Origin of the sequence: Nonomuraea typhae (assembly GCF_009760925.1) — a bacterium.
Lineage (GTDB): Bacteria > Actinomycetota > Actinomycetes > Streptosporangiales > Streptosporangiaceae > Nonomuraea > Nonomuraea typhae.
Window position 1 is genome coordinate 287,027 of the sequence record NZ_VRLV01000011.1, and the last position, 55,590, is coordinate 342,616.

General features: G+C 70.2%; 55 protein-coding genes and 1 riboswitch. Of the genes, 26 read left to right on the forward strand and 29 right to left on the reverse strand.

The genetic code is table 11. The features are described 5' to 3' along the window. Positions 1–24 precede the first annotated feature (24 nt). The 3 genes from FVE25_RS54505 to FVE25_RS36010 form a co-directional block, all read right to left on the reverse strand. Positions 25–996 (reverse strand): RICIN domain-containing protein, encoded by a 972-nt coding sequence (locus FVE25_RS54505; RefSeq protein ID WP_219825784.1) that lies wholly within the window; start codon positions 994–996, stop codon positions 25–27. Between the two features lie 76 nt (positions 997–1,072). Continuing rightward, positions 1,073–1,519: a MarR family winged helix-turn-helix transcriptional regulator gene (locus FVE25_RS36005; protein WP_157251809.1), complete on the reverse strand. Its 447-nt coding sequence runs from the start codon at positions 1,517–1,519 to the stop codon at positions 1,073–1,075. Beyond that, entirely contained in the window at positions 1,519–2,145 is a 627-nt protein-coding gene (locus FVE25_RS36010; protein WP_157251811.1) for a type 1 glutamine amidotransferase family protein, read from the reverse strand. The genes FVE25_RS36005 and FVE25_RS36010 overlap by 1 nt, the downstream gene beginning before the upstream one ends. 70 nt (positions 2,146–2,215) lie before the next feature. Between FVE25_RS36010 and mads6 the strand changes: the two genes are divergently transcribed. Together mads6 and FVE25_RS36020 are read left to right on the forward strand one after the other, a co-directional pair. Further along, a complete protein-coding gene (gene mads6 / locus FVE25_RS56510) occupies positions 2,216–3,550 on the forward strand; it encodes a methylation-associated defense system protein kinase MAD6 (protein ID WP_157251813.1) in 1,335 nt (444 codons plus the stop codon). A gap of 2 nt (positions 3,551–3,552) precedes the next feature. Beyond that, positions 3,553–4,062 carry a GNAT family N-acetyltransferase gene (locus FVE25_RS36020; RefSeq protein WP_157251815.1) on the forward strand — a complete coding sequence of 170 codons (510 nt, stop codon included), beginning with the start codon at positions 3,553–3,555 and terminating at the stop codon, positions 4,060–4,062. Here FVE25_RS36020 and FVE25_RS36025 read toward each other — a convergent pair. Next, the gene (locus tag FVE25_RS36025) at positions 4,059–6,728 is read right to left on the reverse strand and encodes an AfsR/SARP family transcriptional regulator (protein WP_246267941.1); all 2,670 of its coding nucleotides are present in this window, start codon (positions 6,726–6,728) and stop codon (positions 4,059–4,061) included. The two genes, FVE25_RS36020 and FVE25_RS36025, sit on opposite strands and share 4 nt — an antisense overlap. A 148-nt stretch (positions 6,729–6,876) precedes the next feature. Here FVE25_RS36025 and FVE25_RS36030 point away from each other — a divergent pair, with 148 nt between their 5' ends. From FVE25_RS36030 to FVE25_RS36040, 3 genes are read left to right on the forward strand one after another with little or no spacing between them, the layout of a single operon-like run. Then, positions 6,877–7,800: a M23 family metallopeptidase gene (locus tag FVE25_RS36030; protein ID WP_157251819.1), complete on the forward strand. Its 924-nt coding sequence runs from the start codon at positions 6,877–6,879 to the stop codon at positions 7,798–7,800. Further along, on the forward strand, positions 7,797–9,158 hold the full coding sequence (locus FVE25_RS36035; protein ID WP_157251821.1) for an N-acetylmuramoyl-L-alanine amidase: 1,362 nt from the start codon (positions 7,797–7,799) through the stop codon (positions 9,156–9,158). The genes FVE25_RS36030 and FVE25_RS36035 overlap by 4 nt, the downstream gene beginning before the upstream one ends. A 31-nt stretch (positions 9,159–9,189) precedes the next feature. After that, positions 9,190–9,756 carry a TetR/AcrR family transcriptional regulator gene (locus FVE25_RS36040; protein WP_157251823.1) on the forward strand — a complete coding sequence of 189 codons (567 nt, stop codon included), beginning with the start codon at positions 9,190–9,192 and terminating at the stop codon, positions 9,754–9,756. A gap of 4 nt (positions 9,757–9,760) precedes the next feature. Here the strand turns inward: FVE25_RS36040 and FVE25_RS36045 are convergent, their stop codons facing one another. Next, positions 9,761–10,525 carry an FKBP-type peptidyl-prolyl cis-trans isomerase gene (locus FVE25_RS36045; protein ID WP_181019824.1) on the reverse strand — a complete coding sequence of 255 codons (765 nt, stop codon included), beginning with the start codon at positions 10,523–10,525 and terminating at the stop codon, positions 9,761–9,763. 141 nt (positions 10,526–10,666) lie between these two features. On the opposite strand from FVE25_RS36045, the gene FVE25_RS36050 reads away from it, so the two are divergent. After that, positions 10,667–11,710, forward strand: coding sequence for a DUF2293 domain-containing protein (locus FVE25_RS36050; protein ID WP_246267943.1), 1,044 nt, complete (start codon positions 10,667–10,669; stop codon positions 11,708–11,710). On the opposite strand, the gene FVE25_RS36055 is transcribed toward FVE25_RS36050, so the two are convergent. The 3 genes from FVE25_RS36055 to FVE25_RS36065 all read right to left on the reverse strand — a co-directional run bounded on the left by FVE25_RS36055 (position 11,707) and on the right by FVE25_RS36065 (position 14,483). Next, positions 11,707–12,294: a LysE family translocator gene (locus FVE25_RS36055; protein ID WP_157251830.1), complete on the reverse strand. Its 588-nt coding sequence runs from the start codon at positions 12,292–12,294 to the stop codon at positions 11,707–11,709. The two genes, FVE25_RS36050 and FVE25_RS36055, sit on opposite strands and share 4 nt — an antisense overlap. A 143-nt stretch (positions 12,295–12,437) precedes the next feature. Beyond that, a complete protein-coding gene (locus tag FVE25_RS36060; protein ID WP_157251832.1) occupies positions 12,438–13,556 on the reverse strand; it encodes an ABC transporter substrate-binding protein in 1,119 nt (372 codons plus the stop codon). A 156-nt stretch (positions 13,557–13,712) separates the two neighbouring features. Continuing rightward, the gene (locus FVE25_RS36065) at positions 13,713–14,483 is read right to left on the reverse strand and encodes a 2-keto-4-pentenoate hydratase (protein WP_246267951.1); all 771 of its coding nucleotides are present in this window, start codon (positions 14,481–14,483) and stop codon (positions 13,713–13,715) included. A 104-nt stretch (positions 14,484–14,587) separates the two neighbouring features. Here FVE25_RS36065 and FVE25_RS36070 point away from each other — a divergent pair, with 104 nt between their 5' ends. The 5 genes from FVE25_RS36070 to FVE25_RS36090 all read left to right on the forward strand — a co-directional run bounded on the left by FVE25_RS36070 (position 14,588) and on the right by FVE25_RS36090 (position 17,902). Further along, on the forward strand, positions 14,588–15,295 hold the full coding sequence (locus FVE25_RS36070; RefSeq protein ID WP_157251836.1) for a dienelactone hydrolase family protein: 708 nt from the start codon (positions 14,588–14,590) through the stop codon (positions 15,293–15,295). A gap of 126 nt (positions 15,296–15,421) precedes the next feature. Next, the gene (locus FVE25_RS36075) at positions 15,422–15,916 is read left to right on the forward strand and encodes a VanZ family protein (RefSeq protein ID WP_157251838.1); all 495 of its coding nucleotides are present in this window, start codon (positions 15,422–15,424) and stop codon (positions 15,914–15,916) included. Between the two features lie 150 nt (positions 15,917–16,066). After that, a complete protein-coding gene (locus FVE25_RS36080) occupies positions 16,067–16,819 on the forward strand; it encodes a GntR family transcriptional regulator (RefSeq protein WP_157251840.1) in 753 nt (250 codons plus the stop codon). A 124-nt stretch (positions 16,820–16,943) separates the two neighbouring features. Then, positions 16,944–17,171: a hypothetical protein gene (locus FVE25_RS36085; RefSeq protein WP_157251842.1), complete on the forward strand. Its 228-nt coding sequence runs from the start codon at positions 16,944–16,946 to the stop codon at positions 17,169–17,171. A gap of 161 nt (positions 17,172–17,332) precedes the next feature. After that, on the forward strand, positions 17,333–17,902 hold the full coding sequence (locus tag FVE25_RS36090) for an ASCH domain-containing protein (RefSeq protein WP_157251844.1): 570 nt from the start codon (positions 17,333–17,335) through the stop codon (positions 17,900–17,902). A 22-nt stretch (positions 17,903–17,924) separates the two neighbouring features. Here FVE25_RS36090 and FVE25_RS36095 read toward each other — a convergent pair whose 3' ends face one another. Continuing rightward, entirely contained in the window at positions 17,925–19,049 is a 1,125-nt protein-coding gene (locus FVE25_RS36095) for a hypothetical protein (RefSeq protein WP_157251846.1), read from the reverse strand. Between the two features lie 135 nt (positions 19,050–19,184). On the opposite strand from FVE25_RS36095, the gene FVE25_RS36100 reads away from it, so the two are divergent. The 3 genes from FVE25_RS36100 (at position 19,185) to FVE25_RS54030 (ending at position 21,503) form a co-directional block, all read left to right on the forward strand. Next, a complete protein-coding gene (locus tag FVE25_RS36100; RefSeq protein WP_157251848.1) occupies positions 19,185–19,724 on the forward strand; it encodes a gamma carbonic anhydrase family protein in 540 nt (179 codons plus the stop codon). A gap of 51 nt (positions 19,725–19,775) precedes the next feature. Beyond that, positions 19,776–21,137, forward strand: coding sequence for a hypothetical protein (locus tag FVE25_RS36105; protein WP_157251850.1), 1,362 nt, complete (start codon positions 19,776–19,778; stop codon positions 21,135–21,137). Between the two features lie 204 nt (positions 21,138–21,341). Then, a complete protein-coding gene (locus FVE25_RS54030) occupies positions 21,342–21,503 on the forward strand; it encodes a hypothetical protein (protein WP_181019825.1) in 162 nt (53 codons plus the stop codon). Between the two features lie 74 nt (positions 21,504–21,577). Here the strand turns inward: FVE25_RS54030 and FVE25_RS36110 are convergent, their stop codons facing one another. From FVE25_RS36110 to FVE25_RS36140, 7 genes are all read right to left on the reverse strand, one after another. Further along, positions 21,578–21,859, reverse strand: coding sequence for a metal-sensitive transcriptional regulator (locus FVE25_RS36110; RefSeq protein ID WP_157251851.1), 282 nt, complete (start codon positions 21,857–21,859; stop codon positions 21,578–21,580). 30 nt (positions 21,860–21,889) lie between these two features. Beyond that, positions 21,890–22,951, reverse strand: a complete 1,062-nt coding sequence (locus tag FVE25_RS36115; protein WP_157251853.1) for a glycosyltransferase — start codon at positions 22,949–22,951, stop codon at positions 21,890–21,892. Then, positions 22,948–23,712: a hypothetical protein gene (locus FVE25_RS36120; protein ID WP_246267953.1), complete on the reverse strand. Its 765-nt coding sequence runs from the start codon at positions 23,710–23,712 to the stop codon at positions 22,948–22,950. The genes FVE25_RS36115 and FVE25_RS36120 overlap by 4 nt, the downstream gene beginning before the upstream one ends. Before the next feature lie 189 nt (positions 23,713–23,901). Further along, positions 23,902–25,998, reverse strand: a complete 2,097-nt coding sequence (locus FVE25_RS36125) for a (Fe-S)-binding protein (protein ID WP_157251858.1) — start codon at positions 25,996–25,998, stop codon at positions 23,902–23,904. Positions 25,999–26,147: 149 nt separating this feature from the next. Continuing rightward, a complete protein-coding gene (locus FVE25_RS36130) occupies positions 26,148–26,729 on the reverse strand; it encodes a TetR/AcrR family transcriptional regulator (protein WP_157251859.1) in 582 nt (193 codons plus the stop codon). Then, on the reverse strand, positions 26,726–27,484 hold the full coding sequence (locus tag FVE25_RS36135) for a class I SAM-dependent methyltransferase (RefSeq protein ID WP_157251861.1): 759 nt from the start codon (positions 27,482–27,484) through the stop codon (positions 26,726–26,728). The genes FVE25_RS36130 and FVE25_RS36135 overlap by 4 nt, the downstream gene beginning before the upstream one ends. After that, positions 27,481–28,290 (reverse strand): sugar phosphate isomerase/epimerase family protein, encoded by an 810-nt coding sequence (locus tag FVE25_RS36140; RefSeq protein ID WP_157251863.1) that lies wholly within the window; start codon positions 28,288–28,290, stop codon positions 27,481–27,483. Before FVE25_RS36140 ends, FVE25_RS36135 begins: the two co-directional genes overlap by 4 nt. Positions 28,291–28,344: 54 nt before the next feature. Between FVE25_RS36140 and FVE25_RS36145 the strand changes: the two genes are divergently transcribed. From FVE25_RS36145 to disA, 6 genes are all read left to right on the forward strand, one after another. Further along, complete coding sequence (locus FVE25_RS36145; protein WP_157251865.1) at positions 28,345–29,043, forward strand: class I SAM-dependent methyltransferase; 699 nt, start codon at positions 28,345–28,347, stop codon at positions 29,041–29,043. 34 nt (positions 29,044–29,077) lie between these two features. After that, the gene (locus FVE25_RS36150) at positions 29,078–29,443 is read left to right on the forward strand and encodes a MerR family transcriptional regulator (protein ID WP_157251867.1); all 366 of its coding nucleotides are present in this window, start codon (positions 29,078–29,080) and stop codon (positions 29,441–29,443) included. After that, positions 29,440–29,745 carry a thioredoxin gene (gene trxA, locus FVE25_RS36155; RefSeq protein ID WP_157251869.1) on the forward strand — a complete coding sequence of 102 codons (306 nt, stop codon included), beginning with the start codon at positions 29,440–29,442 and terminating at the stop codon, positions 29,743–29,745. The genes FVE25_RS36150 and trxA overlap by 4 nt, the downstream gene beginning before the upstream one ends. Before the next feature lie 74 nt (positions 29,746–29,819). Continuing rightward, positions 29,820–32,072: a M20/M25/M40 family metallo-hydrolase gene (locus tag FVE25_RS36160; protein WP_157251871.1), complete on the forward strand. Its 2,253-nt coding sequence runs from the start codon at positions 29,820–29,822 to the stop codon at positions 32,070–32,072. 10 nt (positions 32,073–32,082) lie between these two features. Continuing rightward, the gene (radA, locus tag FVE25_RS36165) at positions 32,083–33,480 is read left to right on the forward strand and encodes a DNA repair protein RadA (protein ID WP_157251873.1); all 1,398 of its coding nucleotides are present in this window, start codon (positions 32,083–32,085) and stop codon (positions 33,478–33,480) included. A gap of 38 nt (positions 33,481–33,518) precedes the next feature. After that, on the forward strand, positions 33,519–34,604 hold the full coding sequence (gene disA / locus FVE25_RS36170; protein WP_157251875.1) for a DNA integrity scanning diadenylate cyclase DisA: 1,086 nt from the start codon (positions 33,519–33,521) through the stop codon (positions 34,602–34,604). 526 nt (positions 34,605–35,130) lie between these two features. Here the strand turns inward: disA and FVE25_RS36175 are convergent. Further along, positions 35,131–35,799 (reverse strand): hypothetical protein, encoded by a 669-nt coding sequence (locus FVE25_RS36175; RefSeq protein ID WP_157251877.1) that lies wholly within the window; start codon positions 35,797–35,799, stop codon positions 35,131–35,133. Between the two features lie 78 nt (positions 35,800–35,877). Here FVE25_RS36175 and FVE25_RS36180 point away from each other — a divergent pair, with 78 nt between their 5' ends. After that, positions 35,878–36,750 (forward strand): HhH-GPD family protein, encoded by an 873-nt coding sequence (locus FVE25_RS36180; RefSeq protein ID WP_425489518.1) that lies wholly within the window; start codon positions 35,878–35,880, stop codon positions 36,748–36,750. On the opposite strand, the gene FVE25_RS36185 is transcribed toward FVE25_RS36180, so the two are convergent. Continuing rightward, positions 36,747–37,124: a cupin domain-containing protein gene (locus FVE25_RS36185; protein WP_157251879.1), complete on the reverse strand. Its 378-nt coding sequence runs from the start codon at positions 37,122–37,124 to the stop codon at positions 36,747–36,749. The two genes, FVE25_RS36180 and FVE25_RS36185, sit on opposite strands and share 4 nt — an antisense overlap. 63 nt (positions 37,125–37,187) lie before the next feature. Here FVE25_RS36185 and FVE25_RS36190 point away from each other — a divergent pair, with 63 nt between their 5' ends. Further along, the gene (locus tag FVE25_RS36190; RefSeq protein ID WP_157251881.1) at positions 37,188–37,658 is read left to right on the forward strand and encodes a MarR family winged helix-turn-helix transcriptional regulator; all 471 of its coding nucleotides are present in this window, start codon (positions 37,188–37,190) and stop codon (positions 37,656–37,658) included. Between the two features lie 11 nt (positions 37,659–37,669). On the opposite strand, the gene FVE25_RS36195 is transcribed toward FVE25_RS36190, so the two are convergent. From FVE25_RS36195 to FVE25_RS36220, 6 genes are all read right to left on the reverse strand, one after another. Next, complete coding sequence (locus FVE25_RS36195; protein WP_157251883.1) at positions 37,670–38,608, reverse strand: TIM barrel protein; 939 nt, start codon at positions 38,606–38,608, stop codon at positions 37,670–37,672. 321 nt (positions 38,609–38,929) lie between these two features. Beyond that, positions 38,930–41,434 (reverse strand): ATP-dependent Clp protease ATP-binding subunit, encoded by a 2,505-nt coding sequence (locus FVE25_RS36200; RefSeq protein WP_157251885.1) that lies wholly within the window; start codon positions 41,432–41,434, stop codon positions 38,930–38,932. A gap of 620 nt (positions 41,435–42,054) precedes the next feature. Next, positions 42,055–42,387 carry a histone-like nucleoid-structuring protein Lsr2 gene (locus FVE25_RS36205; RefSeq protein WP_157251887.1) on the reverse strand — a complete coding sequence of 111 codons (333 nt, stop codon included), beginning with the start codon at positions 42,385–42,387 and terminating at the stop codon, positions 42,055–42,057. 480 nt (positions 42,388–42,867) lie between these two features. After that, positions 42,868–43,380: an RDD family protein gene (locus FVE25_RS36210; RefSeq protein ID WP_157251888.1), complete on the reverse strand. Its 513-nt coding sequence runs from the start codon at positions 43,378–43,380 to the stop codon at positions 42,868–42,870. Positions 43,381–43,494: 114 nt separating this feature from the next. After that, entirely contained in the window at positions 43,495–44,742 is a 1,248-nt protein-coding gene (locus tag FVE25_RS36215) for an RDD family protein (RefSeq protein ID WP_157251890.1), read from the reverse strand. Positions 44,743–44,947: 205 nt separating this feature from the next. Further along, entirely contained in the window at positions 44,948–45,517 is a 570-nt protein-coding gene (locus tag FVE25_RS36220) for an amino-acid N-acetyltransferase (RefSeq protein WP_157251893.1), read from the reverse strand. A 336-nt stretch (positions 45,518–45,853) separates the two neighbouring features. Further along, positions 45,854–46,003: riboswitch (cyclic di-AMP (ydaO/yuaA leader) on the forward strand. A gap of 5 nt (positions 46,004–46,008) precedes the next feature. Here FVE25_RS36220 and FVE25_RS56515 point away from each other — a divergent pair. Beyond that, entirely contained in the window at positions 46,009–47,052 is a 1,044-nt protein-coding gene (locus FVE25_RS56515) for a C40 family peptidase (protein WP_157251895.1), read from the forward strand. Positions 47,053–47,118: 66 nt separating this feature from the next. Here FVE25_RS56515 and FVE25_RS36230 read toward each other — a convergent pair whose 3' ends face one another. Next, positions 47,119–47,331, reverse strand: coding sequence for a LuxR C-terminal-related transcriptional regulator (locus FVE25_RS36230; protein ID WP_157251897.1), 213 nt, complete (start codon positions 47,329–47,331; stop codon positions 47,119–47,121). Between the two features lie 351 nt (positions 47,332–47,682). Here FVE25_RS36230 and FVE25_RS36235 point away from each other — a divergent pair, with 351 nt between their 5' ends. After that, complete coding sequence (locus FVE25_RS36235; RefSeq protein ID WP_246267954.1) at positions 47,683–48,705, forward strand: cytochrome P450; 1,023 nt, start codon at positions 47,683–47,685, stop codon at positions 48,703–48,705. Positions 48,706–48,756: 51 nt separating this feature from the next. On the opposite strand, the gene FVE25_RS36240 is transcribed toward FVE25_RS36235, so the two are convergent. Then, complete coding sequence (locus FVE25_RS36240; RefSeq protein ID WP_157251899.1) at positions 48,757–49,155, reverse strand: winged helix-turn-helix transcriptional regulator; 399 nt, start codon at positions 49,153–49,155, stop codon at positions 48,757–48,759. A 78-nt stretch (positions 49,156–49,233) separates the two neighbouring features. Between FVE25_RS36240 and FVE25_RS36245 the strand changes: the two genes are divergently transcribed. Further along, positions 49,234–50,166 carry an NADP-dependent oxidoreductase gene (locus FVE25_RS36245; RefSeq protein ID WP_246267960.1) on the forward strand — a complete coding sequence of 311 codons (933 nt, stop codon included), beginning with the start codon at positions 49,234–49,236 and terminating at the stop codon, positions 50,164–50,166. A gap of 1 nt (position 50,167) precedes the next feature. On the opposite strand, the gene lysX is transcribed toward FVE25_RS36245, so the two are convergent. Beyond that, the gene (gene lysX / locus FVE25_RS36250; RefSeq protein ID WP_157251901.1) at positions 50,168–51,649 is read right to left on the reverse strand and encodes a bifunctional lysylphosphatidylglycerol synthetase/lysine--tRNA ligase LysX; all 1,482 of its coding nucleotides are present in this window, start codon (positions 51,647–51,649) and stop codon (positions 50,168–50,170) included. 127 nt (positions 51,650–51,776) lie between these two features. On the opposite strand from lysX, the gene FVE25_RS36255 reads away from it, so the two are divergent. Beyond that, positions 51,777–52,262, forward strand: coding sequence for a hypothetical protein (locus FVE25_RS36255; protein ID WP_157251903.1), 486 nt, complete (start codon positions 51,777–51,779; stop codon positions 52,260–52,262). Positions 52,263–52,322: 60 nt separating this feature from the next. Here the strand turns inward: FVE25_RS36255 and FVE25_RS36260 are convergent, their stop codons facing one another. Then, positions 52,323–53,105: a type III pantothenate kinase gene (locus tag FVE25_RS36260; RefSeq protein ID WP_157251904.1), complete on the reverse strand. Its 783-nt coding sequence runs from the start codon at positions 53,103–53,105 to the stop codon at positions 52,323–52,325. A gap of 3 nt (positions 53,106–53,108) precedes the next feature. After that, on the reverse strand, positions 53,109–55,586 hold the full coding sequence (locus FVE25_RS36265; protein ID WP_157251906.1) for an L-aspartate oxidase: 2,478 nt from the start codon (positions 55,584–55,586) through the stop codon (positions 53,109–53,111). Positions 55,587–55,590 lie beyond the last annotated feature (4 nt).

Consider the following 55,590-nt stretch of genomic DNA (forward strand, 5'->3'; position numbering starts at 1 on the left):
CCGGTCAATCACTTGATGGAGGCCCTAGTTCAGCGTCCAGAGCTGACCGTTGGGCTTGTTGCAGTCGATCGCCCAGAGGTTGCCGTTGTCCCAGGTCAGGCAGCCGCCCTTGGAGAAGCCCGCGTCCCGGTTGTACCGGTTGACGATACTGTAGCGGCCGTCGCCGTCACCGTCCTGGAACATCCACAGCTGCTTGGTCCCGTGGTCGGCCTTGGCCGTCTGGACGGTCCACTTGTTCGGCACGACCTCGTAGAGCGTGCCGGTGGCCGTGGGCTCGATCTCCCAGTTGCCGTTGCCCTTGTCCCACAGCGTGACCGGGCCGAGCGTCTTGCCGTTGTCGGACTTGAGCGTCACCTTCTTCCCGTGCGCGGGTTTGTCACCGGGCTCCGGCTTGGGGTCGGGCTTGGGCTCCGGCTTGGGGTCGTCCTTGGGCAGGTCGGCGTCGTCGGAGTCCCAGTCGGCGCCCTGCGCCTTGTCGGCCAGGTCGTGCTTGCCGTCCTGGGGAGACTCGCTGAACCTGACCGTCGGGCCCTTCGGGTCGGGCTGGCCGTCCTTGTTCAGCCGGGTGAACCCGCCGGGCGCGAAGAAGCGCCAGTTGAGGTAGCCCCCGTCGCCCTTGTTGGTGAACGTGCCGTCCTCGTCGAAGATCCAGACGCCATAGCGCGTCGAGCCGATCGTGACCTGCTTGAACAGGTAGTCGGGGTCGGTCGAGGCCGTGGGCAGGCCGCTGTAGTCCGCCGTGCTGAAGTTGGCGATCATGATGTTGAACTCGTCGCGGGTGTCGGAGCGCATCTCCTCCATGAGCGCCTCGACGCCCTCCGAACGCTCCTTCTGGTCGCCGGCCAGCTTGATCAGCTTGTCGATCAGCTCGGCGGCCTTGAACACCCCGCCGATGAGCGCCGCCGGGCCCGCCGCCTGCGCCGGTGCGGCGGCAGGCACCATGAGCGCCAGGCCGGTGATCGCCCCGGCCGCGGTGGTCAGGATTCGCTTCTTCACGTGTCGCCCTCCTGAGGGTCGCTTGTGCGATCTCCGGAGCCTCACGTCCCGGCATTGACGAATGGTCGACAGATCCTTACTGCCGCTGGTCATCCAACGTGTCGAGGGCGCGCGAGAGCCGTTCCAGCGCCTCGAGACAGGCCGGCCAGTCGTCGCCGACCGCGGCGGCGATGCGCTCGGCCATCGCCTGGTGGGCGGGCCCGATCTTCTCCACGGCGGCAAATCCCTCGGCCGTGGGCCGCAGCAGCTTCGCCCGCCGGTGCGCCGGGTTGGGCAGATACTCGGCCAGGCCCTTGTCCACCAGCAGGTCGGCGATGCGCTGCACGCTCTGCCGGGTGATCCCCATGGCCCGGGCGATGCCGGCGACGGGCAGCGGCTCGCGCAGCACCGCGCCGAGCACCTGCCACCAGGCCGCGGTCAGCCCGGCCGGGCGGGCCAGTTCCTCGGCGATGGCGAGGAACTGGCCGTTGAGCCGGAACGAGGTGATCGCGCTGCCGGACAGCAGATCGGCCTCCTCGCTCATCAGTGCCCCGCCGCCTCGAGGACCATGAAGGCCGAGGCGTCGCTGTCGTGGAAGAGGCGGAACCACGCGTCGAGCACCTCGGGCTCGTAGACGCCGAGCTTGGCGAAGATCTCGCGGGCGAACGCCTCGGGCTCGGTCGCGCCCGCGGTGATCACTTCGCCGTCGGTGACCGCGTCGGCTTCGACGTAGCGCTCGGCGCCCTTGTAGCCCGGCGTCGTCATCGTGAGGAACTCCAGCACGTTGCTGGTGTGCGCGCGCTCGTCGAGCAGCCCCTGCCGGGCCAGCCCGACCGTCGCCCCGCAGATTCCCGCGACCGGGACGCCCGCCTCGACAAACTCCTTGGCCTTGGCGCCGAAGGCGTCGAGCTCGCCGGTCACCCAGGTGTCGGCGCCGGGCAGGATCAGCATCGCGCTGTCCTCGGGGGAGAGCCGGTCGAGCGTGATGTCGGGCACGATGCGCAGCCCGCCCGCGGTGACGATCGGATCGAGGGTGGCGCCGACCGTGACGATCTCGAAGCCGCCCGGCTCGCGGTGCCATGCGCCGTTGCGGAGGTGGGCGATGGCGTGCCCGGTCTCCCAGTCGGCGAGCGTGCTGTACAGGGCCTGGTGAACTGTGCGCTTCGTCATGACAGTATTCTGTCATGACGACAGGATGCTGTCAACACTGTGGGAGGGCAACCGTGCGAGGATGGCCCTTATGGCAGAGATCGTCGGCGGCGGCATTCCGGTCAACGACGCCGAGCGACGCGTGATCGCGCACCTCCGCGACCACGCTCCGGCCGACTGGCTGCTCCTGCACAACGTCGAGATCCCCCGCCGCGACGACCTGTTCGAAGTCGACCTCATCGTCCTGACCCCCCACTCCCTCGTCGTCGTGGACGTCAAAGGCACCCGCGGCCGCATCGAAGTCTCGGGCGCCCGATGGTTCCCCCAGCGCGGCGGCGCCGTCGGCTCTCCCGTCACCAAGCTCAGAGGCACCGCCCGCGCCCTGAAGGGCCTGCTCGTCGACGCCCACCGCCGCCTCGAACGCGTCTACGTGGACAGCCTCGTCGTCCTCACCTCCCCCGACGCCGAACTCGCCGACCCCGCCGGCCGCGACGCCGCCAACACCACCCACCTCGACGCCCTCATCGACACCCTCGCCGACGTCACCCGCGTGCGCCGCGGCGGCAGCCCCGACGTGCGCCCCTACGCCGACGCCATCCTCGACGCCCTCCACCAGTCGGTACGGCGCAGCACCGCCCCGCCCAGGTTCGGCAACTGGGAGGTCGAAGAACAACTCGGCGGCGACGCCAAGGTCACCGAGTACCGCGCCTTCAACGCCACCCTCCCCGGCAGCGAGACGGTCCTGCTCCGCGTCTACCAGGCCGACCCGCTGGCCGACCAGACCGCCCGCGCCGCCGAACGCCAGCGCATCGCCAACGCCTACCAGACGCTGGCCCGCATCCCGCCCCACCTCAACGTCGTCCGCTCCCGCGACTTCTTCGCCATCGACGACGAAAGCCGCTTCGTGCTCGTCCTCGACGACGTCCACGGCCAGTCCCTGCACGTACGGCCGGCCGCCCGCCTCACCGTCATCCAGGACATGCTGCGCGGCCTGGCCCACGCCCACGCCAACGGCGTCATCCACCGGGCCCTGACCCCGGCCAGCGTCCTGGTCACCGACGACGGCCACGCCGTACTGACCGGATTCGACTACGCCAAGCCCGGGGCCAGGAACTTCACCGTCGCCCACGAGCTGGGCAACGTGCTGGACATGCACTACGTGGCCCCGGAATGCCACGAACGCCCCGACCGCATGACCCCGGCCTCCGACGTCTACGCCGCCGGGGTGATCGCCTACCAGCTCCTCACCGGCGAGCTGCCGAGCGGCCCCGACGCCCATGGCGGGCCGGAGGTGCCCGAGGTGGTGACCAGGATGCTCGACCACTCCGCGGCCAAACGACCTACCGCCGCGGATAGCCTGGCGTCCCTCGAGGGCATTCGTCAGGAATCCCGTCTCAGGCGCCTCTTCCGCCGCGTACTGTCTTGATCATGGATGTTTCACTGCGTCCTGTGCGCGAAGATGACCTGCCCTTCCTCAATCACCTGACCAACGACGAAAAGGGCACGGGGGCCCACCAGTGGTACGGCTGGCACAATCCGCACCGTCACCGCAAACGCTGGGAGGAGAACGGCTACATCAGCGACGACGGAGGCTATCTGATCATCGCAAGGGGCGATGACCGGATCGGCTTCATGTCCTGGACGAAGCAGATGACCAGCAGGGTCTCCTACTGCTTCGAGATGGGCCTGATCGTGGCCCCTGAATTCAGGGGGCAGGGCTACGGCACACAGGCGCAGCAACTGCTGGCCAGATACCTGTTCGACCACTCGACGGTCAACCGGGTCCAGGCCAGCACCGAGGTGACGAACGTGGCCGAGCAGCGGGCGCTGGAGAAGGCCGGGTTCACCAAGGAGGGCATCCTGCGGGGCATCGGCTTCCGCGCCGGCCACTGGCAGGACGGAGTCCTCTACAGCATGCTGCGCGCCGACCTCAACTAGAGGCTGCGGCGTAGCGTGCTCGCGTGCTCCAGGTAGTCGCGGGCCAGGTGCGGGCGTCCGGCCGAGTGGTGCAGCTCGCCGAGCATCTGCGTGGTCTGCGCCTCTCCGCTGCGGTCGCCGAGCTCCTGGAAGACCTCCAGCGAGCGTTCGAGACCGGCGGAGGCCGGCGCCCACTCGCCGCGTGCTACCTGGAGTCCGGCCAGGCCCTGCATCGCGTAGGCCCCGCAGTGCCGGTCGCCGAGCGAGTCGAAGATGTCCAGCGCGTGCCGGTGAAAGGAGACGGCCTGCTGGAGTTTGCCGATCTGCAGGCTGACGCAGGCTTCCCGGTGGCTGTCGCCGAGTTCCTGCGCCAGCCGCATGGCCTGGTCGAGCCACTGGCCCGCCCGGGCCAGGTCGCCGTTGCCGAGGCAGAGCCGGCCGATGGCCTGGCGCACGAACGCCTCGCCGTTCTGGTCGCCGGCGGCCAGGAACATGGCCAGGGCCCGCCGGTAGTGGCCCAGCGCGCGGACCTGGTCGCCGCGGAACAGGGCGACCGCGGCCAGGCCGCACAGGGTCGTGGCCTCGGCCCGCGGCTCGCCCAGCGCCTGGAAGATCCGCCGGGCGCGGGCGAACTGGGCCGCGGCCTCCTCGTAGCGGTCCTGGTAGAGGCTGACCTGGGCGAGTCCCCTGAGCATGGCGGCCTCGCCGTACCGGTCGCCGTTCGCACGGGCGGCGGCCAGCGCGAGCGTGTGCGTGCGCTGCCAGGCGTCGAAGTGGCAGCGCAGATCGAAGTAGGGGACCAGCGCGGCGGCCAGCCCCCACGCGGACGCGGACGGACCGGCCTCGGCGGCCACGCCCACGGCGGCGACCAGTGTGTCGTGCTCGGCCGCGAACCATCCCGCCGGGTCGGCGGTGAGGCGGTCGAGCGTGCGGGCGGGCAGCTCCCAGCGCGGCGCCCTGGCCGAGGTCAGGCTGAAGACGACGGTCGGCAGGCGGGTCATGGCGTGCTCGGTGGCGGCGGTCCAGGCGGCCAGGACGCGGCCGACGGCGCTCGGGTCGGCGTGGCGCTCCAGGGCGTGGGCGCCGATCAGGCCGGGCACGACGTAGCGGGGCTGGCCGACCTGGTCGGTGCCGACGAGCCTGAGGAGGTTGGCGTCGACCAGCAGATCGGTCACGTCCTCCGCGCGCGGGCGGTCGAGCACGGCGCCGATCACCCAGCCCGGCTGCGCCTGGCCGCCGAGCCTGCCGAGCGCGCCCAGCGCGCGGGCCGCCTCCTCGGGCAGCGCCGCGTAGCTGCGGTCCAGGCTGGCGCGCACCTCCTTGAGCTCGCCGAGCAGGTCGTCCTCCAGCCGGTCGCGCAACACCGCCAGCGACCAGCCCGGGCGGGCGGCCAGCCGGGCGCCGGCGCTGCGCACGGCCAGCGGCAGCCCGCCGCAGGCGGCCACGATCGCCTTCGCGGCCTCGGGCTCCCTGGCCAGGCGGTCGGTCCCGGCGATCCGGCCCAGCAGGCGGAGCGCGTCGGCCGCCGGCAGCTCACCGACGTCGACCTGCAGCGCGCCGGGCAGGTCGGTGATCTTCTTGCGGCTGGTGACCAGGACCACGCTGCCGTTGCCCGGCAGCAGCGGCCGGATCTGCTCGGCGTCCCCGGCGTCGTCAAGCAGCACCAGCATCGGCCGCTCGGCCAGCAGCGTGCGCAGCAGCGCCGACCGCTCGTGCGCCGTGGGCGGCGGCGTCTCGACCCCCAGCGCCCGTAATGCCTCGGCGAGCACGTCGCCGGCCTCGCGACCGGCCAGGTCCAGATAGAGCTGCCCCTCGGGATACCGCTCGCGCAGCGCGTGCGCAGCGTGTACGGCCAGCGCGCTCTTGCCGGCGCCCGGCGGCCCGGAGACGATCGCCACCCGGAACGGCCCGGCCAGGGCGGCGAGCTGCTCGCCCCGCCCGGTGAAGTCCGGCAGGTCGGGCGGGAGCTGGCGGGGCACGCTCGGCGCCTCGTCGGCCGGGAGCCGGCGAGGGCCGCCCGGCGCCGACTCGTCGGCCAGGATCGTCTCATAGGCCCGGCGCAGGTCCGTGCCGGGTTCGACGCCGAGCTCGTCGACGAGCTGGGCGCGGATCTGGCCGTAGGTCTTCAGCGCCTCGGCCTTCCTGCCGGCCCGGTGCAGGGCCAGAAGGAGCTGACGCCACAGGTCCTCGCGGTAGGGGTGCTCGGCCAGCAGGGTCCTGAGCTGGGTGATGGCGCCTGTCTGGTCGCCGCGCTCCAGCAGATCGGCTATCAGGCGTTCGGCGGCGCGCAGCCGTACCTCCAGGAGGGGGTCGAGGCGGCGGTCCCACAGCGGGCTGCCGGGCAGGTCGGCCAGCGGGGCGCCGCGCCAGAGGGCCAGGGCCTCGGCGAAGCCGCCACGGGCCACCAGGTCCTCGAAGCGCAGGAGGTCGAGGTCGGTTCCGGACACGTCGATGGCGTAACCCGTGCCGTCGCCGCGCAGGTGCCCGCCGCCGAGGTCGGAGCGGAGCGAGCTGACATAGGTGCGGACGTTGGCCTGGGCCGAGCGGGGCGGCCGCTGCGACCACAACACCTCGACGAGCTGGTCGGTGCCCACCACGTGCCCCGCGTTGAGCAGGAGCGTGGCGAGCAGCATGCGGGGCTTCTTGCCGGAGACCCGGACGGGCTCACCGCCGGACCGGACTTCCAACGGTCCGAGCACAGCAAAAGTGACAGACATGACCGCATCCCGTCCCTTTTGGAGACTGACAGCCTCTTTGTATCTGTTCTGGACGCTTCTTATGCGGCTTATGCACACCCTGGTCGGAGAAGATCCCAGAAACCCCGAGAGGATCGTCATGAAGCTCAGAGCAGCACTGGTCGCAGGCGTCTCCCTGTTACTCGGCATCGGCGCCGCGCTGACCAGCGCGTCCGCGGCGTCGGCCGACCCCCAGCCGCTCTCCCCCGAGGCCGAGGTGCTCGCCACCAACTTCCAGCTGCCCTTCCCCTGCGGGCAAAGCTGGTACGGCAACTCCGACCAGAGCAGCGCGCACCGCTCCCATGAGATCGACTTCAACCGCGGCAGCACCCCCGACGCCGACCTGGGCGACCCGGTCGTCGCCGCCGCGGCGGGCACCGTGGTGATCTCCTCCCACCAGGGCTCGGTCAACCGCTTCGGCAACCTCGTCAAGATCGACCACGGTAGCGGCTGGGCCACCTACTACGCCCACCTGAACGTCCGCAACGTCACCGTGGGCCAGAGCGTCTCCCAGGGCCAGCAGATCGGCACCGTCGGCAAGACCAGCGCCCCGGGCAACAACATCAGCGCCCACCTGCACTACGAGGTACGGCAGGGCGACGGCTACCCGGGCAACATCCGCCAGGCGGTCTTCAACGGCACCACCTTCGGCTACCCGGCCCAGACGATCACCTCGCGCAACTGCGGCGGCTCCACCAACCCGTACACCCCGCAGGAGGCGTGCGGCGCCGGCTACGACGTCATCGACTCCGCCGCCCTCGGCTCCTCCGGCACCGTCTACCTGCTCTACAACAACGACAACGGCAACAACTGCGTGGTCACGATGAAGCACACCTCCCTCGGCACGCCCACCGCCGTCACCGCCTACCTGGAAGTCCAGGGAAGCACGAGAAAGACCGACTCCGGCAACTACAGCTACTACGCCGGTCCCGTCTACGCCAACGCCCCCGGCAAATGCGTCAGATGGGGCGGCAAGGCCGGCTCGTCCACCTACGACTCCCCCTTCGAGCACTGCGGATCATGAAAACCAGAACCCTCTTGCTGGCCGGACTCCTCGTCGTCTCCGGCCAGCAGGCCGCCGCGGCGGCCGCCTCCGCCGACCCCCTCGCCGCCGCGTTCGACCGGGCCGCGAGCGGCTATGACATCCCCCGCGACCTCCTGGCCTCGCTCGCCTACGCCGAGAGCCGGCTCGACGGGCACCAGGGGCGTCCCAGCGCCTCCGGCGGCTACGGCATGATGCACCTGCGGCCGAAGGCGCTGGAAGAAGCGGCCAGGCTCACCTCCACCCCGGCCGGCGAACTCAGGACCGACGACGCGGCCAACGTGCTCGGCGGCGCCGCCGTACTGCGTTCGAAGGCCGACGCGCTCGGCATGGACGCCGGCGCGCGCAAGGACCCCGCCAAGTGGTACGCGGCGATCGGCGCGTACGGCGGCTCGCCGAGCACCGCCACGATCTACGCCGACGCCGTCTACGAGGCGTTGTCCGCCGGCTTCGACACCAGAGGCGTGCGGGTCAAGCCGCAGGCGGTGGAGCCGGAGCGGCCCGGCGACTACGCCCCGTTCGCCGCCGCGGCGGTCGACTACCCGGGCGCGTTGTGGTCGCCCGCCCTCAGCTCCAACTACACGGTCGCCAACCGGCCCTCCAGCGCGGCCATCAACAAGATCATCATCCATGTCGCGCAGGGCACCTACGCCGGCACGATCGGGTGGTTCAAGGACCCCAGGGCCAAGGTCTCGGCCCACTACGTGGTCCGCTCCTCCGACGGCCAGATCACGCAGACGGTGCGGGAGAAGGACATCGCCTGGCACGTCAGGGGCGCCAACACCAACACCGTCGGCATCGAGCACGAGGGCTGGGTCGACAACGCCGCGTGGTTCACCGACCAGATGTACCGGGCCTCGGCGGCGCTGACCCGCAACATCGCCGACCGGTACGGCATCCCGAAGACCAGGGCGAACATCCTGGCCCACTCCGAGATGCCCGGCAACGACCACACCGACCCCGGCCCCCACTGGGACTGGGCCAAGTACATGAGCTACGTGACCGGCGGCAGCGGCAACCCGCACACGCCCGAGTCGGTCTGCGAGAGCGGCTACAAGGTGATCGACTCGCAGGCCCTGGGCAGCGCGGCGACGGTCTACCTGCTCTACAACGCCGCGAACGGCGGCAACTGCGTGGCCACGATCAAGCACACCTCGCTCGGCGCGGCCACGCCGGTCAGCGCTTTCCTGGAGGTTCAGGGCAGCACGCGGATCACCGACTCGGGCAGCTTCTCCTACTACGCCGGCCCGGTGCGCGCCACCGCCCCGGACAAGTGCGTCAAGTGGGGAGGCTCCGCGGGCGGCTCCACCTACACCAGCCCGTTCGAGCACTGCGGGTAGCGGCCGGTCACCGGCGGCCTACGCTGGTCATATGACCGCAGCCCGGCGCACGCAGGAGGAGCGCAGCACGGCCACCCGGGCGCTCCTCCTCGACGCCACGATCGACTGCCTGGTGGCCTACGGTTACTCCGGCACGACCACGATGCGCGTGGCCGGGCTGGCGGGTGTCTCCAGGGGTGCGATGGTGCACCACTACGCCACGAAGGCCGACCTGGTCCTCGCCGCCGTGGAACACCTGGCGGAAAGGCAGCTCGACGCCGCCAGGACCGGTTTCGCGCGGCTGCGCGAGGCCGACGACTGGGCCGAGACCGCCCTGGAGCTGATTTGGGAGGCGCACCAGGGGCCGCTGTTCGAGGCCGGTGTCGAGTTGCTGGTGGCCGCCCGTACCGATCCCCTGATCCGCGCCCGGCTCGCCGAGTGCGACCGGACCCTGACCGCCGGGCTGACCGCCGCGCTCGACGACAGGGTGCGCGAGGAGTCCCTGCTCACCGTCCTCGACGCGGTCCGCGGCCTGCGGATGCGCACCTTTCTCCAGCCGGGCCAGACCTCCGGCTGGCAGCGTCTGCGTGGCACGCTCCACGGCACGCTCACCCACTGAAGCCTCACAGGGCGTCGATGATGTCCACCACGTAGACGAGCGCGTTTCCCGCGGGCACGCCGATGCCTCCGGTGGTGGCGGAGAAGCCGCGCGTGGCGGCGGCGGGTACGGCGATGGCCACCCGGCTGCCCACGGCTTTGCCGGTCAGCGCCTCGACCCAGCCGGGCGGGACGGCTCCCGGCCTGAGCGTGAAGCCGCCGGGGCCGCCGCGCCGGTGGGAGGAGTCGAAGACGGCGCCCGAGGGCCATCGGGCGCCCACGTACTGGACCACGATCTTGGCGCCGGGCCGGACCATCGGGCCGGAGCCGTCGATCAGGGTGCGGGAACGTTCCGACGGGCGCAGGTTCGCGGGCAGCGCGGGCAGGCTCCGGCCGGGCTGGCGGGCGTCGGGCGGGTAGCCGCCGAGGATGTCGAAGACGATCACCAGTGTGTCGGCGGGCCCGGCCCCGGCGGGCCGCCCGTCGGGGCCGAACCCCTCGGCGGCCGGGGTGACGAGCAGCACCCGGCTGCCCGCGGCACGGCCGGTCAGCGCCTGCTGCCAGGCGCGGGAGGCGGGCCGGCCGTCGAGGACCACGGTGGCGGGCTGCCCGGTGTCGTAGGTGTTCAGGTACGACTCGTTCCCCGCCCACCCGCGGATCTCGACGTCGGTGACCACCACGTCGCCGAGCTGCGTCACCCGGCCCCGCCCCTCCGAGAGGACGACGGCCCGCGGCTCGGGCCGCCCGCTGGGCAGGGTGATCACCGGCCGGGTGCCGAACGCCCCGGTCACCTCGGGTACCGCCGCACCGGAACCGCAGGAAGCCACAATCAGCAACAGAAGCAGGCACAGGTGGCGCATGTTCACATTCGTTGCCCGGATCGCCCCAAGGGATTGGCATGCCAGGGCCAACGGATGCGGCATGCTGAGGGGGTGAGCAGGCCCAACCTCGCGCGACGGGTGGCGGAAGCGGCCGAGATCGCCCTGACCCACCGCAAGTACGTCACCTTCGTGGACATCGTCACCGGTCTGCGCTGGCTGCACACGCGTCACGTCGACACCTGGCGCCAGGGCCGGGCCACGACCCTGGCGGAGCTGGCCGCGGTGGACGACGCGCGCATGCTCACCGCCGCCGCCCTCCTGCGCGAGTGGGCAGAGGGCAAAGGGCTGCGCCCGGTGGCCACGCCGTACGTCTCCAGCAGCCGCGACCGGCGCGAGCTGCGCTTCACCGGCGGTGGCGACCAGGAGCCCTACAAGACCCACTGGCTCTCGCCCGGCCTCAGCGACGCCCGGGTCAAGCAGATCACCGAGCGGCAGGCCAAGGCCCCCGACCTGGTCGCCGTGCGGTCCGAGCGGCCCTGGGCGTGCGCGGAGTGCGGCGGCACCGGCGAGTTCCTGATCATGGAGGACGACCGGCCGCACTGCCTGACCTGCGCGGACCTGGACCACCTGGTCCTGCTGCCCGCGGGCAACGCCACGCTCAGCCGCCGGGCCAAGAAGGAGAGCGGGCTGTCGGCGGTCGTGGTGGAGTTCAACCGCCGCCGCAAGCTCTACCAGCGGGTGGGCGTGCTGGTGGAGGAGGCCGCGCTGGCGCTGGCCGAGGAGTCGTGCCTGGCCGACGAGGAGGTACGGCTGCGCCGCCGCGACCGCGACCGGGTACGGCGGGCCGCGGAAGACCTCGGCTTCCAGGCGCGGATGGCGGCGGAGATCGCCCGGTTGTTCCCGGGCTGTCCCGAGGACCGGGCCAGGGAGATCGCCGAGCACGCCGGGCAGCGGGGCAGTGGCCGGGTGGGCCGGTCGGCGGCGGCCCGCGCGCTGGACGAGAACGCGATCACGCTGGCCGTGGTGGCCTCGATCCGCCACCTGGACACCGGCTACGACCGGATGCTGATGTCCGGCGTCCCGCGCCAGGAGGCCCGTGAGCGCATCCGGGGCGCGATCGAGGCCAAGCTCGCCGAGTTCCGCGCCGCCGGCTAGGGGACGGCCAGCCGTAGCGCGAATCCGACCAGCACCACGCCGGTCACCCGCTCCACCCGGGCCCGTACCCTGGGCCGGCGCAGGAGGGCGCCCAGCTTGTCCACGACCAGGTTGTAGAAGGTGAACCACGCCGCGTAGAGCGCCGCGAAGATCGCCGACAGCAGTAGGGGCGCCACCCCGTGCATGAACTGCGGCAGGAACGTCACGAAGAACAGCAGCACCTTGGGGTTGAGCAGGTTCGACAGGAAGCCGTTGCGCACATGCCGGAGGGGGGATCCGGCGGGCGGGCGGTCGCCGTCGGCGGGAGCCGTACCCCTGGCGCGCAGCCCTTGGATCCCCAGCCAGAACAAGTAGGCGACGCCCAGCCAGCGCAGGACCGAGAAGGCCGACGGCGAGGCGGCCAGCAGCGCGGACAGTCCGATGGCGGCGGCGACGGCGTGCACTCCGAGCCCCAGCAGCCCACCGGTCATGGTGAGGAGCCCGGCGGTGCGGCCGTGGGCGAGCGAGCTGCGCATGATGAGCGCGGCGTCCGGCCCCGGAATCATGATCATGATCAGGGCGGTGACCGTGAAGGTCAGCAGCATGGCGGGGGTCTCCCTGGAAACTGAGGACGCGCTCCCGCCAACCCGCTGGTGTGCAGGCCGCACGAGAACGCGGGTTAACACAAATGTGCCTTGTGGGCGGACCCAATCCTAGGCGACGCGATCACCTGTCATGACACGGGGGGTCAGAAGGCGGATGGCGCGATCGTGGCGATCACCTTGTTGACGCCGTCGGTGTATTCGCGCACGTACCAGCTCTGCACGGGGTTGTGGCGGCGGTCCAGGGTGAAGGCGCCGCGCGGGCTGCGGATCTCCCCGGCACGCTCCAGCGCGTCGGCGAGCCTGCCGCCCCGGGCCGCCGCCTGGTCGATGAGGCTCATGGCGTCCCAGCTCTGCACCGCGACCACCGAGGGATTCTTGCCGGTCCTGGCCCGCCACTTGGCGGTGAACGCCTGGTTCTCCGGGTTGTCCAGCGCGGGCGAGTACAACCCGACGCTCACGATGCCCTCGGCGTCCTGGCCGATCGCCTGCAGCACGTCCTCGTCGGTGATGTTCTGGCAGGCCAGCAGCTTGACCTTCGCTCCGGAACGGCTGAAGTCCCGTGCGAACGTGATCGCCTCGCCGCCGGCGTAGAAGACGTAGAGGAAGGCGGCCTCCTCCGGGATCTGGCTCAGGTACGGCCGGAAGTCCCGCGTCTTGCCGAACGGGGTGAGGATCCGCTTGATCGGCTTGGCGCCCCCGCCCTTGGCGTACCCCTCGGCGAAGCCGTTCAGGGTCTCGGCGCCGGCCGAGTAGTCGGCGCCCATCAGCACCGCGCCGTCCTTGCCGTACGTGCGCGCGGCGTAGAGACCGGCCGCGAAGCCGTGGGCGTAGTTGGTGTAGGAGACGCGGAACACGCCGGGGCCGCCCAGGGCGTCGGCGCCGGCGTTGGCGATGACCACCGGCACCTGCTGGGCCGTCGCCTCCTTGGCCACCGCGACCGCGACCGGCGAGGCGACCAGGCCGGTGATCACGGCGACCTGGTGCTCGGCGGTGAGCTGCCTGGCCTTCTGCTGGCCGGTCTCCGGGGCGCCCGCGTCGTCGGCCACCACCAGCCTGGCCGCCCTGCCGCCCAGCTTGCCGCCGTGCTCGTCCAGGTAGAGGCGCATCGCCGCCTCCATGTCGTCGCCGAGTGCGGCGTAGACGCCGGTCTGGGAGATGATCGCGCCGACCGTCAGCACGGACTCGTCGGCCGCCCGGGGCGTGGCCGCGCCACCGCACCCGGCGGCCAGAACGGCGGCCAGAGCGAGCAAGGCGTACTTCATGGAGCCTCCCGCCACCGCTACGCGTTTCCGAGATACTCGCGCGTGCGGCGGCGGAAGGGAAGGGCGCCGACCCTCCATCAGGCGAACGCGGCGTCCGTCAGGCGAGCACGATCACCGTCAGGCGAACCGGCGTCCGTCAGGCGAGCACGATCTCCGTCAGGCGAACGCGGCCCGTACGGAGCCGAGCCCGTCGATGCGGGCCTCGAACACGTCCCCGCTCGCCGGCACGACGATCGGGCCCAGCGCCCCGGTGAGCACCACCTCACCGGCCCGCAGCGGATACTCCCCCTGCCCGGCCGCGTTCGCCAGCCAGACCAGGGCGTTGAGCGGATGCCCCATGCACCGCGCGCCCGAGCCCGACGAGACGTCCTCGCCGTTGCGGGTCATGGTCATGGCCGCGTCGCGCAGGCTCAGGTCACGCAGGTTCCTCGGGTCGTTGCCGAGGACGAAGGCGCCGCCGGAGGCGTTGTCGGCGATCGTGTCGGGCAGCGTGATGTCCCAGTCCTCGATGCGGGAGTCGGCCACCTCGATCGCCGGCAGCGCGAAGTCCACCGCCCTGATCACCTCGGCCGCGTTGAACGGCCCGCCCACCAGGTCCCGGGCGAGCACGAACGCCACCTCGGCCTCGACCTTCGGCTGCAGGAGGGACTCCAGGCGGATCGGCCGCCCGTCCAGGTGCGCCCGGTCGTGGTACAGCATCCCGAAGTCGGGCTGGTCGATGCCGAACTTCCGCTGCGTCTCGGCGTTGGTGAGCCCGACCTTGCGCCCGGCGATCCTGCGTCCTTCCTGGAGCGCGCGCCGCGTGTTGATCGCCTGTACGGCGTAGCCGTCGCCGGCGGTGCTGATGAGATCCCGGACCGGCGGGCACGGCTTGCCGGACTTGGCCGCCTCCAGCAGCCGGTCGGCCGCCTGGGTGCGCACGTCCACTGCCTCTGACCATTCATCGTGCATATGGCTTCACTCCGGCGAGGTCGCTTCTTTCTCGCCATACTCCCCCCGGCGGGCGATCTGCGCCAATTACGCTGCCGGGCATGGAGACACGTACTGATCTTGTGAGCACTTCCGACGGCGCCTTCGACGTCCACGTCTGGCTGCCGGAAGGGGGCCGGGGTCCCGGCATCCTGCTGCTGCAGGAGGTGTGGGGCGTCGGCCCGTACATCAAGAAGGTCGCCGAGGACCTCGCCTCGCTCGGCTACGTCGTGGCCGCCCCCGACCTGTTCTGGCGGGTGCGCCGCAACTGGGAGGGCGCCCACGACGCGGCGGGGCTGCAGGCGTCCTTCGAGGTGCTCGGGCAGTTCGATCCCGAGCAGGGCGTGAAGGACTGCGCCACCACGCTGGCCCACCTGCGCGCGCTGCCCGAGGTCACCGGGAGTGTCGGCGCGTTCGGCATCTGCTTGGGCGGCTCGCAGGCGTTCGCGCTGGCCGGTGGGGAGCCCATGGACGCGGTGATCGCCTACTACGGCTCGGCCGTACCGGACGCGCTGGAGCTCCTGGACTCGATCGAGGCGCCTTTGCTGCTGACCTTCGGCGGCCGGGACCCCTACATCCCGCGTGAGCGGGTGGCTGAGGTGGAGCGGGCGGCGGAGGGCCGTGCCAACGTCGAGACGTACGTGGACGAGCGCGCCGGACACGCATTCCACAACCATGAGGCGCCCGATTTCTACCACCCGGAGGCTGCTGCGGATCTCTGGCAGCTGACGGTCGATTTCCTCCGCCGCCACATTCCGGTCCGTCCGTAATAGGGCTGCACGAAAGCTGCACACGCCCCCTACACACCCTGTCTGGAGCGCCAGATTCCGGTACTCCACGATGAGACCGTGACCCAAGCCTGGGACGTGTGGGGAAATGTCGTCATAGCTGCGGTTATGGCACTCCCGCTGGCGGCGTACGGCGTCCTGTACGTCGCCCGCGGCCGCGCCCGCCGCGGCCACCCCGCGCCCCTCCGCACCGCCCTGGCCGATGTCGGAATAGCGGTCGGCACCGCACCCTGGATTTGGATGATCCTCACCCCCTCCGGCCGCCCGAGCACGATCACCCTCGCCCCCTTCAGCGCGCTGGCGGACATCGCCGCGTCCTCATGGAGCACCGTGTTCGTGCAGGTTGGCGGCAATCTGCTGGTGTTCGCCGCCCTCGGCGCGCTGCTTCCGATCCGCTCGGCGCGCTTCGCCTCACTCGCCCGCGTCGCCGCCGTGGCCGCCCTCGCCTCCGGAATTCTCGAGGTCCTTCAGTACGGCTTGCGCCTGGGCCGAGACTCGGCCGTGGACGACGTCCTGATCAACACGGCTGGCGCCGTCCTGGCCGCCATGATTACACGGCGCTGGTGGGCTACGGCAATACCGGATAGGACCGTTCCAAGGTAACGGCCTGGGAAAACCCCCGGAGATCACCACACAGGCACGATCCACCCAAAAGAAGCACGCGACCAACCTGCGTATCTGTGCGATCGTGGACAAGACGGGGCAAGTTCTCTGGAGACGCCAAACCCGGTTGGTGACAGAGGGTGGTCAAACGTGTCTGAATCCCCGGTACCCCACGAGCCCCCCATCTATCGGCGCATAGCCGACGGCCTCCGCTCACGGATCATGGCCGGCGAGCTGCGCGACGGGGATCGGCTACCGGGAGAGAACGCGCTCATGGCAGAGCACGACATCGCACGCGCCACCGCAAGGCAGGCGCTTGCCGTACTCATCAACGAAGGGCTGGCGGTGCCCAAGCGAGGTTCGGGGGTCTACGTGCGCCTGTTCAAACCGATACGCCGACACGGTTCCCGCCGGCTCTCCCGCGAACAGTGGGGCCAGGGGCGGGCGATCTGGGACGCCGACACCCGCGGGCGTCCCTTCACCGTCGATGAAGTGGAGGTGACCAGGGAGAACGCCACCGAAGACGTCGCGGCGGTGCTGGAGAGCACCGAGGTGTGGGTCAGGCGGCGGCGTTACTCGGTGGACACCCGGCCGGTCCAGCTCGCCACGTCCTACTTCCCCGCCGGCCTGGTCGAGGGCAGCGCGATCACCCAGGCCGACACCGGCCCCGGTGGCGTCTACGCCCGGCTCAGCGATCTCGGGCTCCCTCCGGCGCACTTCACCGAGGAGGTGCGCGCCAGGATGCCACGCCCGCGCGAAGCTGGTCTCCTGGACCTGCCCGGCGGCACTCCGGTGATCGAGGTCTGCCGGACCGCCTACACCTCGGGCGGACTTCCGGTCGAGCTGAACGAGATGGTTTTGGACTCGGCCGCCTATGTACTTCAGTACGATTTCGATGCTTAGGTCAAGCCGAAATGTCAAGCGATAGGTTGACGTATCCTCTTCGAAGCTTGTCCTCTCTAGAGAGGTGCCGCATCGTCGAAGGAGATGGAATCGTCGCCTGACAGCGGGTCCGGGAAGGGTACCCATGACCTTTGACCGGCATCTCGCGGAGATTGCCCGGGAGTTCCCTCACTGGACGATCTGGCGCAGCGACGCCGGTCGCTGGTGGGCCACGCGGCATCACCCGCTCAACGCCGAGCAGCGCGATGCCGGTTGCGCGATGACCATCGACGCCGATGACCCGGAAGGTCTGCGTGACCAACTCCGGGATCAACAGCGGCGCGCGGGGCCGGTGGAGCCTGAGCCCCCTTAGCCGCTGGAGCGTTCTATCGCTCCAGCGGCACACGAGCAGCCCGGTGCCGGGTCCAGCGTCTCGGCGGCTCCGGCACCGGGCCCCCAGAACGGGGCCAAGGTCGCGGAAGCCTCCGACCCGATCGGGGGCGGAGGCTTCCGCCCACGGAGTACGGTCGTGGCATGCTCTTCGAACAGCGCCTGCGCGAGGGCATCGCCGACGGCACGATCACGCTCGCCTTCCGCCGCTGGAAGCGCAGCCAGGTCAAACCCGGTGGCCGCTACCGCATGGGCGACGGCCGCATCGCCGGCGTGAGCGCGGTCGAGGTGGTCACCGACATCACCGACGACGACGCCCGCGCGGCGGGCTTCCCCGACGCCGCCACGCTCCGCCGCGACCTCGACGCCCGTGGCGCCGACCCGATCCACCGCATCGCCGTACACCTGGCCGAGGCGAAGGACCCGCGTGACACGCTCGCCGAGTCGGTCACCCTGTCAGAGGACGACGTGGCCGGTCTCGCCGGGCGCCTCACCCGCTTCGGCCCCTGGGCCGAGGCCACGCTGCGCCTCATCGCCGAGCATCCCGGCGTCCGCGCCGGCGACCTCGCGCCCGAGGTGGGCCAGGACCTGCCCACGTTCAAGCTCAACGTGCGCAAGCTCAAGAACCTCGGGCTCACGATCAGCCTGGAGACCGGCTACCGCATCTCTCCCAGAGGCCGCGCCTACCTGGACATGACACAGGCCCCGCCGTAGCGGGGCCCGTGATGTCACGGTCTTACTTGCGCACGTCGCTGAGGCTGATGGTGACGTCGGTGTCCTCACCGGGGTTGCGCCGCGGCTCGGGCTCCTCCAGCGAATCGGCCACGATCACCCGCACGTCCTCCTGAGCCGGTACGGCGGGCGCCGCCCCGGCCGGGATCGTCGCGTCCTCCTCGGCGTCGTAGGCAGGTGCCCCGGCGTCATAGGGCGTCACGGCCTCCTCGGCCGCGGGAGCCTCTGCGGCGGACGACTCTGCCGCGACTGTCAGGGGCTCCTCTACCGGAGGCGGCGCGGGAAGCAGCGGACCGGCCGCCGCCTCGTCGCGCATGAGGTCGCCCAGCACCGAGCTGATCTCGGTCAGGCGGCGCACGACCTCGCCGTGGGTGTCGGTCAGGTAGGCGACCCGGCGGCCCGCGTGCTCGTCCAGTTCGGCGGAGCGCTGCTGCGCCGCCGACAGCGTCGCCTCGGACTCGGCGCGGGCGGAGTCGAGCGTCTGCGCGGCCTCGGCGCGGGCCGCGGTCACCGTCCGCTCGGCCTCGTCCTGCGCCCCTTCGACCAGGCGCTCGGACTCGCCGGTCGCGGCGGTCACCATGCGGTCGGACTCGGACCTGGCCTCGCGCAGGGCCTCCTCCGCCTCGGCCCGCGCGGTGGTCAGGGTCTCCTCCGCGTCGGCTCCGGCCTGGGCCAGCATGCGCTCGGCCGCGCTGGTGGCCTCGGCCACGCGGCGCTCGGCCTCCGCCTGGGCGGAGGTCAGGATGTTGTCGGCGGTCTCCCTGGCCGAGCCGAGCATCTGGTCGGCCTCGGACCTGGCCGCGTCGCGGACGCTGGCGGCCTCGCTCTCGGCGTCCTCCCGCTTGGCGGCGGCCTCCTCCTCTCCCAGCTTGAGGATCTGCGCAAGCCTGGGGCTGAGGTCCTCGTAGCTCTGCGGGGACTCCACCATGCGCCGCCTGGCCTCGGCCAGTTCGATACGACCCTGCTCAGCCTGGTCGATCGCCCGTGCCAGCCGCTCTTCCAGATCCCGGATTTGGTTGCGGGTTCTCATCATGTAGTCGTTGACCTGACGGCGGTTGAAACCGCGCATCACGACTTCGAAGGTGTCCTCTTGCATCAGATCGGGGATGCTCTCGTGCTGGTTTTTCATGGGGGTTACCTATGGTCTGCGTGAGGCGGGGGAACTGCGATTTGTGAGTGTCTGACGACGAGACGTCAGGAATCGACTTTCCTGCCATCTGCCCACGTCCGCAACCGGAACGCCACACCTGGGGCAGGAATTACGATGTCCCGGGTGTACATAGCAGCGTTGGACAACGGGGCAGTTCCGGACATTCACCCCGAGGCGTACATTGCGCCGGGGGCGGTCGTCGTCGGCCGCGTCAGCGTCGGGCGGGCGGCCAATATCTGGTACGGCTCGGTCGTCCGTGGCGACGACGAGCGGATCGAGATCGGTGAGGAGTGCAACGTCCAGGATCTCTGCTGCCTGCACGCCGATCCTGGAGAACCGGCGATCCTGGAGCCCCGGGTGAGCCTCGGCCACAAGGCGATGGTCCACGGTGCCCACGTCGAGACCGGAGCCCTGATCGGCATCGGCGCCATCGTGCTCGGCGGCGCCCGCATCGGCGCCGGGACGCTCGTGGCGGCCGGCGCGCTGGTCGGTCCCGGCAAGAGGATTCCGGCGGGAGTGCTGGTCGCGGGCGTGCCCGGCAAGATCGTGCGCGAGCTCACCGACGACGACAGGGCAAGCTTCGCGCACACCCCCGACGGCTACATGGCCAAGGCGATCAGACACCGTTCGGCGTCCCCCCTCCGATCGTCATAACGGACATTCTGCCCCCAATTGCCCGCTGGTGTGGCTCGCAGGCGAAGTACGATGGCCGCCGTGCACCCGTGGGACCCCTTCTCGGCCGTCGAGGCGGACGTTCGCGCGCTCGTGGCGAACCCGCGCTGGCCCGGGCTCCCCGCGCACCTCAGGGCCGAGGCGCTGGCCGCCACGACGGTCGTCACCCCGGACGGCGGCCGCTGGATTTTCGGCGCCCACGCCCGCTGGTACCTCCACGACCCCCGCGACGGCCGCTGGCACCTGGCCGCGCCGCCGCGTGGCCAGCCCCTGCGCACCGGCCGCCACGGCGCCCCCATCCTGCCGCCGCACCTGCTGCCCGGGGGCGCCGACTTCATCGCGCCGGCCGGCTCCACCCAGGCGTTCATCGGCCCCGACGTGCACCCCGACCTGACCGAGGAGGTCCGTGTCCTGCTGCGGCGCATGGGGCGGAAGTCGGAGCTCGACTACCCCCTGGCCGCCTTCCAGGACGTCTTCGCCGGTGACGTGCCCGGCACCGTCGCCGCCGTCTGGGGCACGATCATGTGGTGCGCCTACGCGCCCGCCTTCGACGGCAACGAGCGCCTGCTCACCATCTTCGGCGAGTACCTGCGCCGCCCCCTGCCCGGCGACGAGTGGGTCCGCTGGCTGACCCGGCCGCGGCTCGACGCCCTGGTCGCCCTGTACGCCGAGCGCGCCCGCGCCACCGAGGACCGCGCCGCCCTGCGCCTGGTGGCCCTCATGGCCGACACCGCGCAGATCCTGGCCGACGACGCGCGGTTCGCGCCGCGGGCCCACGCCCTGCTGGCGATGCTCGAGCCGCTGCTGCACCGGCCGGAACTCGACCGGGCGGCGGTCCTCACAAGCGACGAGTCGGTACGGCAGGCGTGGCTGGCCCGGGTGCCGGAGGATCTGCGGCGCTGGCTGCTGCCCGACACCGATCCGGGGGCGGCGTTCCGGCACACCGTGTACGACCTGGTGGAGTCGCTGGGCTTCACCTCCGACGCGGTGCGGGCGGCGGCCTCGTTCCTGACGGACCTGCCCGGGGGCGGCCCGCGGTTGCAGACGTGGCTGGATCACCGGGTGCGGCACGCCTACGCCGAGCTGATCGCGCATGTGGCCGAGTACGGGGAGCACACCGAGCCGGACGGCTTCGCCGTACCCGCCTTCTTGTGGACGGGGGCCACGGGCGGGTGGCCGTCGCGGGCGACCTCGCCGGCGACGGCGCGCGGGGTCATCGTGGCGCCTCCGGACCGTGAGTCGGCGGCGGCGGTGCTGGGGGCGGCGTACGCGGCCGGGCTGGCGTGGTGCCGGCTGACCGGGGCCGAGGTGCCGGAGGACGGGTTCGCGGGGGCGCGGGCGATTGTGCGCCGGCTGGTGCACGAGCGCGACGACCATCCCCCTGTAAACCACTAATACCGTAATTTCCCCCTTACTCCCCCTATATCGTTTTTTCTCCTGAGTAACTGGCCGGTGTCTGAATTGTGATCTCGGAAACGGGAAATGATCCTGATGGGGCCCGGTGGTACAGAAAGGAATGACCCCGATGGGCCATGTCGCCTGAAGGGCCCCGGCCGTAACCTCGTAGAGGGTGTGGGCTGCGGAAGGAAGGACGACGCGGTGGGGCACGACGACCTGGACTCTCGGGTCCACGATCGTGTCGCGTTGGACGAGATTGCACTCTACGCCGAGGTGCTGACCGCCGTGGCTATCAGCGAACGACGGCTGACCTTGGACGAGCTCGACGACGCGCTCGGATTGCGGACTTCGGCCAGTCATTGACAGACCAGGCACAAAGACCTAGTCCCGGGCTCCTGAGGGGTCCGGGACAGTGTTTGAGGGACTAGTCACCCCGGCTACGAACGCACCAGGCGGGCAATGGCCGCTGACGCCTCCTTCACCTTGGCCTCGGCCTCCGGCCCTCCCGTGCTGATGGCGTCGGCCACGCAGTGCCCGATGTGCTCTTCCAGCAACCCGAGCGCAACCGCCTGCAGCGCCCGCGTGGCAGCGGAGACCTGAGTGAGAATGTCGATGCAGTAGGCGTCGTCCTCCACCATGCGCTGGAGGCCCCTGATCTGGCCCTCAACCCGCCGCAGCCGAGTGAGATACGCCTGCTTGTCGCCGCTGTACCCATGCATGGTTCTACGGTACCCGTAAGCGGTATGACGTCAGCGGAGTTCTGAGATCAGCTTCTCCCACTGCTCGCCCACGCCCGCGGCGGCATGCCTGACGGTGCTCTCCAGGGCGCCCGCCGCCAGCGAGCGACGTCGGCGTTCGTCGTCGATGAGCGCCAGCAGCGCCCCGGCGAACATCTGCTCCTCGCCCTCGGGCACCAGCACCCCGTTGTAGCCCGTGGCCACGAACTCGCTCGGCCCGCGGGCCCCGTCGAAGGCCACCACGGGCACCCCGCAGCGCATCGCCTCCAGCACGGCCATCCCGAGGTCCTCGCTGCGCGAGGTGGTGGCCACCAGCGACGCCTTGGCGAACTCCCCCGCCAGGTCGGGCGTGGTGCCCATGAAGTAGACGTGGTTGTGCAGGTTCAGCTCGCGCACCAGCGCCCGCAGCCGCTGCTCCTCGGGCCCGCCGCCGTACAACCGCAGCCGCCAGTCCGGCCGCTTGTCCGCCACCATCGCGAACGCCCTGATCAGCCGGTCGTACGCCTTGGCGGGCACCCACCTACCGCCCGCCGCCACGATCCGGTTGTCCATCCGCGAGCGCGGCCACGGCCCGCCCGGCAGCGCATCCGGTACGGCCAGCACCTTCGGCCCGGACTCCACCAGCCGCAGCCATTCGTCCCTTGCCGACTCGGTGGCGGTCACGACCGCGTCCAGCCGGGGATAGAACTTCCGCACCGGCGCGGGTACGGCGGGCCGCCCCCATTCCCGGGCGATGCGCAGAACCTCGCGCGGGCCGTACCTCGCGGCCTGGACAGACAGAGCTGGCCGGGTGGTGATCAAAACATCACTCTTGAGCGCGCGCATCATCCGCCACAGGGCCATCTCGGTGCGCATCTGCCCGCTGGGCAACAGGTGCCGTATGCCGGGCCGTACGTCGATGATCGAGCGCAGCTTGACCTTGGAGCCCACCGGGAAGAAGGGTTTGTCCTTCTGCCGCCTGATGCTGATCACCTCGACCTCGTGTCGCTCGGCGAGGGCCGTGGCGAGGTTGAGCGTGGACCGGATGTCGCCGCGCATGCCGTACGCGGAGGGGAGCATCAGGCTGACCTTCACCCACCTACCTCGATCCGCAACTCGTCGTCGGCGGTGTAGCAGGGCCGGATCGGCACGCCGTCCACCTGGGTGGCCGGGTAGTGGAGGCGGCGGCGCTTGCCGTCCACGTCGTCCAGGCGCGAGCCCAGCCGCAATGGCGTGGGCACCCCCTCGACCTCCAGGGACGGCTCCCAGGTGCCGGAGGCGTCGGGGTCGGCGGCGATGACGTCCACGAGGGAGACCGCGGCGTGGAAGCGCACGCCCTGGACGGTGGCGCGGGCGGCGACCGTGGCGGCCGACTGCCTGCGGTGCAGGGCGAGTTTGGCCTCGTGACGCGCGTCGTCGTCCTCCAGGCCGGTGAAGGCGAGCAGGCCCATCACCTCGAAGCGGCCTTCCCTGAACCAGACCGAGCGCACCTCGGCCACCGGCTCCGCCTCGTCGATCTTGAGGGCGAGGAAGCCGTTGCGGGTGCGGTAGGAGCGGTAGGCCAGCGTGCGTTTGCACAGCGCGTACGTGTCGAGGTGGTCCAGGGAGAAACCCGGATCGATGCTTCTCAGCCGGGTCCTGGCGCCGCCGTGGCGCAGATAGGCGTCCCAGCGGCCGGCGCTGAGCTGGAGCGGCGCCAGCGACACCGCCAGTGTCGCCTCGCGCGCGCCGCTGCCGGGTCCGCCGCCCGGCCTGCCGAGCATCACGTCACGCTCGACTCCCGTGCCCCGATGGCGCAGCACCAGTTCGGTGCCTTCATCGAGCGGGTCTTCGATCGCGAGTCGCAGGGAGAGCACGTCAGCCAGAGTGACTTCCGCGTCTGTGACGACGACGCGCATCGCGAGCCCCCTCCCCGTCGAATGAAGCCATGCGACGTTGAGGCTACCGTGATTTTCCCGTTATGTGGATGCCGGATTTCGTGCGGTTGACGCCCCTGACGTGCGGACTCCCCCACAAGAGCTGTGGAGGAGTCCGACTGTGCCGGGTCAGGAAGCTCCCTTGACCGACTTGATCAAGAGCTGGGCGACGTCCACGACCTCCAGCGACTCCTTCGCCTCGCCGTTGTTCTTCTTCTCGTTGATGGCGTCGCCGAGCATCACCATGCAGAAGGGGCAGGCGGTGGAGACGGTGTCGGGGTTGGTGGTCAGCGCCTCGTCCACGCGCTCGGTGTTGATGCGCTTGCCGAGCCGCTCCTCCATCCACATGCGGGCGCCGCCGGCGCCGCAGCAGAAGCCGCGGTCCTTGTGCCGGTGCATCTCCTGGGTCTGCACGCCCGGCACCTTCGCCATGATGTCGCGGGGCTGGGAGTAGACCTTGTTGTGGCGGCCGAGGAAGCACGGGTCGTGGTAGGTGATCTTCTCCTCGATCGGCGTGACCGGCGTGAGCTTGCCGGTGTCGACCAGGTGCGACAGCAGCTGCGTGTGGTGCACGACCTCGTAGGTGCCGCCCAGCGCCGGGTACTCGTTGGCCAGCGTGTTGAAGCAGTGCGGGCAGGTGGCCACGATCTTCTTGACCCCGGCCTCGTTCAGGGTCTCGATGTTCTGCTGGGCGAGCATGTTGAACAGGTACTCCATGCCCAGGCGGCGGGCCGGGTCACCGGTGCACGCCTCCATCGGGCCGAGCACGGCGAATTTCACGCCGGCGATGTGCAACAGTTCGGCCACGGCCTTGGTGGTCTTCTTCGCCCGGTCCTCCAGGGCGCCGGCGCAGCCCACCCAGAACAGGTATTCGGCGTCCTCGGGCATCTTGTCCTCGACCAGCTCGACCTCGAAGTCCAGCTCCGCGATCCAGTCGGCCCGCTTCATCTCGGACATGCCCCACGGGTTGCCCTTGTTCTCCAGGTTCTTCACCATCACCCCCGCCTCGGACGGGAACGACGACTCCACCATGACCTGGTAACGGCGCATGTCGAGGATGTGGTCGATGTGCTCGATGTCCACCGGGCACTGCTCGACGCAGGCGCCGCAGTTGGTGCAGGACCACAGCACGTCCGGGTGGATGACGCCGTCCTCGCCGACCAGCGGCTTCTCCAGCAGCGCGAGCACGTCGGTGTCCTCGTGGGTGCCGCCTTGAAGGAGGTAGGGAGCCACCTTGAAGGCGTGGTCACGCTGGTCGAGGATGAGCATCTTCGGCGACAGCGGCTTGTCGGTGTTCCACGCCGGGCACTGCGACTGGCAGCGCCCGCACTCGGTGCAGGAGTAGAAGTCGAGGAAGCCCTTCCAGGTGGTGTCCTGGATCTTGCCGCGGCCCAGCTTCTCGGGGTCGAGATCCTCGTCCTCGAAGTCGGCCGGCTTGCCGTCCACGCGCAGCACGTCGGCGCCGCCGAGGCCGTCGGGGCGGCGCGAGAAGAGCACGTTGAGCGGCGCGGTGAAGATGTGCAGGTGCTTGGAGTTCACCACGATGACCAGGAACACCAGCATGAAGCCGATGTGCAGGAGCAGCGCGATCTCCTCCAGCAGCGTGCTGGCGGGCAGCACGTCGCCCAGCGCGATCGAGACGAACGCCCCGCCGGAGTAGGGCAGGTTCCCGTTGGCGGCGGCCGCGCCGCGGGCCAGGAAGAGCGTCCAGATGATGTTGAAGATCATGAACAGGACGACCCAGGCGCCGCCCAGGTGCGAGCCGGAGAAGCGGGACTTGCGGCCCAGCGTCTTGGGCGAGTTCTTGATCCGGATGACCGCGAAGGCGATGAGGCCGAGCACACACGCCACCGCGATGAAGTCCTGCAGGAAGCCGAGGACCGGCCACTGGCCGATCAGCGGGATGTGGAAGTTCGGCCGGCCGGTGACCGCGCCCTGGATGATGCCGCCGTACGCCTCGATGTAGACGGTCAGCAGGATGAAGAAGGCCCACATGACGAAGAAGTGGGCGATGCCGGACGGCGTCCACTTCAGCAGCTTCTTCTGGCCGAAGACCTCGACGATCTGCGCCTTGAGCTCTTCCGGCACATGGGTCCTGGCGTACTCGACGCGCTCGGGGGCAGGCGGGCCGACGGTGGCGAGCTTGAACAGGAACAGCGCTCTGCGGCCCGCGACGGCCACGGCCGCCACGGTCATCAACAGCGCGAGCACGGCTACCCAGAGCACGGGTCCTCCCACAGACGACGTTGGCTGCCAGCGTACGGTCGCCGGTCATCCACGTTAACGACCAGGTGTCCCCAGAATCCTACCCGTGAGTAACATTCTGGGCCTAACGCGACCCACCCTAAGCTCCAGACATATACCAGAACAATGCTCTAGGCTGTGAAATAGCGCTGAATCGTCGGCGCGATGAGCGCCACCAGATCCTCGTCGTCGGCGCTGGCCAGCGGCTCCAACTGCAGCACGTACCGCGCCAGGATCAGCCCGACCATCTGCGAGAACGCCGCCTCGATGCGCAGGTGCGGCACGCCCAGCCCGTCGGCCACCCGGTAGAGCAGCGCGTTGGTGATGAACTCCCGCACCATGGCCAGCGCCTGCTCGTTCGTCATCGCCGAGCGCAGCAGCGCGATCACCGGCTGGCGGGCCTCGTTCTCCGCCGTCAGCCGCAGCAGCAGCCGGACCAGGCGCTCGCCGACCTCCTCCCTGGGCCCCTCCAGGATCGCCGGCACCACCTCGTCCGGGTTGATCGGCAACTGCATGGCCTCGGCGAACATGCCCTCCTTGGTGTCGAAGTAGTGATGCACCAGGGCCGGATCGACCTGCGCCTGCCTGGCGATGCCACGGACCGTCGCCTTGTCGAACCCCTTCTCCGCGAAAACCGTCCGCGCCGCCGCCAGGATCTCGCCCCTCGTGTCCGCAGACCCCGGACGGCGGCCGGGGCGTCGTTTGACGGTCATCTCCCCACCGCCAGATACACGCGCATCGGCACGCTCAGGATGCCGTCGGGAAAAGCCGCCTGCAGCTCCGCCCGGCGCCGCCCCACCAGCTCGCCGGCCGCCTCGTCGGGCAGCGCCGCCATATAGGAGTGCGAGCGCAGGTCCAGCAGGAACTCCTCGATGCCGATCCGCCGGGTCCACGGGATCCAGCGCTCCTCCACCACCTCGAAGGCGGTGGCGATCGGCGGCACCCGCCACTGCTCGTGCGCCGGGCCCCAATAACCCGGCGCCTCCGCCGACAGCCTCGCCTCGTAGTCGGCCAGCCACTCCACCGCGCGGGCGTCGGCGAGGTTCCAGCAGGCGGCCATCGCGCCGCCGGGCCGCAGCGCCCGTCGCGCCTCGGCGATCGAGACCGCGGGGTCCAGCCAGTGCCACGACTGCGCGTACGTCACCAGGTCGGCGCTGCCGTCTGCCACCGGGAGCACGTTGCCGTCCCCGATGACCGCCGCGACGCCGGCCGTACCGGACAGGCGGGAGACCAGGAAGGAGAGCATCTCCGCGCCCGGATCCACGGCCAGCACGCGGGCGCCGCGCGCCTGCAGGGCGCGCGTCAGGATGCCGGTGCCCGCGCCGACGTCCACGACGGTCGCGCCGGCGAGCGGCACCCCGGAGATCTCCGACAGCGCGCCGTAGACCTCGTCGGGGTAATGGGGGCGGGCCGCGTCGTACGCCTCGGCGACCCGGTCGAACACCTTGCCGAGTGCGCGTTCGATCATGTGCGCGCCGCCAGGAAGAGCCGGGCGAAGGCCAGCGCCTCCGCGAGGTCGTCGATCCGCTCGGTGCGCGAGGCCGCCTTGCGGGTGTTGATCTCCAGCACCACCAGGCCGTCGTAGCCGTTGCGCGCCAGCCGCTCCAGCATCGGCGCGCACGGCTGGTTGCCGCGCCCCGGCACCAGGTGCTCGTCCTTGTTCGTGGTCCCGAGGCCGTCGGCCAGATGCAGGTGGGCCAGCCGGTCACCGAGCTTGGTCGCCATCTCCATCGCGTCGGAGCCGGAGACCGCGGTGTGCGACAGGTCCAGCGTCACGTGGGGGAAGTCGTAGTCGACCGGGTTCCAGTCGGGTGAGTACGGCACCACGTCGTTGCCGCGCGCACGCAGCGGGAACATGTTCTCCACGGCGAAGACGACGTCGGTCTCCTCCCGCATGCGCGCCAGGCCCGTCTCGAAGTCGCGGGCGTAATCACGCTGCCAGCGGAAGGGCGGGTGCACGACCACGGTCTGCGCGCCCAGCCGCTCGGCCGCCTTCTGCGCCCGCACCAGCTTGGCCCACGGGTCGCGCCCCCACACGCGCTGCGTGACCAGCAGGCACGGGGCGTGGATGGCCAGCACGGGCACCTCGTAGTGCTGCGAAAGCCGCTCGATCACGTCGATGTCCTGGCTCACCGGGTCGGCGCCGACCATGATCTCGACCCCGTCGTAACCCAGGCGCGCGGCTAGCTCGAACGCATCGGGAGTGCGTTCCGGATATACCGAAGCGGTGGACAATGCGATCTTCGCATTGGGCACGCGGATGACATCAGCCACGTTGCCAGCCTAAGCCGGGTGAGGCGTGGGTGTGGCTGCGCCTACGGTTGATCCATGTCACGCATCGTCCACGGCGCCATCCCCAGCCCGAACATCTGGAACACCCCGCAGGTCTACGAGCTGGAGAACAAGGCCGTCGACCCCGACGGCGCAGCCGACGCGGCCATGCGCGCCATCCGCCCCTGGGAGGGTGCCGTCGTCCTCGACATCGGCTGCGGCACCGGCTACCACCTGCCGGCACTCGCCGCCTCGGCCGCCCGCGTGATCGGCGTCGAGCCACACGGCGGCCTGGTCAAGCTGGCCGAACGCCGCTGCGCCGGCCTGCCCGGCGTCGAGGTGCACCGCGCCACCGCCCAGGACCTGCCCGTCGCCGACGCCTCCGTGGACGTCGCCATCGCGCGCTGGGCCTACTTCTTCGGTCCCGGCTGCGAGCCCGGCCTGCGTGAGCTCAACCGCGTGGTACGGCGGGGCGGCGCCGCCTTCGTCGTGGACCTGGACGCCACCCGGGGTGAGTTCGGCCAGTGGTTCCAGCGCACCGTGCCCTCCTACTCGGCCGCCGCCGTCGAGACCTTCTGGACCCGGCAGGGCTGGCTGCGCCGTACCCTCGACCTGCGCATGAGCTTCGAGCGGCGGGCGGACCTGGAGGCGGTGCTGCGCATCGAGTTCGCGCCCGAGGTGGCCGCCGAGGCGATCCGGCGCACGCCCGGCCTGGAGCTGGCCTACCCGAACGTGCTGCGGTGGCGCACCTATTGACCTTGACGCCGATGTCAACGTTTAGCGTGTCGGTATGCGGATCGGCGAACTGGCCCGGCGGGCAGGAGTCAGCACCAGGTCACTGCGGTACTACGAGCAGAACGGCCTGATCAGCGCCCGGCGGAGGGCCAACGGGTACCGCGAGTACGACGAGGACGACGTCAAGCTCGTGAGCGAGATCCGCACGCTGCTCACCCACGGCTTCACGCTGGACGACACCCGGCCCTTCGTCGAGTGCCTGCGCGCCGGGCACACCTCCGGCGGCGACTGCGCCGGCTCGGTCGAGGTCTACCGGCGCAAGCTCGAGGAGATCGACTCCGAGATCCGCACGTTGCTGGCCAGACGCGCCGAACTCGCCGCCCAGTTGTGCGCCGGATGCGCGTTCAAAGGAGAATCATGATCACGTTGACCACCGCGAACTTCGACGAGCAGGTGCTGCAGAGCGACAAGCCGGTGCTCGTGGACTTCTGGGCCGAATGGTGCCCGCCCTGCCACATGGTCGCGCCGGTGCTGGAGGAGATCGAGGCGGAGCACGGCCTGACGGTCGCCAAGATCAACACGGATGAGAATCCCGCCATTCAGGCGCGGTACGGCGTGCTGAGCCTGCCGACGCTGCTGCTGTTCGAGAACGGGCAGCCGGTCCGGCAGATCGTCGGCGCCAAGCCCAAGCGGCTGCTCGAGCGCGACCTGGGGCTCGCGTAGTTCTTTCTCTGTAGGAGGAGATCGTCACCACGAGCGATCCGCCACGCAGGGTAATCGCCCTACTGTGACAGCTCGTGAGCCGATTTATCAGTCTTTTTGTGCTGGCCGCGCTGCTCGCGGTCACACTCGCCGACCTGGCACCGCCCGCGCCGCGGTCCGCGACCACCGGGTTCAGCGCCGTGCGGGCGCTCGGCGACGTCCGGGAGATCGCCAAGGCGCCGCACCCGACCGGCTCACCCGAGAACGACCGCGTCCGCGAACACCTCGTCCGCCGGCTCACCGCGCTCGGCCTCGACACGCGGGTGCACGAGAGCGTGGGCGTCTTCCCCGTCAAGCACGACGGCCCCGCCTCCGTCGGCAAGGTCCGCAACATCGTCGCCACCCGCCCCGGCACCGCCTCCACCGGACGCGTCATCCTGGCCGCCCACTACGACTCCGCCCCCGGCGCACCCGGCGCCGGGGACGACGGCGCCGGGATCGCGGCCCTGCTGGAGGTCGCCCGCAACCTGCCGCAGAACCTCCGCAACGACGTCATCTTCCTGCTCACCGACGCCGAGGAGCCCGGCCTGCTCGGCGCCGAGGCGTTCGCGCGGGACAACCGCTTCGACGGGCCCGTCGTCGTCCTCAACCACGAGGCCCGCGGCGTGCGCGGCACCGTGCAGATGTTCCGCTCCTCCGGCCCCTTCGGCGAGGTGTACGGCAGCGCCGCCCCGCACCCCTCGGCCGACTCGGCCTTCGCCTCGCTCATGGCCGTCATGCCCAACAACACCGACTTCCACGTCTTCGACCAGGCCGGCTGGATGGGACTCGACTCGGCCTTCATCGGCGGCGGCGCCTACTACCACACACCCCTCGACGACCCCGCCCACCTGGACCCCGGCAGCCTCCAGCAGATGGGCGACAACGCCCTGGCCGTCGCCACCGCGCTGGCCGGCCGTGACCTGCGCGCGCTGGGCACCGGGGAGTCGGTCTTCTTCACCGTGCCGGGTGGGATGATCCGGTATCCGGGATGGCTGGAGATCCCCATCGCCGTGCTCGCGCTGGCGCTCGTCGCCGGGCTGATCGTGCTGCTGCGGCGGCGCGGGCTGGTGACCCTGCCACGCACGCTCGGGGCGGCCGGGCTCTCGCTGGTGACCGTCGTGCTGGCGGGCGCCTCGGGGTATGCGCTGTGGCCGCTGCTCAAGGTGCTGCGTCCCGACTACGGCGCGATGTTCACCGGGGATCCCTATCGGCCCTGGTTGTACCAGGCGGCGTTGCTGGTGTTCGTGGCGGCGATCGTGCTGGTCTGCGTGACCCTCTTCCGCCGCCTGGCAACCCCCCGCCCGGCGACTCCGGCGCGGTCCGCCACGTCTCCCGTGCGGGGTTCCGCTGTGCCGGGCTCTCCCGTGGCTTCCGCTCGGGGCGGCGGTCACGAGCGGTCCCTCATCGGGCCGGCGGCCGGGGCGCTGCTCCTGGTCGCGCTGCTCGGGCTGCTGTCGGCACTGCTGCTGCCCGGCGGCTCGCACGGCTTCGCCTGGCCGGCGCTCTTCGCGGCGCTCGGCTGGATGGTCTCCTTGTTCCTGCCCCGGGGCGGGATCGTCGCGCTGACCCTCGGACTCGTCCCCGCGGCCGTCATGCTGGGCGGCACGGCCCTGACCAGCCTGGACATCGGGCTGCGCATCGGCGGCGTCATCTCGGCCCCCCACTTCGCCCTCCTGCTGCTGCTCCTGCTGCCGATCGTGGCCTTCGCGCCGCGCCGCCGTACCACTCTGCTCGTGCTGCCCGTCGCGGCGGTCGTGCTGATCGCGGCCGGACTGGCCGCGGACCGCTTCGACACCGCCCACCCGCGCCAGGACGCCGTCGCCTACGCGGTCGACACGGCGGCGAAGGAAGCGCGCTGGGGGCGTTTCGGCGGCGTCAGCGCCGACAGCGCCCGCTTCTTCGGCGAGGTGGACATGGTGACGAGCCCGGCGCCGGTCGCGCCGTTGCGGGCGCCGGAGCTGACCGTGCTCAAGGACGTCACCTCGGGCGGCACGAGAACGCTGACGGTCCGGCTCACCCCGGCGGGCCCGGCTCCGGCGGTCGGGCTGGGCGTCGGGAAGCCGGGGGCGAAGATCACGGTCGCGGACCGGGATCTCGGCGAGCGCAGCGGGTTCACCTTCCACGCGCCGCCGGCCGGCGGGGTGGAGGCCACGCTGGCGGTACCCGCGGGCGAGACCCAGATCCGGATTTTTCAGCATGTGTACGACATGTCGGTGATTCCGGGATATCGGCTTCCGGCGGAGACCATGCAGATGCGGCCGCTGGCGACCGCCTTCCTGACGAAGATTGTCGCCCCCGCCCGCTAGCCTGCTCCGCATGGCCAAGACTGCTACCGGTTACCGCTGCACCGAGTGCGGCTGGCGCACGCTCAAGTGGGTCGGCCGCTGCGGTGAGTGCCAGGCGTGGGGCACGGTCGACGAAGAGGGCGCCCGCGGCGCAAACGTCGTGCAGGCCGGCGCCACCACGGCCCCCGCCGTGCCGATCAACCAGGTCAAGGCCGAGGTGGCCGTCGCGCGCAGCACCGGCGTGGGCGAGCTCGACCGGGTGCTCGGCGGCGGCGTCGTGCCCGGCGCGGTCATGCTGCTGGCCGGCGAGCCGGGCATCGGCAAGTCCACGCTGCTGCTGGAGGCGGCGGCCTCCATCGCCCGGCGCGCCACCGTCCTCTACATCACCGGCGAGGAGTCCGCCGCCCAGGTCCGGCTGCGCGCCGACCGCATCGGCGCGCTGCGCGACAACCTCTACCTCGCCGCGGAGACCGAGTTGTCCGCGCTGGTGGCGCACGTGGAGAAGGTCCAGCCGCGCTTCCTGGTGGTCGACTCCGTGCAGACGATCGGCTCGGCCCAGGCCACCGGCGTGCCCGGCGGCGTCACCCAGGTGCGCGAGGTCGCGGCCAACCTCGTCCGCCTGGCCAAGGAGCGCAACATGGCCACCGTGCTGGTCGGCCACGTCACCAAGGAAGGCTCGATCGCCGGCCCGCGCACGCTGGAGCACCTCGTCGACGTCGTGCTCAACTTCGAGGGCGACCGCCACTCGCGGCTGCGCCTGGTGCGCGCGGTGAAGAACCGCTTCGGCCCCACCGACGAGGTCGGCTGCTTCGACCTGCACGAGCGCGGCATCGAGGGCATCTCCGACCCCACCGGGCTGTTCGTCTCGCAGCGCAGCAAGCCCGTCCCCGGCACCTGCGTCACCGTCACCGTCGAAGGCACCCGCCCGCTGCCCGCCGAGGTCCAGGCGCTGGTCGCCCGCACCGAAGCCCAGCAGCCTCGGCGCACCACCTCCGGCCTCGACTCCTACCGGGTGCAGCTGGTGCTGGCCGTACTCGAACGCAGGCTCAACGCCAAGCTGGGCGGCTGCGACGTGTTCACCGCCACGGTCGGCGGCCTGAAAATCGCCGACCCGGCCGTCGACTTGTCGGTTATGCTCGCGGTGGCCAGCGCGGCCGGCGACAAACCGCTGCCCGCCGGCCTCGTCGCGCTCGGCGAGGTCGGGCTGGCCGGGGAGCTGCGGCCGGTCAAAGACGTCCGACGGCGGCTCACCGAAGCCGCGCGGCTCGGCTTCACCCGCGCGCTCGTCCCCGCCGGCTCCCTGGAGGAGGCCGGCAACAAGCGCGCCGGCCAGCGCGCGCTGGTGCCCGTCGGACCGGTCTCCTTCGCGCCCGGCTTCGAAGTCGTCCAGGCCGAGAACGTGTGGGACGCACTCACACACGTCACATAGCCCGGCTAAGCTGGGATTGAGTACTACACGGGGGTCAGGTGCCAAACGACAGGAGTCTTGACGACCGCCGTCGCGAAGCCCTGGCCGCAGTGGCCCCGGGCACGCAGCTGCGCGACGGCCTGGAGCGGATCCTGCGCGGGCAGACCGGCGGCCTCATCGTGCTGGGCTACAACCCCACGGTCGAGGACCTGTGCTCCGGCGGCTTCGAGCTCGACGTCGAGTTCTCCCCCACCCGCCTGCGCGAACTGGCCAAGATGGACGGCGCCATCGTCGTCCACCACGACGAGGCCAAAATCGTCCGCGCCGCCGTCCACCTGGTCCCCGACCCGTCCATCCCCACCGACGAATCCGGCACCCGGCACCGCACCGCCCAGCGCGTGGCCCGCCAGACCGGCCTGCCGATCATCGCCATCAGCAAGTCCATGCGCATCATCGCCCTCTACCTCGACGGCATCCGCTACGTCCTGGAGGAGTCCGCCGCGATCCTCTCCCGCGCCAACCAGGCCCTGGCCACGCTCGAGCGCTACAAGCACCGCCTCGACGAGGTCTCCGGCACCCTGTCGGCACTGGAGATCGAGGACCTGGTGACCGTCCGCGACGTGGCCGCCGTGGCCCAGCGCCTGGAGATGGTCCGCCGCATCAACGACGAGATCAAGGGCTACGTGGTCGAACTCGGCACCGACGGCCGCCTGCTCTCGCTCCAGCTCGACGAACTGGTCGCCGGCGTCGACTCCGAGCGCGAACTCGTCGTCCGCGACTACCTCCCCGCCCCCGCGGGCCGCCGCCACCGCGCCTTCACCGAGGCCCTGCACGCCCTGGACCGCCTGGACGGCAGCCAGCTCCTCGACCTGACTGCCGTAGCCCACGTCCTGGGCCACAGCGGCAACGAAACCCTGGACAGCCCGGTCAGCCCTCGCGGCTTCCGCCTGCTGGCCAAGGTCCCCCGCCTGCCCGCCACGGTCGTGGACCGCCTGGTGGACCACTTCGGCGGGCTCCAGAAGCTCCTGGCCGCCAGCATCGACGACCTCCAGGCAGTGGGCGGCGTGGGCGAGTCCCGCGCCCGCAGCGTCCGCGAGGGCCTCTCCCGCCTCGCCGAATCCAGCATCCTCGAACGCTACGTATAGCCGCTCCGCGCTCGCTGCTCGCAGTCGCGCGGGCTTGGGGTTCATGATCGTGTACGGCGGGGCCTGGTTACCCGCACCGCCGTCGTGGGCCGGCCTCTGTCACGCGGTAGTCGTGAGGGCTCACGGGGTGCTCGCCGTTACAACGCGATCCTGAACACGCGGCGTGCCTGGGCCGGCCGCCGTCCCCGTTGCGCCGGAAGGCGGCCGTCGAGCTCCCCACCGCCCCGGCGCTTTGCGCTCCCGCGCCCCACACCCCTGCACCACCGCGCCTCTACGCCCCGGCGCCCTACCCTCGCCTCCCGCGCTCCCGCGCTTCCGCGCTCCCGGGCTCCCGGGCTCCCGCGCCCCACACCCCTGCACCACCGCGCCTCTACGTCCCCGGCCGCTCTACCCTCGCCTCCCGCGCACCCTCGTGCCCCCGCGCCCTGTCTCGCGGCACACCTGCGCTTCCCGCGGCCCCACGCCCCTGCGCCACACGCTCCCGCGCTCCCGCGCTCCGGCACCCTGCGCTTTTCGGGCCGAGGTGCTAGCGGAGGTGGAAGACGACCAAGGGGCTCTTGAGTTTGCCCATGCGGGCGACGGCCACGTAGGTGCCGGGGAGGGCGCTGACGCGGGCGGTGGTGCAGTCGGTGCGGGAGCGTTTGCGGTCCCAGTCGATCGAGCGGACGTACGGGATGCCGCGCTCCAGCCTTTCCACGCTGCTCGTGTCGCCGCTCACGCAGTCGGACGTGGACCAGATGCGGTCCTCTCCCGAGGTGATGCGGATCTCCATGGTGCGCGGGCCCACGTCGGTGGTGCACATGACGGGGCCGGTGTTGACCAGGGTGGCCATCAGGTTCGGCAGCGCGCCGGCCGGGTAGACGTCCTGCCGGCCCTTCAGGCTCAGGACCAGGTCGGTGTGGTCGCAGGGGGCTCCGGGGCGGCTGACCCGGGTCGGGGTCGGGGTGGCCTTGGTGGTGGTCGGGGTGGGGCTGGCCGTACCCAGGGCGAGGGTGCGGAGGCCGGCGAGCAGCGGATCGGCGGCGGGCGGCCCGCTGGTCGCGGTCTGGGCGCTGGAGCGCGGCTGCGGCCCGCCGGAGCCGCTGGAGCACGCCCACGCCACGACGGCGACCACCACCAGCACGCCGACCAGCACGCTCATACGTCGACGCCAGTAGACGTCGCCGCCATCGCCACGCATCGCATCCGAATCCATACGGACAGCATGGTAATCAATGAGCCACCGAGGGTGACGACACGCCGTCCGCGGCCATCTCGGCGTACGCTGGGGCGCGTGCTCGAGCCGATCCTCCTACACACCCCCGTTCTGGAGTGGTACGCCGACAACGCCCGGGATCTGCCGTGGCGTGCCGATGGCGCGACGCCGTGGGGCGTGCTGGTGAGCGAGATCATGCTGCAGCAGACTCCGGTCAGCCGGGTGCTGCCGATCTGGCACGAGTGGATGGAGCGCTGGCCCACGCCCAAGGCGCTGGCTGTGGCGCCGCCGGGCGAGGCCGTACGCCATTGGGGCAGGTTGGGCTATCCGCGGCGGGCGTTGCGGCTGCACGCGTGCGCCAGGGCGATCACGGACGAGCACGGCGGCGAGGTGCCGTGCGATCATGCGACGCTGCTGGGCCTGCCGGGGATCGGTGAGTACACCGCGGCGGCTGTGGCGAGTTTCGCGTTCGGGGGGCGGCATGCCGTCCTCGACACGAATGTGCGGCGGGTGTTCGCGCGGGCGGTTCGCGGTGATGAGTACCCGCCGACCGCGACGTCAGCCGCCGAGCGCCGGCTGGCCGAGGCGCTTCTGCCCGCATTGGGCGCGCCTCGGTGGGGTGTGGCCGTCATGGAGCTGGGCGCCCTGGTGTGTACGGCCCGCAGCCCGCGATGTGCCGACTGCCCGATCACGGACCTGTGCGCCTGGCGTCTGGCGGGCAAACCACCGCATGACGGGCCGGCGCGCAAGGGGCAGACGTATGCCGGGACCGACCGGCAGTGCCGTGGCCGGCTCCTGGCCGTGCTGCGCGCCGCCCACGGGCCGGTGCCGAAGGCGGCGCTGGACGCGGTCTGGGACGACCACGTCCAGCGCGAGCGCGCCCTCGACGGCCTGGTCACGGATGGCCTGGCCGAATACCTGGACGACGGCACCTATCGCCTGCCCGCTTAGGCGATCCATGCCGGGGTGCCGAACTCGGTGCCGTCGGTGCCGAAGGCCCGGGCGTCGCCCTGGGCGGTGACCACGGCGGTGTAGCCCTGGTCGGCGTCGGCCACGACGCGCCGGGCCGTACGCGGGGGCATGATCACGGTGTCGCCGGCCTGCACGGTGAGCGTCTCCTGGCCGAGTTCAACGGTGGCCGCACCGGTGAGCCAGGTCCAGATCTGCTCGGCGTCGAAGTCGTGCAGCGGCCCTTGGGCGCCGGGCTTGGCCTCGACCTGCCAGAGGGATCGGCTCGCGCCGCCCTGGGTGGGCGAGGCGAGGGTGGTCATGATGCCGTTGGGGGTTTCGGTGACGCGGGCGTCGGCGTGCTGGATGAGAGTCAAGGGGATCTCCTGCGGTAAGATAGACAATCAAGTTGTCCATTAAGGTAAATGAGGTTGTCTATCATGTCAAGCGAACCCCCTGGCTTCGAGTTGCCCCTGCGGCTGTTCATGGCGTTTCGCATGATCATCGATGCGCTCCATGCCGAGCTGGCCCGGCAGGGGCACCCGGACATGCGGCCCATGTACGGCTTCGTCATGCAGGCCATCGGGTCTCGTGGCACCACGGCCGTGGAGCTGGGGCGTGCCCTCGGCGTCTCCAAGCAGGCGGCCGGCAAGACCGTCGAGACGCTGGAACGGCTCGGCTACGTCGTGCGCACCGTCGACCCCGCCGACTCCCGCTACAAGATCGTCAACCTGACCCCGCACGGGGTGGACGCGCTGGCCAGATCGGCCCGCATCTTCGACGACCTGCGCCGTACGTGGGCCGACGCCCTGGGCGAGGACCGGCTACGCGCCCTGGAGCAGGACCTGCGCACCATGACCCCGCCCGACTTCTTCCGCCTGGACATCCCCGGCTGGTTCGGGGGCCTGTGACCCGGAGAAGCTCAGGCGGCCAGCTGGAGACCCAGGTTCGTCAGGCTGGTACGCGCCCAGTCCAGCTCCTCGGCCAGCAGCGACACCAGCGCGCCAGGCCCCTTGGCCCGGCCGGGCACCGCCAGGTTGTGGGTCTCGACCTCGATGTGGGCGGTGCCGTTGACCGCGCCCGACAACATCGCCGTCAGCGTGTCGTGGAGGACGGGACCGGTGCTCGGGTTCTCGTCCGTGTGGTTGTGCACGTGCCCCAGCTTGACGACCGGCGCACCGGCGGCCGCCAGCCCGCGCAGCGCCTCCTCCGGCTCCTCGACCCCGCAGGCCAGGTGACAGGCGTCCAGGCAGACGCCCAGGTGCTCGGAGTCGATCCCGCAGACCCGCTCCAGCGCCTGCTCGGTCGTCTCCAGCACGCATCCCGGCCACGGCTCGAAGCCGACCCGGATCGTCTTGCCGGTGACGCTGTAGATCCCGCGCAGCTCGCGGGCCAGCCGCTCCAGCCGCTTGGTCGCGATCGTGTGCAGATCCGACGGCCAGTCACGCCGCCACCCGATCGGGATGGTGGAGATGCTCCCGAACCGCACGTCCTCCGGCAGCAGGAACGCCAGGATCTTGGCCAGCGCCATCGTGTACCGGTACCGCTCCGGCTTCGCCCAGTCCGGCCCCGGCACCTCCTGGTTGCGCCCACCGGTGCCGTTGAGGCTGACGACCTCCAGCCCACGCTCCTCCAGCGAACGGCGCAGCCGTACCAGCTCAATGCGGTCAGCCGTCAGGTGATCGGCCACCGCGGGAGACAGCCACAGCCCGATCCCCATCCGCTCCACGCCCAGCCGCTTGCGCACCGGAACCGCGTAGCGGGTCAGGTGGGCGATCAGGTTCTCCAGGTCCTCCGCCGGGTGCACGCCTGCGTTGTAGGCCAGGTGAACGAGCGTTCCGTCGTCGTGACGCAGGCGCATCGGCTTCCTCCACGGCTCAGCACTGGTGTCGTACGCCCTGAGCATGTCTGCTCATCGGCAGGCCACGCGTCCACCCTGGGTTGATTCCTCACTACTCCCTGAGGAGCAGCCCAAAGGTGAGTGCGCCTTCTTGCGGCGCACATGGGCGAAACTTGGCACATTCAAGCTCTACGCAGTGTAGTACTACTCGCCGTGGTGATACACCCCACCCGCCCAACAATTCGGAAACATTGTTCTGTCACGCGATCCCACGCGCCACCCGGAACACGAAGAGAGGCCCCCCGCACGATGCGGAGGGCCTCTCTGAGGACTCGGATCGAGTCAGTTCTGGATCGGCGCGGCGATCGCGGCGGCGGAGTCGGGCACCTGGCTGGGCGCCGTCTCGCCGGTGAAGACGAACGTGGCGTTGTCCCCTTCACCCTCGATCGTCACCTTGATGACCTGGCCGGCACGCAGCTCGCCGTACAGGATCTTCTCCGACAGCATGTCCTCCAGCTCGCGCTGGATGGTACGGCGGAGCGGACGGGCGCCCATCACCGGGTCGTAGCCGCGGTCGGCCAGCAGCTGCTTGGCATCCTGCGAGACGTCCAGCGACATGTCCCGGTCCTTCAGACGCTCGGACACCTGGCCCAGCATCAGGTCGACGATCTTGATGATCTCCTTCGGCGTGAGCTGGTGGAAGACCACGATGTCGTCGACGCGGTTGAGGAACTCGGGCCGGAAGTGCTGCTTGAGCTCCTCCTGGACCTTCGACTTCATCCGGTCGTAGTTGGACTCGGCGTCGTCGGACTTCGCGAAGCCGACCCCGATGCCCTTGGAGATGTCCCGGGTGCCGAGGTTGGTGGTCATGATGATGACCGTGTTCTTGAAGTCGACCACCCGGCCCTGGGCGTCGGTCAGGCGACCGTCTTCCAGGATCTGCAGCAGCGAGTTGAAGATGTCGGGGTGGGCCTTCTCGATCTCGTCGAACAGAACCACGGAGAACGGCTTGCGCCGCACCTTCTCGGTCAGCTGGCCGCCCTCTTCGTACCCGACGTAGCCGGGCGGGGAGCCGAACAGCCTGGAGACGGTGTGCTTCTCCATGAACTCCGACATGTCCAGCATGATCAGCGCGTCTTCGTCGCCGAACAGGAACTCCGCCAGCGCCTTGGACAGCTCGGTCTTACCGACGCCGGACGGGCCGGCGAAGATGAACGAGCCACCGGGGCGGCGCGGGTCCTTCAGGCCGGCGCGGGTACGCCGGATGGAGCGGGACAGGCCCTTGATGGCGTCGTCCTGGCCGATGATCCGCTTGTGGAGCTCGTCCTCCATGCGGAGCAGGCGCTGGGACTCCTCCTCGGTCAGCTTGAAGATCGGGATGCCGGTCGCCGTGGCGAGGACCTCCGCGATGAGCTCTTCCGTGACCTCGGCGACGACGTCCATGTCGCCGGCCTTCCACTCCTTCTCCCGCCGCTCGCGCTTGAGCTGCAGCTGCTTCTCCTGGTCGCGGAGGGCAGCGGCCTTCTCGAAGTCCTGCGCGTCGATCGCGGACTCCTTGTCGCGGCGGACGTTGGCGATCTTCTCGTCGTACTCGCGCAGGTCCGGCGGAGCGGTCATCCGGCGGATGCGCATCCGGGAACCGGCCTCGTCGATGAGGTCGATCGCCTTGTCGGGCAGGTAGCGGTCGCTGATGTAGCGGTCGGCCAGACGGGCCGCGGCCACGAGCGCGTCGTCGGTGATCGACACGCGGTGGTGGGCCTCGTAGCGGTCGCGCAGACCCTTGAGGATCTCGATCGTGTGGCTGAGCGAGGGCTCGGCCACCTGGATCGGCTGGAAGCGGCGCTCCAGCGCGGCGTCCTTCTCGAGGTACTTGCGGTACTCGTCGAGCGTGGTGGCGCCGATGGTCTGCAGCTCACCGCGGGCCAGCATGGGCTTGAGGATGCTGGCGGCGTCGATCGCGCCCTCGGCGGCGCCCGCACCCACGAGCGTGTGCAGCTCGTCGATGAACAGGATGATGTCGCCGCGGGTGCGGATCTCCTTGAGCACCTTCTTCAGGCGCTCCTCGAAGTCACCGCGGTAGCGGGAACCGGCGACCAGAGCACCGAGGTCGAGCGTGTAGAGCTGCTTGTCCTTCAGCGTCTCGGGCACCTCGCCCTTGACGATCTTCTGCGACAGGCCCTCGACGACGGCGGTCTTGCCGACGCCGGGCTCGCCGATGAGAACGGGGTTGTTCTTGGTCCTCCGGGAGAGGACCTGCATGACCCGCTCGATCTCCTTCTCACGGCCGATGACCGGATCCAGCTTGCCCTCGCGGGCCGCCTGGGTCAGGTTGCGGCCAAACTGGTCGAGCACCAGGGACGTCGACGGGGCCGACTCCTGCGGACCACCCGCAGCCGCCGGTTCCTTGCCCTGATAGCCGTGCAGCAGCTGGATCACCTGCTGCCTGACACGGTTGAGATCGGCTCCAAGCTTGACCAGCACCTGGGCGGCCACACCCTCACCCTCACGGATGAGCCCGAGCAGGATGTGCTCGGTGCCGATGTAGTTGTGGCCCAGCTGCAAGGCCTCACGGAGCGACAGCTCGAGGACCTTCTTGGCCCGCGGGGTGAAAGGAATGTGCCCCGACGGAGCCGACTGGCCCTGGCCGATGATCTCCTCGACCTGCTGGCGCACACCCTCAAGGCTGATGCCGAGACTCTCCAGAGCCTTGGCGGCAACGCCCTCACCTTCGTGGATCAAGCCAAGAAGAATGTGCTCAGTGCCGATGTAGTTGTGGTTGAGCATCCTGGCCTCTTCTTGGGCCAAGACGACAACCCGCCTCGCTCGGTCGGTGAACCTCTCGAACATCTCGTCGCTCCTCACAGAGCGGTCAGTCAGGCCGGAGAATCCGGTCCCGTCATCCCGCATGCTAGCCCTGGCTCGGCGAACCGTGCCCACTGCCGCTGACACGCTCTATAGCTAGAGACGTTCCCCGAGAGCAGGGCGTTCACCCTCCATCCAACTACCGTTCGGGGGTGGTGTGTTCCCGATACGCCACCAGCGAACGAGGTTTAGGACGCCCTCCGCGAGCCGTCGGGAAATTACCGCCCGCCACACGAACGGACCGGGACGGCGCCGCGCCGGACAGTTCCGTAAGCCGTAGTTGACATCCTATGGGCACTCTCGGACCGGTCCGCAGCCGAGCAGCCAGCGACTCCGCGCCGGGCTCGAATCCTGAATCAAGGACGCGTAAACCGCGAGCGCATCGGCAAATCCGGCTGCGGGGAGTGAGTACTCCCCCGGTACGGCGGCGCGATATCTCCGGGAATCCCAGGTACCAAAAGACACGCAATGGGGCCCCCTCGTCCAGGATGCGAGACACGCAAACCAGGACAAAGAAGGCCCCTAAAAAACGATCATGCGCTTATGGCAGTCGCCGGGGTTCTAGGCGAACGTCATAAGCGCATGGTCGTCGGGCGCGACAGCGGTTAGTGCGCGGCTTCGTACTTCTCCACAACGGTGGAGGCGATACGCCCGCGCTCGCTGACGGGGAGACCGTGGGCCTTGGCCCACTGCCTGATCTCGGAGCTCTTCTCGCGGGTCATGGCGCGCTGACCGCCACGACCCCGACGACGAGTGGAGACGGCGCCGCCGCGACGGGCGTGCTGCACGAAAGGCGAGAGCGCATCCCGCAGCTTCTTGGCGTTAACGTCACTGAGGTCAATCTCATACGACGAGCCGTCAATAGCGAAGCTGACCGTCTCATTGGCCTCGCCCCCATCGAGGTCATCGATGAGAATCTCCTGGATCTGCTTGGCCATGTACGCAATCCTTTCCCGGAGCATTGTTTCATTCGCTCGCCCAAACATATACCCGGAAAGGCTGTAAGACAATTCAGGGAGACACGGATTCGGCTGACTCGCGGATCAGTTGCGCTTCTCGACCAGATCCTGGCGGTTTGGCCGCCGCCGGAGCCCCGTGCGGCCGCCGTCTTCACCCCGTCAAAGTCGAAGACGCCGGCGGCCCCAGCCCGTGGCGCGGCGGCCGCCAATGCTTCCGTTAGACCTTGCATTCGCCCTGGAGCCCCGAGCGCGGATCCGGGTTTCCGCGGCGGCGGTTATCCCCGGAACCGGCTGAACGCCCGGGCGGAACACGGTACGCGGCCCCGTGCGGCGACCTTCCCTCCGCCCCCACGGGGACACCGGCCCGTGCGACAGGACACCTTCTAGGGCGACCTGAGCGATGGACAGCCTAATGGCAGTCTCTCCAGGCTTCTTACCGGATCAAGGGAAATTTTTGCGTTAACCAGCCGAACCGGACGCCCGCTGGTCTTTGACCACTCGCGTCCCGGCCAGCCGGTCGTGGGGACCACGCAGCAGCGGCCGGTCCATGAGGATGAGCATCCCCACCCCGAAGGCCACCATTGGCGCCAGCACATTGAGCACCGGAATGCCCATCAGCATGGTCGGCCCGGGATACAGCAGAGCACGTTTCAGCAGCCCACGAGTGGTGACGACGGTCCCGTCCGCGGGCACCACCCGAATCCGCATGATCGCCTGCCCGAAGGTCCGCCCACCCCGCGAATGCGACACGCAGTCATAGACCGTATAAGCCAGACCGGCCCCCAGCCAGGCGAAGACCCCGGGCAACCGGCCCTCGTCGAAGACGCCCAACAACCCGACAGATCGGAAGAACGACCACAGCGCTATGAACAGAATGTAATAGAACACGCCGAAGACCAGGGCCTCAATGAGGCGCGCCACCAGCCGCTCCCACCATTCAGCGGTCACGGTGCCTTGGACGGGCGTGGCCATAGCCTCAACCTCTCGACGGCGTTTAGATCGCCTGTCACACCATTTTGGTACGGCGGAGCCGCACATGAAACAGGGGCCACCAGGTGGTGACCCCTGAATCTACGCCCGCCGCCGCTATTTGATCTTGACGACGACGGTCTTGGCGACCTTGTCGGCGAAGGTCTGCTGCAGCGGCTTATCCCAGAGCTGGGAGGCGCCGTTGAGCGCGACGAAGATGTAACCGAGCCAGCCCAGGAACGGGATACCCGAGATGAGGTAACCGCCCCAGGTCACGAGACCGCGCATCAGCGCCGTGTTGGTGTGCAGCCCACCGGGCGGCACGTTCGGGCTCCCGACCGGCACGATCTTGATGCCCATGACGAGCTTGCCGAGCGTCTGCCCGTTCATCTTGGTCATGATGAGCTCGTAGGCGATGTAGATGGCGCCCGCCAGGATCCCGGAGATGAGCCCGACGAGGACCGGGCCGAAGAAGCCCGACGAGACACCGCTGCTGGATGCGTAGGTCGCCAGGAAGATGCCGGCCATGATCAGGCCGATCACCCACCAGACGATGCCGAACAGCACACCGTCGATGATGCGGGCTACCAGGCGCTGCCACCACTCGGCCAGGGGCGCCGGCGCACCGGGCGGCTGCACGCCGACCGGCTGACCGTATGCCTGGCCGTAACCGGGCTGCTGCTGGCCGTACGCCTGGGGCTGGCCGTAACCCTGCTGCTGGCCGTACTGCGGCTGCTGGCCGTAGCCCTGCTGCTGGCCGTACTGCGGCTGCTGGCCGTAGCCCTGCTGCTGGCCGTACTGCGGCTGCTGGCCGTAGCCGGGCTGGGCGTACTGCTGCCCGGAGGACGGCTGGCCGTACTGCTGTCCGGACTGCGGCTGCTGACCGTAGCCGGGCTGCTGCTGCTGGCCGTAGTCGGGCTGGCCGTAGCCGGGCTGCTGCTGCTGACCGTACTGCGGCTGCTGGCCGTAGCTGGGCTGCTGGCCGTAGCCCGGCTGGGACTGCGGCTGCTGGCCGTAACCGGGCTGGGACTGAGACTGCTGACCATAGCCGGGCTGTGAAGGGGCCTGCTGGCCGTAGCCCGGCTGGGACTGCGGCTGCTGGCCGTAACCGGGCTGCTGCTGCTGTTGGCCGTAGTCGGGCTGCTGCTGGCCGTAGCCCGGCTGGGACTGCGGCTGCTGGCCGTAGCCGGGCTGCTGCTGACCGTAACCCTGCTGCTGGCCGTACTGCGGCTGCTGGCCGTAGCCCCCCTGTGAGCTGGGCTGCTGGCCGTATCCGGGCTGGGACGGAGCCTGCTGGCCGTACTGCGGCTGCTGCTGTCCATAGCCCTGCTGGCCGTAGGGGTCGCCGTCATGCCGGTAACCCACGACCGTCACATCCGGGTCGGCCTCGCCAGGGGCGCGACCTGCGGTGTTTTGTCCGTATTCGGGAGTCCCGGAATTGTCGCCGGGATCGTCCTGTGGATACGGCGGCTGTCCGGTGCTCACCGTGTCACCTCGCTTCGAGTGTGCATGTGGCACATGTCAGGACACATGCCTTCGCTGCCCAACGTATCGACATAGGTATCTACAATCACCTTTCCCCTTGGTGGAGGTCCGCGTCAAACGACGCCAGGTGCAGCAGCATCCTGGTGTTGCCGAGGGTGTTGGGCTTGACGTGTTCAAGATCGAGAAACTCGGCCACGCCTTCGTCATAGGAGGCGAGCAACTCGGCATAGACCTCGGGAGATACCGGCGTGCCCTGGATCGGGCGGAACCCGTGCGCGGAGAAGAAATCCACCTCGAAAGTCAGGCAGAACACCCGCCGCAACCCGAGTTCCCGGGCCGTTCCGATGAGGGCTGTAACGATTTGGCGGCCGATGCCCAGCCCGCGGGCTTCGGGGTCCACGGCCACGGTGCGGATCTCGGCGAGGTCCTCCCACAACACGTGAAGGGCGCCGCAGCCCACCACCCGCCCCCCGCGTTCGGCCACCCAGAACTCCTGGACGTCCTCATAAAGGGTGACAGTGGCCTTCTCCAGCAGGCGGGGGCCGGCTCCGGCATAGGTGTCGACCAGGCGCCTGATCGTCCGGACATCCGGCGTCCGAGCCCGTCTGACGACGACCTCCGTGTCGGGAACCGCCCGTTCGGCGACCTGCTCCATGGAACCTCAGGGTACAGAGCTAATTACGGCTCCCCCATATTTGCCCACGCATGTCCGCGACGATCTCTTCTAGTAGTCGTCCGTGCCGGGCTACCTGCGGGGCAATGCCAACGAGCAGCTGAATGGCCGGTGACGAGCGGTGATTCCCACGGTTACACCGAACCTCCCGTACGTCCCAAGCACTGGCAAAGTTCACATAAAGTCCCTCTGGTACGGCGGTGCACGTGATCACCCCGTGACACTTCGGTTGTGAAACCTCAACAGATCTGGCAGTTCTGGTTGAGCACGAACCAGGAGTGCACTAGTGTCCAGCGTCGATGTCACGCGTGTCACGCACGCGAGGGCACGCCTAATCCCCTTCCCTGGGGAGCCGGGGAACCGCCGGTAGCCGTAAGGCGCCTTCCGGGGTGAATCCGAGCTCTGCTCGGTAGGGCTGCTCCGGCCCGAACCCGTCAGCTAACCCGGTAGGCGGCCACGAGAGGAGCTGGTTGGTGAAGCGCACGCGTAACCGTGAGGGGAAGCCCGCGGGCAAGCATGCCCGCCCTCCCGAACCGGGCGACAGGAAGGGGCTCGCCGCCCTGGCCGCCGCCGTCGCCTTCGTGACGTTCACGGTGACACCTCTCGGCTCCGCCGCGGCGGACCCCAAGCCCTCGCTCAAGCAGCTCTCCGAGCAGGTCGAGAAGCTCCACACCGAGATCGAGACGCTCAGCGAGCAGTACAACGGCCAGCGCGTGAAGCTCAACGACGCGCAGAAGGCCGTCGCCGCCGCGAAGAAGACGCTGGCCGCCACCGAGGCCGACTTCGCCGAGAAGCGCTCCAAGGCCGCCCTGCTGGCCCAGAACGAGTACATGCTGGGCGGCTTCGGCCAGGCCCTGGCCTTCGCCTCCTCCGGTGACCCCGACCTCTTCCTCGACCGCGCCGCCACCACCTACGCCCTGGAGCAGCAGCAGAGCGAGCAGGTCAACCAGGTCGCCGCGGCCCGGCAGCTCGCCGAGAAGGCGCAGGCCGAGGCGAACACCCGCATCGAAGAGGTCAGCAAGATAGTCGAGGGCCTCGAGACCAAGCGCGACAAGATCACCAAGCTGGTCACGAAGGTCGAGAGCGACCTGTTCAAGCGGGCCATCGGCGAAGCCGGCCGGCCCGGTGGCCGCGCGGTCCGGGTCAGCCTGCCGATCGCCGGCTCCGGCAAGGCCGCCGAGGCGGCCAGGTGGGCCCTGACCCAGCAGCTCAAGCCGTACGTCTGGGGCGCGGAAGGCCCCGGCTCCTACGACTGCTCCGGCCTGGTCATGGCCGCCTACCAGCGGGTGGGCATCTCGCTGCCGCACTACACCGGCGACCAGTGGACGGCCGGCACCCGCATCTCGCGCGAGGAGCTGCGCCCGGGTGACCTGGTCTTCTTCTACAACGACCTGCACCACGTCGGCATCTACGTCGGCGGCGGCATGATGGTGCACGCGCCGCAGACCGGCGACGTGGTCCGCATCGCGTCCATCTCACGCCGTCCCTGGGCAGGCGCCGTCCGCATCGCGGGCTAGGCCCTCCCGGGTACGACCAAAACCGACCCCGCCGGATCACAACCCGGCGGGGTCGGACTCAGCCCACTAGATCAGCTGGCGACGTGCCGCCCAGGCCACCGCCTCGATGGCGGTGGCCACGCCAATCCTGTCGCATATCCCGCGCAAACGGCGGCGTACCGTGCGTCCGCTGATCTCCAGCCGGCGCCCTACCCGATCGACCGTGACTCCCTTGGCCAGCTCGGCGAGCAAGGCTAAATCGGCGTGGCTCAGCTCAACGCCTTCGGTGAGCACATCCATCGGGAGCCCTCCCCCCAACAGCAGAACTCGCAGACGTCTCGGACAGCGCAACGCGCTCGTCCCGCAGACGGTAAACGCATCCAGGAAAGGTCGTCAAGCTCGACAATTTCCCGGCTTGACCAGCTCTATTGACATGATCAAATCTATGTGAACTACTCGCCATATGTCGTCACACGTCGGGGCACGATGAGCGATCAGACTGATCCTTACAAGAGCCCGCCCGGACCTGCGCCGACCCCCGTCGACGTGCTGGGATTCGACCCCTACGGTCCTGACTACCGGCGTGAGCCGTACGAAAAGTACCGTCAGCTCGCCGAGCGTGGCGATTTATTTCATACCCGGACCGGTTTGGTGGTAGCCACATCACACGCGGCCGTCTCGGCCCTCCTGCGCGACCCCCGATTCGGACACGGCTCCACCCCGCCCGCCAACCCGGGCCAGCCGCGCGGCTCGTTCCTCGTCATGGACCCGCCCGACCACACCCGGCTGCGCGGACTGGTCAGCAAGGCGTTCACGCCCCGGATGATCGAACGGCTCCGCCCCAGGATCGAGGCCATCGCACAGGACCTGATCGGCGCCATGGGCAGGGAGACCGACCTGATCGCCGCCTATGCCTACCCGCTCCCGGTCATGGTGATCACCGAGATGCTGGGCGTGCCGCCGGAGGATCACGAGCGCTTCCGCGGCTGGAGCGAGATCCTGGCCCGCGGCATCGACCCGCTGCTGCCCGCCGGGCAACTGGCGAGCACGGATCGGGCCCGGACGGAGTTCCGCGCCTACTTCCGCGAGCTCGCCGCGGTACGGCGGCGCCGCCCCGGCGAGGACCTGCTGAGCGCGCTCGTGCGCCTGGAGGAGCTCACCGAGCCCGAGTTGCTGGCCACCTGCGTGCTGCTGCTGGTCGCCGGGCACGAGACGACCGTCAACCTCATCGGCAACGGCGTGCTCCAGCTGCTCCGGCACGACCTGCTGCACCTGGCCGCGGAGTCACCCGGGCAGGTCGTCGAGGAGGTGCTGCGCTACGACCCGCCCGTGCAGCTCACGCTCAGGGTCGCGCTCCAGGACGCCGAACTGGGCGACACGCCGATCCCCGCGGGTACGGCGGTGCTCGGGCTGCTCGGCGCGGCCAACCGCGACCCGGCCGTCTTCCCCGGCCCGGACCGCTTCGACCCCGGCCGGCCCAGCCCACGGCATCTGGCCTTCGGGCTCGGCATCCACTTCTGCCTGGGCGCCAACCTGGCGCGGATGGAGGGCGAGATCGCGTTGCGCGCACTGGCCGAGGCGGCTCCGGGTCTGAAGCTGGCCGACGCGGCGCCGCCGTACAAGGAGAATGTCGTGTTGCGCGGGCTGGCTGCCCTTCCTACCTGGCTGTCGTAGCCGGGACGGCTGCCCTTCCTACCTGGCTGTCGTAGCCGGGCCGGCGGCGCTTCAGAGCTGGCTGTCGTAGCGGGATCTGGCGGCTTCCACGTCCTCGATGTGCACCTCGGCCCATTCCTTGATCGCGGTCATGAGCGGCAGGAGGGTCTGGCCGAGCGGGGTGAGTTCATAGTCCACGCGAACCGGGACCGACACGGTGACCGTGCGGGCGACCAGGCCGTCGCGTTCCAGGCCGCGCAGGGTCTGGGTGAGCATCTTCTGGCTGACCCCGGCGATCGTCCTGGCCAGCTCGCTGTAGCGCTGGGAGCCGCCGGCCAGGGCGGTGAGGATGAGGCTCACCCATTTGTCGGTGAGCGTGGTGAGAAGCCGGCGGGAGGGGCATTTGGCCAGGTAGGCGTCGTAGGCCAGGCGGGCTGCCGCGCGCTTTTCCGCGGCCGTCTCGGTGGGCACGGCGGATCCTCCAGGTGGGTTACGCACCTTCAGGTGCCTTCTTACCAGGAGAGAGTATGCCTTTCTACGGTGTGGCGCATGACAACGATGCGTGCGCTCATCGGGCGCGAGGGCAAGGTGGAGATCGTCGAGGTCGCGGTGCCGGAGGCCGGGGCCGGGCAGGTGCGGGTGAAGGTGGCCGCGGCGGCCGTGCAGCCCGTGGACCTGTTCAGCGCCTCGGGGACGCTGCCGGACTTCAAGGTGGCCGATCCGCAGGAGGCGTACGGGCTCGGGTGGGACGTGGCGGGGGTGATCGACCAGGTGGGGCCCGGAGTGACCGGGTTCGCCGCCGGGCAGCCGGTGTTCGGGCTCGCGGACCGGCTGATGCTGCCGCACAAGGTGCACGCCGAGTACGTGATATTGGACGCCGGCGAGGTGGCCGCCGCGCCGGAAGGGATCTCGCCGGTGGAGGCCGCCACGCTCCCGCTCAACACGCTCACCGCCATCCAGGCGCTCGACCTGGCCGGGCTGGCGGCCGGGCAGAGCCTCCTGGTGACCGGGGCCGCCGGAGCGCTGGGCGGGTACCTCGTCGAGATCGCGGCCGCCCGCGGGCTGCGGGTCGTGGGGCTGGCGGGGGCCGGGGACGAAGGGGCGGTGCGCGGGTTCGGGGCCGAGTGGTTCGTGCCGCGCGGGGCGGATCTGGCGGCCGCGGTGCGGGCGGCGGTGCCCGGCGGGGTGGACGGCGTCGTGGACGCGGCGATCGTGGGGCTGGCCGCGCTGGACTCGGTGCGGGGCGGCGGCGCGTTCGTGGCGGTGGCGGCGGGCGCCGCGCCGGTCCCGCTGCGCGGCATCCGGGTCACGACCGTGTACGTACGCTCCGACGCCGGCCAGCTCGCCCAGGTGGCCCGCTGGGCCGCGGCGGGACGGCTGGCGCTCCGGGTGGCCGGCACCTACCCGCTGGAGCAGGCGGCCGACGCCTACGCCCGGCTGGGCGCCGGTGGGTTGCGTGGCCGCCTGGTGCTCACCCCGTGACTTAACCGGTGGGCTTGACCAGCGGGAACAGGATGGTCTCACGGATGTTCCGGCCCGTGAAGGCCATGATCATCCGGTCGATGCCGACGCCGACGCCGCCGGTGGGCGGCATGGCGAACTCCAGCGCCTGCAGGAAGTCCTCGTCCAGCTGCATCGCCTCGGGGTCGCCCCCGGCCGCCAGCAACGACTGCTCGACCAGGCGGCGGCGCTGCTCGATCGGGTCGTTCAGCTCGGAGTAGGCGGTGCCCAGCTCGGTGCCGAAGCCGATGAGGTCCCACTTCTCGGTGACCAGCGGGTTGTCGCGGTGGTTGCGGGCCAGCGGCGAGGTCTCCAGCGGGTAGTCCATGACGAACGTGGGCTGGATGAGGGTGTGCTCGACGAGTTCCTCGAAGATCTCCTGGACGAGCTTGCCCTGGCCCCACTTCGGGTCCCAGTGGATGTCGCGCTGGTCGGCGTACTTGCGGACCTGCTCCAGCGGGGTCTCCGTGGTGATCTCCTCGCCGATCGCCGCGGAGACCGAGCCGTAGAGGGTGATGCGCGGCCACTCGGCCAAGCCCAGGTCGATCTCGACGCCGTCGTGGACCACGACCGACGTGCCGAGCGCGGCCACCACGCACCGCTGGTACATGCGCTGGGTCAGATCGGCCATGTCGTTGTAGTCAAGGTAGGTGCCGTACGCCTCGAGCATGGTGAACTCGGGGTTGTGCGTGGAGTCGGCGCCTTCGTTGCGGAAGTTGCGGTTGATCTCGAAGACCTTCTCGATGCCGCCGACCACGAGCCGCTTGAGGTAGAGCTCAATCGCGATGCGAAGGTAGAGCTCCATGTTGTAGGCGTTGATGTGGGTCGTGAACGGCCGCGCCGTCGCCCCGCCGTGGATGGGCTGGAGCATCGGGGTCTCGACCTCGAGGTAGCCCTCCTCGTGCCAGAAGTCGCGGGCCGCGCGGACGGTCGCGCTGCGCAGGTGGGCCATCTTGCGCGCCTCGTCGTTGACGATGAGGTCGACGTAACGCTGGCGCACGCGCGCCTCGGGGTCGGTGAGACCGAGGTGCTTCTCCGGCAGCGGGCGCAGGCACTTCGCGGTGATCTGCCATGAGTCGGCGAGGATCGACAGCTCCCCGCGCCGCGAGGTGATGACCTCACCCTCGACGCCGACGTGGTCACCGAGGTCCACGTCGCCCTTCCAGGCGGCCAGCGACTCCTCGCCGACCTTGTCGAGCGAGATCATGACCTGGAGGTCGCCGGAGCCGTCACGCAGGGTGGCGAAGCAGAGCTTGCCGCCGACGCGGTTGAGCATGACCCGGCCGGCGACGGCGACCTTGTCTCCCGTGGCGGTGTCCGGTTCGAGGCCCTGGTATTTCTCCCTGACCTCGGCGTTGGTCGCCGTGCGGGGGAAGTTGACCGGGTAGGGCTCGACGCCCTCGCTGCGGAGGCGGTCGAGCTTCTCCCTCCGGATGCGCATCTGCTCGGGAAGTTCGTCGCTCACACCAACAAAGGGTAGGGGATATGGCGAACTGCAAGGGCTCGTCGGTCCCGTGCAGGGGCGCTGCAGGAACGTTGCAAGCACTCTCCGTTACCAATGTTTCACAGCACCTCGGGTTCCAGGAGAGACCATGATCAAGAAGATCGCGACCGGATTCCTCGCCGTCGCCGCCACCACAGCCCTTGCCCTCAGCCTCCCGACCGCAGCCGGCGCCTCCACCGCCAGCTCCTCCGACTACGACTACAGCGATTTCTGGGGCCCGGTCTTCGCCAAGCACCACCTCGCCAAGTCGCAGGGCTGGGTCGGCGTGGACTGGGACCACGACCAGGAGTCCAACACCGTCCGCGTGAGCGGCCGCCTCTACGACCTCGACCCCCGCAGCTACGACGAGGGCGGCAAGTGCGCCTACGTGAAGTTCCAGACCAGCGACTTCGACTACGACTGGTCCACGGTCTACACCAAGAAGTACTGCGGCTACCCCGGCTACAAGAAGTACTCCTTCTCCGAGGACGACGTCTACAGCCTGCGGGTGAAGGTCTGCCAGGTCGGCCCCTACGGCAACCACGTCTCCAAGTGCGGCCCGTGGGAGTACCTCTACACCGCCGAGTCCGAGTGACGATCCACTCCCCCTGTACGGCAGGCGGCCCCCTCATCCCGAGCGGGGGGCCGCCTGCTTTCATGCCGTGTTGCGGTTGTAGATGAGCCGCAGCCCGATCAGCGTCAGCCAGGGCTCGTGCACGTCGATCGAGCGTGACTCCCCCACCACCAGCGCCGCGTGCCCGCCGGTGGCCACGACGGTCACCTCGTCCGGGTCGTCGGCCAGCTCCGCCGCCATCCGCTCGACGATGCCGTCCACCTGCCCGGCGAAGCCGTAGATGATGCCGGCCTGGAGCGCTTCCACGGTGTTCTTGCCGATGACCGAGCGGGGCCGGATGAGCTCGACCTTGTGCAGCTGGGCTCCGGCCGCGGCGAGGGCGTCCACCGAGATCTCGATGCCGGGCGCGGTGACCGCCCCGACGTACTCCCCCTTGGCCGAGACGGCGTCGAAGGAGGTGGCGGTGCCGAAGTCGACGATGACGCACGGCCCGCCGTACTGGTCGATGGCGGCGAGCGCGTTGACGATGCGGTCGCTCCCGACCTCCTTGGGGTTGTCCATCCGGACGGGCACGCCGGTGCGCACCCCCGGTTCGACGATGACCGCGGTGACGTCGCCGTAGTAGCGGCGGCACATCTCCCGCATCTCGTTGAGCACCGAGGGCACGGTGGAGCAGATCGCGATGCCGCTGACGTCGGCCCCCTTGAGCAGGGGCGACTGTCCTAGCAGCCCCTGGAGCACGACGGCGATCTCGTCGGCGGTACGGCGGGCGTCGGTGGCCAGCCGCCAGTGCTCGATCACCTCTTCGCCCTCGAAGAGTCCGAGCACGGTGTGGGTGTTGCCGACGTCGATCGTGAGCAGCATCAATTACCCCCGTAGATCCAGCGCGATGTCCAGGGCCGGTGCGGAATGCGTGAGCGATCCCACCGCAAGATAGTCAACGCCAGTTTCAGCCACATCACGGGCCTTTTCCAAGGTCAATCCGCCGCTGGCTTCCAACTTCGCTCGATCTTTCGTGATTTGTACGGCATGAGCCATCTGTTCGACGGTGAAGTTGTCCAGCAGAATCACCTCGGCCCCCGCGGTCAGAGCCTCCTCCAGTTGCTCCAGCGTGTCCACCTCGACCTCGACCGGCACGCCGGGGAACCGCGCACGCACCGCCTCGAACGCCGCGGCCACCCCACCGGCCGCCACCACGTGGTTGTCCTTGATCAGCGCCGCGTCCGACAACGACATGCGGTGGTTGACCCCGCCTCCGGCCCTGACGGCGTACTTCTCCAGCGCCCGCAGCCCCGGCAGCGTCTTACGGCTGTCGCGCACCCGCGCCCCGGTGCCCTCCAGCGCCGCCACCCACGCGCCGGTCAGCGTCGCGATCCCGGACAGGTGGGTCAGCAGGTTGAGCGCGGTGCGCTCGGCGGTCAGCAGGGCGCGCGTGTCCCCTTCCACCGTCATCAGCACCTGGCCCGCCTCCACCCGCTGCCCGTCCTCGACCAGCCTGGTCGTATACGTAGAGCCTGCGACGATACGGCCGGCGCCCAGCCGGGCGAAGACCGCCTCGGCCACGCCCAGCCCGGCCACGATCCCCGCCTGGCGGGCCACCACGTCACCGGCCGAACGATGCCCCTCGGGGATCGTGGCCAGACTGGTCACGTCCCCCGCCTCCTGAAGGTCCTCGGCCAGCGCCCGGTCGATCACCGCCTGGATCTCCGGCGCACCGGCGTCCAGCGTGAGCCCATGCGGCGTGTACGTCATGTGCAAGCCCTCCTCCGTCAGTCGCACGTCCAGATGCCCGAGCCAGCGCTCGTCGTCACGCTCGCCGTGGTCCTCGCGCCAGTGCGAGCCCCTGGTCTCCTCGCGGGCGAGCGCGACGGCCGTGAGCACCGTGGCGACCGTCAGCAGGTTGGTCGCCTCCCACGCCTCGGTGCGCGGGTCCACCTTCACCGGCGTCCACCGGGCGTCGCGCAGCGCCTTGGCGGTGAGCGCCAGCGACTCGCGGCTGCGCAGCACGCCGGCCCCCCGGCTCATGTGCGCCTGGACCCTGGGCCTGATCCGGGGATCGCACAACCCCTCCGGGGCCGTGCCCTCGACCGCCCGCCGTACGGACGGCTCGATGTCCTGGGCGATGCGCTCGGCGAAGACCAGGCCCTCCAGCAGCGAGTTGGAGGCCAGCCGGTTGGCGCCGTGCACGCCGGTGCAGGCGACCTCGCCGCACGCGTACAGGCCGGGAATCGACGTGCGGCCGTGCAGATCGGTCCGGACGCCGCCGCTGGCGTAGTGCGCGGCGGGCACCACCGGGATCAGGTCCCTGGCCGGGTCCAGGCCGTGCTCCAGGCAGAGCGCGCGGACCGTCGGGAACCTGGTGCGCCACGTCTCCTCGCCGAAGTGGCGGCCGTCGAGGTAGACCTGGCCCGGCTGCCGCATGATCGCCTTGGCCACCACGTCCCGCGGGGCCAGTTCGGCCAGCTCGTGCACCTCGTCCATGAACCGCCTGCCGTGCTCGTCCACCAGGAGGGCGCCCTCGCCCCTGACCGCCTCGGTGATCAGCGGCTGCTGGCCCGCGGCGTCCTCGCCGACCCGCAACACCGTCGGGTGGAACTGCACGAACTCCAGATCCCGCACGACCGCGCCCGCCCGCAGCGCCAGCGCCACCCCGTCACCGGTGGAGACGAGCGGATTGGTCGTCGACTGGTAGATCTGCCCCATGCCGCCCGTGGCCAGCACGACCGCGCCCGCGTGCACCGCGCCCACGCCGTCGCGCGCGCCCTCGCCCATCACGTGCAGCGTCACCCCGGCGGCGCGGCCCTCGGCGTCCTTGAGCAGGTCCAGGACGAGGGCGTGCTCGATGACCTCGATCCCGTGCTCGTGCAGCGCGGCCACGAGCGCACGCTGCACCTCGGCGCCGGTCGCGTCGCCGCCCGCGTGCACGACGCGGTTGCGCCGGTGACCGCCCTCACGGCCCAGCTGGAGCTCGCCGCCGTCCGTCCGGTCGAACTCGGCGCCGCGCGCGATCAGCCGCCTGACCGCGTCCGGGCCCTCGGTCACGAGCGTCCGTACGGCTGCCGCGTCGCACAGCCCGACGCCGGCGATCAGCGTGTCGTTCAGGTGCTCCTCAGGGGTGTCGGCCGGGTCCAGCACGGCGGCGATCCCGCCCTGGGCGAACCGGGTGGAGCCGGCGCCCAGCACGTCCTTGGTGACGACCAGCACCTTCGCCTCGGGATTCAGCTCGGCATGGCGCAACGCCACGGTCAACCCGGCCACCCCGGAGCCCACGACGACGACGTCGGCCTCGCGGGTCCAGCCGGGTTCCGGGGCGCTGAGCCGCAGGGGGATCGCCGGTCCGCTCATGGGG

What these genes read in the sequence shown, in the direction of transcription:
- FVE25_RS36265 (WP_157251906.1), bottom strand. Translation starts at nt 55,586, where the DNA reads ATGAGCGGACCGGCGATCCCCCTGCGGCTCAGCGCCCCGGAACCCGGC.
- FVE25_RS36245 (WP_246267960.1), top strand. Translation starts at nt 49,234, where the DNA reads ATGACAACGATGCGTGCGCTCATCGGGCGCGAGGGCAAGGTGGAGATC.
- FVE25_RS36220 (WP_157251893.1), bottom strand. Translation starts at nt 45,517, where the DNA reads ATGGAGCAGGTCGCCGAACGGGCGGTTCCCGACACGGAGGTCGTCGTC.
- FVE25_RS36100 (WP_157251848.1), top strand. Translation starts at nt 19,185, where the DNA reads ATGTCCCGGGTGTACATAGCAGCGTTGGACAACGGGGCAGTTCCGGAC.
- FVE25_RS36210 (WP_157251888.1), bottom strand. Translation starts at nt 43,380, where the DNA reads ATGGCCACGCCCGTCCAAGGCACCGTGACCGCTGAATGGTGGGAGCGG.
- FVE25_RS36010 (WP_157251811.1), bottom strand. Translation starts at nt 2,145, where the DNA reads ATGACGAAGCGCACAGTTCACCAGGCCCTGTACAGCACGCTCGCCGAC.
- FVE25_RS36030 (WP_157251819.1), top strand. Translation starts at nt 6,877, where the DNA reads ATGAAGCTCAGAGCAGCACTGGTCGCAGGCGTCTCCCTGTTACTCGGC.
- FVE25_RS36070 (WP_157251836.1), top strand. Translation starts at nt 14,588, where the DNA reads ATGGAGACACGTACTGATCTTGTGAGCACTTCCGACGGCGCCTTCGAC.
- FVE25_RS36145 (WP_157251865.1), top strand. Translation starts at nt 28,345, where the DNA reads ATGTCACGCATCGTCCACGGCGCCATCCCCAGCCCGAACATCTGGAAC.
- FVE25_RS36230 (WP_157251897.1), bottom strand. Translation starts at nt 47,331, where the DNA reads ATGGATGTGCTCACCGAAGGCGTTGAGCTGAGCCACGCCGATTTAGCC.
- FVE25_RS36040 (WP_157251823.1), top strand. Translation starts at nt 9,190, where the DNA reads ATGACCGCAGCCCGGCGCACGCAGGAGGAGCGCAGCACGGCCACCCGG.
- FVE25_RS36175 (WP_157251877.1), bottom strand. Translation starts at nt 35,799, where the DNA reads ATGGATTCGGATGCGATGCGTGGCGATGGCGGCGACGTCTACTGGCGT.
- FVE25_RS36255 (WP_157251903.1), top strand. Translation starts at nt 51,777, where the DNA reads ATGATCAAGAAGATCGCGACCGGATTCCTCGCCGTCGCCGCCACCACA.
- FVE25_RS36105 (WP_157251850.1), top strand. Translation starts at nt 19,776, where the DNA reads ATGGCCGCCGTGCACCCGTGGGACCCCTTCTCGGCCGTCGAGGCGGAC.
- FVE25_RS36205 (WP_157251887.1), bottom strand. Translation starts at nt 42,387, where the DNA reads ATGGCCAAGCAGATCCAGGAGATTCTCATCGATGACCTCGATGGGGGC.
- FVE25_RS36095 (WP_157251846.1), bottom strand. Translation starts at nt 19,049, where the DNA reads ATGAAAAACCAGCACGAGAGCATCCCCGATCTGATGCAAGAGGACACC.
- FVE25_RS36005 (WP_157251809.1), bottom strand. Translation starts at nt 1,519, where the DNA reads ATGAGCGAGGAGGCCGATCTGCTGTCCGGCAGCGCGATCACCTCGTTC.
- FVE25_RS36135 (WP_157251861.1), bottom strand. Translation starts at nt 27,484, where the DNA reads ATGATCGAACGCGCACTCGGCAAGGTGTTCGACCGGGTCGCCGAGGCG.
- FVE25_RS36060 (WP_157251832.1), bottom strand. Translation starts at nt 13,556, where the DNA reads ATGAAGTACGCCTTGCTCGCTCTGGCCGCCGTTCTGGCCGCCGGGTGC.
- FVE25_RS36035 (WP_157251821.1), top strand. Translation starts at nt 7,797, where the DNA reads ATGAAAACCAGAACCCTCTTGCTGGCCGGACTCCTCGTCGTCTCCGGC.
- FVE25_RS36200 (WP_157251885.1), bottom strand. Translation starts at nt 41,434, where the DNA reads ATGTTCGAGAGGTTCACCGACCGAGCGAGGCGGGTTGTCGTCTTGGCC.
- radA (WP_157251873.1), top strand. Translation starts at nt 32,083, where the DNA reads ATGGCCAAGACTGCTACCGGTTACCGCTGCACCGAGTGCGGCTGGCGC.
- FVE25_RS36020 (WP_157251815.1), top strand. Translation starts at nt 3,553, where the DNA reads ATGGATGTTTCACTGCGTCCTGTGCGCGAAGATGACCTGCCCTTCCTC.
- FVE25_RS36085 (WP_157251842.1), top strand. Translation starts at nt 16,944, where the DNA reads ATGACCTTTGACCGGCATCTCGCGGAGATTGCCCGGGAGTTCCCTCAC.
- FVE25_RS36090 (WP_157251844.1), top strand. Translation starts at nt 17,333, where the DNA reads ATGCTCTTCGAACAGCGCCTGCGCGAGGGCATCGCCGACGGCACGATC.
- FVE25_RS36195 (WP_157251883.1), bottom strand. Translation starts at nt 38,608, where the DNA reads ATGCGCCTGCGTCACGACGACGGAACGCTCGTTCACCTGGCCTACAAC.
- FVE25_RS36260 (WP_157251904.1), bottom strand. Translation starts at nt 53,105, where the DNA reads ATGCTGCTCACGATCGACGTCGGCAACACCCACACCGTGCTCGGACTC.
- FVE25_RS36055 (WP_157251830.1), bottom strand. Translation starts at nt 12,294, where the DNA reads ATGCTGCTGACCTTCACGGTCACCGCCCTGATCATGATCATGATTCCG.
- FVE25_RS36075 (WP_157251838.1), top strand. Translation starts at nt 15,422, where the DNA reads ATGGCACTCCCGCTGGCGGCGTACGGCGTCCTGTACGTCGCCCGCGGC.
- FVE25_RS36110 (WP_157251851.1), bottom strand. Translation starts at nt 21,859, where the DNA reads ATGCATGGGTACAGCGGCGACAAGCAGGCGTATCTCACTCGGCTGCGG.
- FVE25_RS36190 (WP_157251881.1), top strand. Translation starts at nt 37,188, where the DNA reads ATGTCAAGCGAACCCCCTGGCTTCGAGTTGCCCCTGCGGCTGTTCATG.
- trxA (WP_157251869.1), top strand. Translation starts at nt 29,440, where the DNA reads ATGATCACGTTGACCACCGCGAACTTCGACGAGCAGGTGCTGCAGAGC.
- FVE25_RS36130 (WP_157251859.1), bottom strand. Translation starts at nt 26,729, where the DNA reads ATGACCGTCAAACGACGCCCCGGCCGCCGTCCGGGGTCTGCGGACACG.
- FVE25_RS36150 (WP_157251867.1), top strand. Translation starts at nt 29,078, where the DNA reads ATGCGGATCGGCGAACTGGCCCGGCGGGCAGGAGTCAGCACCAGGTCA.
- mads6 (WP_157251813.1), top strand. Translation starts at nt 2,216, where the DNA reads ATGGCAGAGATCGTCGGCGGCGGCATTCCGGTCAACGACGCCGAGCGA.